Origin of the sequence: Streptomyces sp. Inha503 (genome assembly GCF_047215865.1) — a bacterium.
In the GTDB taxonomy this organism is placed as follows: Bacteria; Actinomycetota; Actinomycetes; order Streptomycetales; family Streptomycetaceae; genus Streptomyces; species Streptomyces lycopersici.
Genome location: NZ_CP178360.1, coordinates 3,947,334 through 4,003,768 on the forward strand (window position 1 = coordinate 3,947,334; position 56,435 = coordinate 4,003,768).

General features: G+C 71.7%; 52 protein-coding genes and 1 riboswitch (2 of these 53 cut by a window edge). Of the genes, 18 read left to right on the top strand and 34 right to left on the bottom strand.

Going from position 1 to position 56,435, the window contains the following annotated elements; all coding sequences use genetic code 11:
- Positions 1–597, top strand: the 3' portion of a protein-coding gene (locus ACJX2R_RS16300) for an anthranilate synthase family protein (RefSeq protein ID WP_413100688.1). The gene continues 1,341 nt to the left of window position 1, outside the view; 597 of the gene's 1,938 nt are visible here — the last part of the coding sequence; the start codon falls outside the window, past its left edge; the stop codon is at positions 595–597.
- A gap of 123 nt (positions 598–720) precedes the next feature.
- Here ACJX2R_RS16300 and ACJX2R_RS16305 read toward each other — a convergent pair whose 3' ends face one another.
- The 4 genes from ACJX2R_RS16305 to ACJX2R_RS16320 form a co-directional block, all read right to left on the bottom strand.
- Positions 721–1,749 carry a 6-phosphofructokinase gene (locus tag ACJX2R_RS16305; protein WP_262701444.1) on the bottom strand — a complete coding sequence of 343 codons (1,029 nt, stop codon included), beginning with the start codon at positions 1,747–1,749 and terminating at the stop codon, positions 721–723.
- A gap of 219 nt (positions 1,750–1,968) precedes the next feature.
- A complete protein-coding gene (locus tag ACJX2R_RS16310; RefSeq protein WP_413100689.1) occupies positions 1,969–2,649 on the bottom strand; it encodes a response regulator in 681 nt (226 codons plus the stop codon).
- A complete protein-coding gene (gene macS / locus ACJX2R_RS16315) occupies positions 2,646–3,893 on the bottom strand; it encodes a MacS family sensor histidine kinase (RefSeq protein ID WP_413105873.1) in 1,248 nt (415 codons plus the stop codon). The genes ACJX2R_RS16310 and macS overlap by 4 nt, the downstream gene beginning before the upstream one ends.
- A gap of 90 nt (positions 3,894–3,983) precedes the next feature.
- Positions 3,984–4,745, bottom strand: a complete 762-nt coding sequence (locus tag ACJX2R_RS16320) for a lysophospholipid acyltransferase family protein (protein ID WP_262701563.1) — start codon at positions 4,743–4,745, stop codon at positions 3,984–3,986.
- Between the two features lie 124 nt (positions 4,746–4,869).
- On the opposite strand from ACJX2R_RS16320, the gene ACJX2R_RS16325 reads away from it, so the two are divergent.
- Positions 4,870–5,688 (top strand): alpha/beta hydrolase, encoded by an 819-nt coding sequence (locus ACJX2R_RS16325; RefSeq protein WP_413100690.1) that lies wholly within the window; start codon positions 4,870–4,872, stop codon positions 5,686–5,688.
- On the top strand, positions 5,681–6,298 hold the full coding sequence (locus ACJX2R_RS16330; RefSeq protein WP_413100691.1) for a hypothetical protein: 618 nt from the start codon (positions 5,681–5,683) through the stop codon (positions 6,296–6,298). Before ACJX2R_RS16325 ends, ACJX2R_RS16330 begins: the two co-directional genes overlap by 8 nt.
- A 111-nt stretch (positions 6,299–6,409) precedes the next feature.
- On the opposite strand, the gene ACJX2R_RS16335 is transcribed toward ACJX2R_RS16330, so the two are convergent.
- The 6 genes from ACJX2R_RS16335 to ACJX2R_RS16360 form a co-directional block, all read right to left on the bottom strand.
- Positions 6,410–7,237 carry an endonuclease/exonuclease/phosphatase family protein gene (locus ACJX2R_RS16335; RefSeq protein ID WP_413100692.1) on the bottom strand — a complete coding sequence of 276 codons (828 nt, stop codon included), beginning with the start codon at positions 7,235–7,237 and terminating at the stop codon, positions 6,410–6,412.
- Positions 7,238–7,253: 16 nt separating this feature from the next.
- The gene (locus ACJX2R_RS16340; protein WP_164431965.1) at positions 7,254–8,195 is read right to left on the bottom strand and encodes an ROK family glucokinase; all 942 of its coding nucleotides are present in this window, start codon (positions 8,193–8,195) and stop codon (positions 7,254–7,256) included.
- Between the two features lie 57 nt (positions 8,196–8,252).
- On the bottom strand, positions 8,253–8,720 hold the full coding sequence (locus ACJX2R_RS16345) for a DUF5304 domain-containing protein (protein WP_262701449.1): 468 nt from the start codon (positions 8,718–8,720) through the stop codon (positions 8,253–8,255).
- A gap of 120 nt (positions 8,721–8,840) precedes the next feature.
- A complete protein-coding gene (locus ACJX2R_RS16350; protein ID WP_413100693.1) occupies positions 8,841–10,208 on the bottom strand; it encodes an ArsA family ATPase in 1,368 nt (455 codons plus the stop codon).
- A 128-nt stretch (positions 10,209–10,336) separates the two neighbouring features.
- Positions 10,337–10,777 (bottom strand): SRPBCC family protein, encoded by a 441-nt coding sequence (locus tag ACJX2R_RS16355; protein ID WP_262701452.1) that lies wholly within the window; start codon positions 10,775–10,777, stop codon positions 10,337–10,339.
- A gap of 66 nt (positions 10,778–10,843) precedes the next feature.
- On the bottom strand, positions 10,844–11,605 hold the full coding sequence (locus ACJX2R_RS16360; RefSeq protein WP_413100694.1) for a metallophosphoesterase family protein: 762 nt from the start codon (positions 11,603–11,605) through the stop codon (positions 10,844–10,846).
- A gap of 252 nt (positions 11,606–11,857) precedes the next feature.
- Here ACJX2R_RS16360 and ACJX2R_RS16365 point away from each other — a divergent pair, with 252 nt between their 5' ends.
- The gene (locus ACJX2R_RS16365; RefSeq protein WP_413100695.1) at positions 11,858–13,654 is read left to right on the top strand and encodes an AMP-dependent synthetase/ligase; all 1,797 of its coding nucleotides are present in this window, start codon (positions 11,858–11,860) and stop codon (positions 13,652–13,654) included.
- Positions 13,655–13,730: 76 nt separating this feature from the next.
- Here ACJX2R_RS16365 and ACJX2R_RS16370 read toward each other — a convergent pair whose 3' ends face one another.
- The 6 genes from ACJX2R_RS16370 to ACJX2R_RS16395 form a co-directional block, all read right to left on the bottom strand.
- On the bottom strand, positions 13,731–14,873 hold the full coding sequence (locus tag ACJX2R_RS16370) for a glycosyltransferase family 4 protein (protein ID WP_413100696.1): 1,143 nt from the start codon (positions 14,871–14,873) through the stop codon (positions 13,731–13,733).
- A gap of 251 nt (positions 14,874–15,124) precedes the next feature.
- Positions 15,125–16,399 (bottom strand): hypothetical protein, encoded by a 1,275-nt coding sequence (locus tag ACJX2R_RS16375; protein WP_413100697.1) that lies wholly within the window; start codon positions 16,397–16,399, stop codon positions 15,125–15,127.
- Between the two features lie 31 nt (positions 16,400–16,430).
- A complete protein-coding gene (locus ACJX2R_RS16380) occupies positions 16,431–17,573 on the bottom strand; it encodes an NlpC/P60 family protein (protein ID WP_413100698.1) in 1,143 nt (380 codons plus the stop codon).
- Positions 17,574–17,793: 220 nt separating this feature from the next.
- Positions 17,794–18,819, bottom strand: coding sequence for an NlpC/P60 family protein (locus tag ACJX2R_RS16385; RefSeq protein WP_413100699.1), 1,026 nt, complete (start codon positions 18,817–18,819; stop codon positions 17,794–17,796).
- A gap of 373 nt (positions 18,820–19,192) precedes the next feature.
- A complete protein-coding gene (locus ACJX2R_RS16390; RefSeq protein ID WP_262701458.1) occupies positions 19,193–20,554 on the bottom strand; it encodes an NYN domain-containing protein in 1,362 nt (453 codons plus the stop codon).
- Positions 20,555–20,571: 17 nt separating this feature from the next.
- Positions 20,572–20,817 (bottom strand): hypothetical protein, encoded by a 246-nt coding sequence (locus ACJX2R_RS16395; protein ID WP_020872016.1) that lies wholly within the window; start codon positions 20,815–20,817, stop codon positions 20,572–20,574.
- Between the two features lie 153 nt (positions 20,818–20,970).
- On the opposite strand from ACJX2R_RS16395, the gene ACJX2R_RS16400 reads away from it, so the two are divergent.
- Both ACJX2R_RS16400 and ACJX2R_RS16405 read left to right on the top strand, forming a co-directional pair.
- A complete protein-coding gene (locus tag ACJX2R_RS16400) occupies positions 20,971–21,708 on the top strand; it encodes a rhomboid family intramembrane serine protease (RefSeq protein WP_262701459.1) in 738 nt (245 codons plus the stop codon).
- Entirely contained in the window at positions 21,705–21,986 is a 282-nt protein-coding gene (locus ACJX2R_RS16405; RefSeq protein ID WP_020872014.1) for an Lrp/AsnC ligand binding domain-containing protein, read from the top strand. The genes ACJX2R_RS16400 and ACJX2R_RS16405 overlap by 4 nt, the downstream gene beginning before the upstream one ends.
- Positions 21,987–22,716: 730 nt before the next feature.
- Here the strand turns inward: ACJX2R_RS16405 and ACJX2R_RS16410 are convergent.
- From ACJX2R_RS16410 to ACJX2R_RS16435, 6 genes are all read right to left on the bottom strand, one after another.
- Positions 22,717–24,108 carry an aminotransferase class V-fold PLP-dependent enzyme gene (locus tag ACJX2R_RS16410; protein ID WP_413100700.1) on the bottom strand — a complete coding sequence of 464 codons (1,392 nt, stop codon included), beginning with the start codon at positions 24,106–24,108 and terminating at the stop codon, positions 22,717–22,719.
- A 203-nt stretch (positions 24,109–24,311) separates the two neighbouring features.
- Positions 24,312–24,430: riboswitch (SAM riboswitch) on the bottom strand.
- A gap of 130 nt (positions 24,431–24,560) precedes the next feature.
- Positions 24,561–25,634, bottom strand: a complete 1,074-nt coding sequence (gene trpD, locus ACJX2R_RS16415) for an anthranilate phosphoribosyltransferase (protein ID WP_413100701.1) — start codon at positions 25,632–25,634, stop codon at positions 24,561–24,563.
- Between the two features lie 187 nt (positions 25,635–25,821).
- Positions 25,822–27,459: a cytochrome b gene (locus ACJX2R_RS16420; RefSeq protein WP_262701462.1), complete on the bottom strand. Its 1,638-nt coding sequence runs from the start codon at positions 27,457–27,459 to the stop codon at positions 25,822–25,824.
- Entirely contained in the window at positions 27,456–28,511 is a 1,056-nt protein-coding gene (locus ACJX2R_RS16425; RefSeq protein WP_413100702.1) for a Rieske 2Fe-2S domain-containing protein, read from the bottom strand. Before ACJX2R_RS16425 ends, ACJX2R_RS16420 begins: the two co-directional genes overlap by 4 nt.
- Positions 28,508–29,317 (bottom strand): c-type cytochrome, encoded by an 810-nt coding sequence (locus tag ACJX2R_RS16430; RefSeq protein ID WP_413100703.1) that lies wholly within the window; start codon positions 29,315–29,317, stop codon positions 28,508–28,510. The genes ACJX2R_RS16425 and ACJX2R_RS16430 overlap by 4 nt, the downstream gene beginning before the upstream one ends.
- Before the next feature lie 69 nt (positions 29,318–29,386).
- Positions 29,387–30,007 carry a heme-copper oxidase subunit III gene (locus ACJX2R_RS16435; protein WP_069869327.1) on the bottom strand — a complete coding sequence of 207 codons (621 nt, stop codon included), beginning with the start codon at positions 30,005–30,007 and terminating at the stop codon, positions 29,387–29,389.
- Positions 30,008–30,218: 211 nt separating this feature from the next.
- Between ACJX2R_RS16435 and ACJX2R_RS16440 the strand changes: the two genes are divergently transcribed.
- The gene (locus tag ACJX2R_RS16440; protein WP_037949235.1) at positions 30,219–30,620 is read left to right on the top strand and encodes a hypothetical protein; all 402 of its coding nucleotides are present in this window, start codon (positions 30,219–30,221) and stop codon (positions 30,618–30,620) included.
- A gap of 22 nt (positions 30,621–30,642) precedes the next feature.
- On the opposite strand, the gene ACJX2R_RS16445 is transcribed toward ACJX2R_RS16440, so the two are convergent.
- The 4 genes from ACJX2R_RS16445 to coxB form a co-directional block, all read right to left on the bottom strand.
- On the bottom strand, positions 30,643–31,890 hold the full coding sequence (locus tag ACJX2R_RS16445) for a L,D-transpeptidase (RefSeq protein WP_262701464.1): 1,248 nt from the start codon (positions 31,888–31,890) through the stop codon (positions 30,643–30,645).
- Between the two features lie 146 nt (positions 31,891–32,036).
- On the bottom strand, positions 32,037–32,435 hold the full coding sequence (locus ACJX2R_RS16450; protein WP_413100704.1) for a cytochrome c oxidase subunit 4: 399 nt from the start codon (positions 32,433–32,435) through the stop codon (positions 32,037–32,039).
- On the bottom strand, positions 32,432–34,171 hold the full coding sequence (gene ctaD / locus ACJX2R_RS16455) for a cytochrome c oxidase subunit I (RefSeq protein WP_262701466.1): 1,740 nt from the start codon (positions 34,169–34,171) through the stop codon (positions 32,432–32,434). The genes ACJX2R_RS16450 and ctaD overlap by 4 nt, the downstream gene beginning before the upstream one ends.
- Positions 34,168–35,130, bottom strand: a complete 963-nt coding sequence (gene coxB / locus ACJX2R_RS16460; RefSeq protein ID WP_413100705.1) for a cytochrome c oxidase subunit II — start codon at positions 35,128–35,130, stop codon at positions 34,168–34,170. The genes ctaD and coxB overlap by 4 nt, the downstream gene beginning before the upstream one ends.
- Positions 35,131–35,573: 443 nt before the next feature.
- Between coxB and ACJX2R_RS16465 the strand changes: the two genes are divergently transcribed.
- Complete coding sequence (locus ACJX2R_RS16465; protein WP_413100706.1) at positions 35,574–36,983, top strand: cysteine desulfurase/sulfurtransferase TusA family protein; 1,410 nt, start codon at positions 35,574–35,576, stop codon at positions 36,981–36,983.
- A 248-nt stretch (positions 36,984–37,231) separates the two neighbouring features.
- On the opposite strand, the gene ACJX2R_RS16470 is transcribed toward ACJX2R_RS16465, so the two are convergent.
- The gene (locus ACJX2R_RS16470; RefSeq protein ID WP_413100707.1) at positions 37,232–38,206 is read right to left on the bottom strand and encodes a carbohydrate kinase family protein; all 975 of its coding nucleotides are present in this window, start codon (positions 38,204–38,206) and stop codon (positions 37,232–37,234) included.
- Positions 38,207–38,377: 171 nt separating this feature from the next.
- Between ACJX2R_RS16470 and ACJX2R_RS16475 the strand changes: the two genes are divergently transcribed.
- Positions 38,378–38,605, top strand: coding sequence for a hypothetical protein (locus ACJX2R_RS16475; protein WP_413100708.1), 228 nt, complete (start codon positions 38,378–38,380; stop codon positions 38,603–38,605).
- Between the two features lie 91 nt (positions 38,606–38,696).
- The gene (locus ACJX2R_RS16480) at positions 38,697–40,178 is read left to right on the top strand and encodes a hypothetical protein (RefSeq protein ID WP_413100709.1); all 1,482 of its coding nucleotides are present in this window, start codon (positions 38,697–38,699) and stop codon (positions 40,176–40,178) included.
- A gap of 102 nt (positions 40,179–40,280) precedes the next feature.
- Here ACJX2R_RS16480 and ACJX2R_RS16485 read toward each other — a convergent pair whose 3' ends face one another.
- Positions 40,281–40,634: a HesB/IscA family protein gene (locus ACJX2R_RS16485; RefSeq protein ID WP_020871998.1), complete on the bottom strand. Its 354-nt coding sequence runs from the start codon at positions 40,632–40,634 to the stop codon at positions 40,281–40,283.
- A gap of 237 nt (positions 40,635–40,871) precedes the next feature.
- Between ACJX2R_RS16485 and nadA the strand changes: the two genes are divergently transcribed.
- Positions 40,872–42,050: a quinolinate synthase NadA gene (gene nadA / locus ACJX2R_RS16490; RefSeq protein ID WP_413100710.1), complete on the top strand. Its 1,179-nt coding sequence runs from the start codon at positions 40,872–40,874 to the stop codon at positions 42,048–42,050.
- Positions 42,051–42,272: 222 nt separating this feature from the next.
- On the opposite strand, the gene ACJX2R_RS16495 is transcribed toward nadA, so the two are convergent.
- From ACJX2R_RS16495 to ACJX2R_RS16510, 4 genes are all read right to left on the bottom strand, one after another.
- The gene (locus tag ACJX2R_RS16495; RefSeq protein ID WP_413100711.1) at positions 42,273–42,950 is read right to left on the bottom strand and encodes a response regulator; all 678 of its coding nucleotides are present in this window, start codon (positions 42,948–42,950) and stop codon (positions 42,273–42,275) included.
- Positions 42,947–44,239 (bottom strand): sensor histidine kinase, encoded by a 1,293-nt coding sequence (locus ACJX2R_RS16500; protein WP_413100712.1) that lies wholly within the window; start codon positions 44,237–44,239, stop codon positions 42,947–42,949. The genes ACJX2R_RS16495 and ACJX2R_RS16500 overlap by 4 nt, the downstream gene beginning before the upstream one ends.
- Positions 44,240–44,343: 104 nt before the next feature.
- Positions 44,344–44,622 carry a PspA-associated protein PspAA gene (pspAA, locus tag ACJX2R_RS16505; RefSeq protein WP_191067286.1) on the bottom strand — a complete coding sequence of 93 codons (279 nt, stop codon included), beginning with the start codon at positions 44,620–44,622 and terminating at the stop codon, positions 44,344–44,346.
- Between the two features lie 40 nt (positions 44,623–44,662).
- Complete coding sequence (locus tag ACJX2R_RS16510) at positions 44,663–45,448, bottom strand: PspA/IM30 family protein (RefSeq protein ID WP_185058022.1); 786 nt, start codon at positions 45,446–45,448, stop codon at positions 44,663–44,665.
- A gap of 249 nt (positions 45,449–45,697) precedes the next feature.
- Between ACJX2R_RS16510 and ACJX2R_RS16515 the strand changes: the two genes are divergently transcribed.
- Together ACJX2R_RS16515 and ACJX2R_RS16520 are read left to right on the top strand one after the other, a co-directional pair.
- Positions 45,698–46,294: a DUF3043 domain-containing protein gene (locus tag ACJX2R_RS16515; RefSeq protein WP_413100713.1), complete on the top strand. Its 597-nt coding sequence runs from the start codon at positions 45,698–45,700 to the stop codon at positions 46,292–46,294.
- A gap of 65 nt (positions 46,295–46,359) precedes the next feature.
- Entirely contained in the window at positions 46,360–47,094 is a 735-nt protein-coding gene (locus ACJX2R_RS16520) for a methyltransferase domain-containing protein (protein WP_413105874.1), read from the top strand.
- Between the two features lie 50 nt (positions 47,095–47,144).
- Here ACJX2R_RS16520 and ACJX2R_RS16525 read toward each other — a convergent pair whose 3' ends face one another.
- Entirely contained in the window at positions 47,145–47,348 is a 204-nt protein-coding gene (locus ACJX2R_RS16525) for a hypothetical protein (protein ID WP_020871990.1), read from the bottom strand.
- Between the two features lie 140 nt (positions 47,349–47,488).
- Here ACJX2R_RS16525 and ACJX2R_RS16530 point away from each other — a divergent pair, with 140 nt between their 5' ends.
- Entirely contained in the window at positions 47,489–48,688 is a 1,200-nt protein-coding gene (locus tag ACJX2R_RS16530; RefSeq protein WP_413100714.1) for a bifunctional adenosylcobinamide kinase/adenosylcobinamide-phosphate guanylyltransferase, read from the top strand.
- A 658-nt stretch (positions 48,689–49,346) separates the two neighbouring features.
- Entirely contained in the window at positions 49,347–50,396 is a 1,050-nt protein-coding gene (gene cobT / locus ACJX2R_RS16535; RefSeq protein ID WP_413100715.1) for a nicotinate-nucleotide--dimethylbenzimidazole phosphoribosyltransferase, read from the top strand.
- 196 nt (positions 50,397–50,592) lie between these two features.
- On the opposite strand, the gene ACJX2R_RS16540 is transcribed toward cobT, so the two are convergent.
- Entirely contained in the window at positions 50,593–51,570 is a 978-nt protein-coding gene (locus ACJX2R_RS16540; RefSeq protein WP_413100716.1) for an adenosylcobinamide-GDP ribazoletransferase, read from the bottom strand.
- Between the two features lie 175 nt (positions 51,571–51,745).
- Here ACJX2R_RS16540 and ACJX2R_RS16545 point away from each other — a divergent pair, with 175 nt between their 5' ends.
- The 3 genes from ACJX2R_RS16545 to sucB all read left to right on the top strand — a co-directional run.
- On the top strand, positions 51,746–53,293 hold the full coding sequence (locus tag ACJX2R_RS16545) for a leucyl aminopeptidase (protein ID WP_413100717.1): 1,548 nt from the start codon (positions 51,746–51,748) through the stop codon (positions 53,291–53,293).
- A 416-nt stretch (positions 53,294–53,709) separates the two neighbouring features.
- On the top strand, positions 53,710–55,098 hold the full coding sequence (lpdA, locus tag ACJX2R_RS16550; RefSeq protein ID WP_020871985.1) for a dihydrolipoyl dehydrogenase: 1,389 nt from the start codon (positions 53,710–53,712) through the stop codon (positions 55,096–55,098).
- 51 nt (positions 55,099–55,149) lie between these two features.
- Positions 55,150–56,435, top strand: the 5' portion of a protein-coding gene (sucB, locus tag ACJX2R_RS16555) for a 2-oxoglutarate dehydrogenase, E2 component, dihydrolipoamide succinyltransferase (RefSeq protein ID WP_413100718.1). It continues 472 nt past the right edge of the window; the window shows 1,286 of its 1,758 coding nt (coding positions 1–1,286); it begins with the start codon at positions 55,150–55,152; the stop codon falls past the right edge of the window.

Sequence of the window (56,435 nt, forward strand, 5' to 3'; positions counted from 1 at the left end):
GGGGGGTTGGCCGGGCATGCCCTGGTGATCGACGCCGAGGACACGTTCACCGCGATGCTCGCGCATCTGCTGCGCACCTCGGGGCTGACCGTGACCGTGCGGCGGTACGACGAGCCGGGGGCGCGGGAGGCGGCGCTGGCGCATCAGGGGCCCGTGGTGCTCGGCCCCGGTCCCGGTGACCCGAACGACACGGCCGACCCGAAGATGCGGTTCCTGCGGGCGCTGGCCGCCGAGCTGGTGGCCGGGCACCGGCACGGACTGCTGGGGGTGTGCCTGGGGAACGAGCTGATCGCGGCCGAGCTCGGGCTGGAGATCGTGCGCAAGGACGTGCCGTTCCAGGGTGCCCAGGAGCGGATCGACTTCTTCGGGCGCGAGGAGACCGTCGGCTTCTACAACACCTTCACGGCGCGCTGCGACGAGGCGGCGGAGACGGAGCTGGCGATGCACCGCGTGGAGCTGAGCCGGGACCCGGCGACCGGTGATGTGCACGCGCTGCGCGGGCCGGGCTTCGCCGGGGTGCAGTTCCACCCGGAGTCGGTGCTGTCGCGGGGCGGGGCGGCGCTGGTGGCCGAGCTGCTGGCGGCCGTGCTGGTCTGAAGGGCCCACCGGCCCGTAGGGCGGCACCGGCCCGTAGGGCGGCACCGGCCCGTAGGGCGGCGTGACGATGGGCCGGGTGCGGCTTCCGCGCCCGGCCCATCGCCGTACTGCACCCAGACGGCCTCAGCCGAAGAACACCTCGGCCTCGGCGTAGAGCGAGGGATCGACCGTCTTGAGCCGTGCGGTCGCCTCGGCAAGCGGTACCCGGATGATGTCGGTGCCGCGCAGCGCGACCATCTTTCCGAAGTCCTCGTCCCGGATCGCGTCGATGGCGTGCAGCCCGAAGCGGGTGGCGAGCCAGCGGTCGAAGGCGCTGGGCGTGCCCCCGCGCTGGACATGGCCGAGGACGGTGGTGCGGGCCTCCTTGCCGGTGCGCTTCTCGATCTCCTTGGCCAGCCACTCGCCGACCCCGGAGAGCCGGACATGGCCGAAGGAGTCCAGCGTGTCGTCCTTGAGGACGGCGTCGCCGTCCCTGGGCATCGCACCCTCGGCGATGACCACGATCGGGGCGTAGCGGATCTTGAAGCGGGATTCGACCCAGGCGCAGACCTGGTCGACGTCGAAGCGCTGCTCGGGGATGAGGATGACATTGGCGCCGCCGGCGAGCCCCGAGTGCAGGGCGATCCACCCGGCGTGACGGCCCATCACCTCGACGACGAGCACGCGCATATGCGATTCGGCGGTGGTGTGGAGCCGGTCGATGGCCTCGGTGGCGATGTTGACGGCGGTGTCGAAGCCGAAGGTGTAGTCGGTGGCGGACAGGTCGTTGTCGATGGTCTTGGGGACGCCGACACAGCGGAGGCCGTAGTCGCCGGAGAGCCGCGCGGCGACGCCGAGGGTGTCCTCGCCGCCGATCGCGATCAGCGCGTCGACCTCCTGCTTGACCAGGGTCTCCTTGACCCGGCGGATGCCGTCCTCGCTCTTGAGGGGGTTGGTGCGGGAGGAGCCGAGGATGGTGCCGCCGCGTGGCAGGATGCCGCGCACCGCGCGGATGTCGAGGGGAACGGTGTCGTTCTCGAGAGGGCCGCGCCAGCCGTCCCGGAAGCCGATGAAGTCATAGCCGTATTCCTGTACGCCCTTGCGCACGACGGCGCGGATGACCGCGTTGAGCCCGGGGCAGTCACCGCCGCCGGTCAGCACTCCGACCCGCATCGTTTCTTCCCTTCTCCCATGCAATCCCGTGATTGGGCCCGGTACGGAGAGCCACGCTAACGGTGATCCAGGTCACACGGGATGGGGCGTTGGACGATTCCCGCGCGGATCAAGGGAGTTGGTTTTGAACTTCACCCGTACGAGGGGCGAGAGGGTGACGCGGTGTCACCGGCCCCGGGCGGGACGGCGTCAGACGTCACCGGCCCCGGGCGGACGGAGTCAGGCGTCGTCCAGGCCGCGCTCGATGGCATAGCGGACCAGCTCCACCCGATTGTGCAGCTGGAGCTTGCCGAGGGTGTTCTGGACGTGGTTCTGGACCGTGCGGTGCGAGATCACCAGCCGCTCGGCGATCTGCTTGTACGAAAGCCCCTTGGCCACAAGGCGCAGCACCTCGGTCTCACGCTCGGTGAGCTGCGGGGCGGCGGGCTGGTCGGCGGCGGTGGGGGCGGGCTCGCCCGCGAGCCGCCGGTACTCGCCGAGCACCAGGCCCGCGAGGCCGGGGGTGAACACCGGGTCGCCGACCGCCGTACGGCGCACCGCGTCCAGCAGTTCCCCGGTGCTGGCCGACTTCAGCAGATAGCCGGTGGCCCCGGACTTGACCGCCTCCAGGACGTCCGCGTGCTCACCGCTCGCGGAGAGCACCAGCACCCGCAGCTCGGGGCGGTCGGCAAGGGCCTCCTTGCACACCTCGACCCCCGGCAGCCCGGGCAGGTTGAGGTCGAGCACCAGGACGTCGGGCCCGGCGGCCTTGGCCCGGCGGACCGCCTGCGGTCCGTCCCCGGCCGTGGCCACCACGTCGAACCCGGCCTCGGACAGGTCCCGGGCCACCGCGTCGCGCCACATCGGATGGTCGTCGACCACCATCACCGTCACCGGGCGGCCGTCGTGCTGAGCGGTCATCGTGCCGCTTCCCCCTTCTGTTTCGGTTTCTTCGCCGACGCCTTCGGAACCGTCAACTCCACTTCAGTGCCCTGCCCCGGTGCCGAAATCCACTCGGCGGTGCCGCCGAGGTCGCGCAGCCGTCCCCGGATCGACAGGGCCACCCCCAGGCGGCCCTCCGCCTCGGCGTCCGCCAACCGCCCCTCGGGGATGCCGGGGCCATCGTCCCGTACGGTCACCATCACCGCGTCCGGCTCGTCCTCCAGCAGGATCCAGGCATGGGGGTCGTCTCCCGCATGGACCCGCACGTTGTCCAGGGCGGCGCCGACGGCGGCGGCCAACTCCCCGGCGACGCCCGCCGGGAGGAGCACCGGGGCACCCGGCTCGGCGAAGGTGACCCGGGAGCCGGCGTGCGGGGCCAGCAGGGCCCGCAGATCGCAGGGGCCGCCGTCGGAGCGCTCGGGCTCGGGCGGGCAGGGCGGGACCGGCGGGTCCACCGCGTCCGGCAGGGCGCCCGGGTCGGCTGCCGGCTCCGCCTCGTCCTCCCCCGTGCGCGGCCGGGCCACCAGACCGGTGGAGACCAGGGTGCGCAGGGCGATCTCCTGCTCCCCCGCCATCCGGCCCAGTTCGGCCGCCTCGCCGCCGATCGCGGCACCGCGCCGCTGCACCATGGCGAGCACCTGGAGCACGCTGTCGTGGATGTCGCGGGCCAGCCGCTCCCGCTCCCGGGTGGCCGCCTCGATGCGCAGCGCGCGGGCGAGGGTGCGCTCACTGGCGCGGGCCACCTCGATCACATAGCCGATGCCCACGCTCGCCACCCACACCAGCGACAGCATGTGGACGGTGTCCTGGGCGAATCCGCCGCGCTCGATCACATTGGCGGCGCAGACCACGGTGGAGGCCGAGGCGCCCCAGCGCCAGCCGCCCTTGATGGCGAAGCCGAGGACCGCGCCCATCGTCCATATGGAAGGCAGCGTGGGGGTGCCCTCGGCGATCCGGTCGTGGCTGTCCACGAGCGGGGTGAGCAGAATGCCGGTCACCGCGATGCCGAGGTCGCCGACGAGGAACCGCCGGGTGCAGCGCTCGGCCGAGGCGACCATCCGGAAGGTGAGCGCCGTCCACAGCGTCAGCACCGCCATGTAGACGACGGCGCCGATCGGATGGTCGTAGTCGTCGAAGGAGTAGACGCACAGGCCGAGCGCGTAGAGCAGGGTGAGCACCCGGTAGGCGGTCAACGCCTGCCACAGCGGCTGCTCGACGGACATCCGCACCGCGCGCCCGCCCCCGGCGCGCTCCCGTCCGGACCGTTCCCTGGACCGCTCCGTCAACGTCCCCCACCCCCGGTGCCGGCGCGGCTAGGCGCCGGACTTGTGTTTGTCCTTCTCCTTCTCGGCCTGCTTCTTCTCGGCCTCGGCCTGCTTCTTCTCGGCCTGCTTCCGGGCCGCCTCCGCCTCCGCGATCTGCCGCTTGGCGGCGGTGGCGTAGACGTCCACGTACTCCTGGCCGGAGAGCTTCATGATCTCGTACATGACCTCGTCGGTCACCGAGCGCAGGATGAAGCGGTCGCCGTCCATGCCGTGGTAGCGGCTGAAGTCCAGCGGCTTGCCGATCCGGATACCGGGCCGCATCAGCTTCGGCATGACCTTGCCGGGGGGCTGGATCTTCTCGGTGTCGATCATCGCCACGGGGATCACCGGGGCGCCGGTCGCGAGCGCGACCCTCGCCAGACCGCCCGGCTTGCCCCGGTAGAGCCGCCCGTCGGGCGAGCGGGTGCCCTCGGGGTAGATACCGAAGAGCTCACCGCGCTTGATCACGTCGATGCCCGCCTTGATGGCGGCCTCGCCCGCGCCGCGCGAGCCCGAGCGGTCCACCGGCAACTGCCCGACGCCCTTGAAGAAGGCCGCCGTGAGCCGCCCCTTGACGCCGGGGGTGGTGAAGTACTCCTGCTTGGCGATGAAGGTGACCTTCCGGTCGAGCACCGCGGGCAGGAAGAAGGAGTCGGAGAAGGAGAGGTGGTTGCTCGCGAGGATGGCCGGGCCCTCGGCGGGGACGTGCTCCAGCCCCTCCACCCAGGGCCGGAAGGTGAGCTTCAAGGCGCCACCCACCGACAGCTTCATTGCGCTGTAGAACAACCGGGACCTCCTGTATCCGACGAGGAGACCTTAACCTGCCTACCCCGTATGCGGCGCGCCGCGTACGCTGAGGACCCGAGCCCGCTTCCCCAGCGAACGGAGATCCGTGGTGCCGCTCCTGCCCGGAGCCGAGCCGTTCCGCCACGACGGCGGAGAGATCGGCGTCCTCGTCTGTCACGGCTTCACCGGCTCCCCGCAGTCCGTGCGGCCCTGGGCCGACCATCTCGCGGGCCGTGGGCTGACCGTTTCGCTGCCACTGCTTCCCGGCCATGGCACGCGCTGGCAGGATCTCGCCGTCACCGGCTGGCAGGACTGGTACGCGGAGGTGGACCGCGAGCTGAGCAGGCTCTCCCGGGTCTGCGAGCGGGTGTTCGTCTGCGGTCTGTCGATGGGCGGGGCGCTCGCGCTGCGGCTGGCCGCCCAGCACGGCGCGGCGATCAGCGGCGTGGCCGTCGTGAATCCGGCCAACCGCATCCACGATCCGCTGGCCGTCGCCCTTCCGGTGCTGCGTCATCTGGTGCCGTCGGTGAAGGGCATCGTGAGCGACATCGCCAAGCCGGGCGTGCGGGAGTCCGGTTACGAGCGGATGCCGCTGCACGCCGTGCACTCGATGCGCCGCTTCTACCGGGTGGTCGACGCCGAACTGCCGCAGGTGACCCAGCCGCTGCTGGTGATGCACAGCCCCCAGGACCATGTGGTGCCGCCGGCCGACTCCGAGCGCATCCTGAGTCAGGTGTCCTCGCGGGACGTCACCGAGCGGCTGCTGGAGCGCAGCTACCACGTGGCGACGCTGGACCACGACGCCGAGTTCATCTTCGAGGAGACGGACACGTTCATCACCCGGCTGACGGCGGGTATGGGTGAGGACACCACCCGGACCGGCCTCGGGAAGGGCAGCGGAAAGGAGGGGGCGGCGGCCAGTGGCTGAGCGCGACTCGAATGAGAACGAGGCGGACGCGCGGCGGGACGACGACGCCGCCTTCGCCGCGATCGTCGCCGCGTACGGGGAGGAACCGCAGGACCCGCCGGGCGCCGAGCGCTGGCCCGCCGCCGAGAACCTCGACGAGGACCCCGACAAGGAGCGGGACCGGGACCGCCGGTCCGCGGCGGACGGCGACACCGACACCGGCGCCGAGGGGTCCGGTGACGGCGAGGCGGCCACGGGCGGGCTGACCAAGCCCGACAAGACCGAGAAGCCGGGCGGATTCATCGTCTACGCACCGGGCGTGGGCCCCCGCGACTGGGAGCCCGAAGAGCCTTCCGAGGACGACTTCGACGAGACCGACGAGGGCCATTTCGTCCCGCCCGAGCCGCCGCCGCTGCCCGAGTCCGACACCACCTCCCGCTTCGCCTGGCTCGGAGTGCTGGGCGGGCCGCTGCTGCTGCTCGGAGTGGTGCTGTTCCAGGTGGAGATGGTCTGGTGGATCGCCACGCTGGGCGTCGGCGGCTTCCTCGGCGGCTTCGTCACGCTGGTGCTGCGGATGAAGGACGACGACGAGGACGAGGACGAGGACCCGGGGCGCGGCGCCGTCGTCTGACCCCGGCACTCCGGAGCCGGGCGCGCCCGGCTCCGGCTCCTGCCCGGCGGGGATACCCGGCCCGGGGTATGACGCAGGCTCTCAGACCGGGGACACCCGGGGCAGCGGGTCTCAGGCCGGTGACACCCGGGGCAGCCTGAGCGCGGCCAGCACCGGAAGGTGGTCCGTGGCCGCGCGGAGGTCCGCGTCGGTGACACCCGGCAGCCCGGCCGGGACCCCACAGCCGATGATCTCGATGCCCTCCGAGGCGAAGACCCCGTCGATGCGCCGACGCGGGTCCTTGGGGGAGAAGGTGGCCTCGCTCCCCCAGGGCTCGGTGGCCCAGCCGTCCCGCAGCTTCCCCGCGATCCGGCGGAAGGCGCGGCCGTCCGGCCGGTCGTTGATGTCACCGGCCGCGATGGCGTACGGGACGTCCAGCGCGGTCACGTGGTCCAGCAGCATCCCGGCCTGCTCGTAGCGCTCGGCCTCGGCGAGGCTCAGATGGCAGCTGACCACGCCGAGCCGGACGCCGTCGCCGCCCTCCGGGTGGCCGTTCGCCGGGCGGGGGGTGTCACGCAGGCCGGTGTCGCGGTGGCCGCCGCCGAAGCGCAGCACGGCGGTGGCGAAACCGCGCCGGTGCAGCCCGGGGACGCGCGGCAGCAGGGTGTCCTCGGCGCGCTCCACATGGGCGCGCAGCGAGGTGAGGATCATCGGACCGGCGGCGGTGGCCCCGCCCGTGGTGTAGACGAGGCCGGTCTCCCGGGCCAGCCAGGCGGCGGCCTTGCGCCAGCGGAAGAAGCGCGGCGCCTCCTGGACGCAGACGACGTCGGGGGCACAGGCCCGGATCACCCGGGCCAGCGCCTCACGGTCGTCCCGCATCGAGCGGATGTTGTAGCTGAGCACCCGCACCACCGCCGCGTCCGGGCCGGTGGTGGATCCGGGCAGGTCCGTGAGCGGCACGTTCCCCCCTCGCGCCTCAGCCCTGGCGGGCCAGGTCGGCGGCGCCGACGAGGCCGGCCTTGCCGCCGAGCTGGGCGGCGAGCACCTGGGCGTGCGGACGCCACTGGTTGCCCACCAGCCAGCGCCGGAAGGACTTGCGGATCGGCTCCAGGACGAGATCGCCCTCGTCGGAGACGCCGCCGCCGACGATGAACGCCGAGGGGTCGAAGAGCGAGGCGAGGTCGGCGAGCCCGGCCCCGGCCCAGCGGGCCAGCTCGCGGAAGGAGTCGATGGCGACGGGGTCGCCCTGGCGGGCGGCGTCGCTGATGTGCTTGCCCTCGATGCCCTCGGAGGTGCCGTCGCCGAGGCCGAGCAGGACCGTGGCGTTCTCCGGGGTGGCGGCGGCGCGCTGCCTGGCGTAGCGGACCAGGGCGCGGCCGGAGGCGTACTGCTCCCAGCAGCCCTGGCTGCCGCAGCCGCACAGCAGTCCGTCCGGAACGACCCTTATGTGGCCGAACTCGGCCGCGACGCCGAACCGGCCGCGGTGCAGCTTGCCGCCGATGATGATGCCGCCGCCGAGGCCGGTGCCGAGGGTGATGCAGACGACGTCGTCATGGCCGACCCCGGCGCCGAAGCGGTACTCGCCCCAGGCCGCGGCGTTCGCGTCGTTCTCCACCACGACGGGCAGGCCGACGCGCTGCTCGACCTTGTCCTTGAGCGCCTCGTGCCGCCAGTTGATGTTGGGCGCGAAGAGCACCGTGGCGCGCTTGTCGTCCACGTATCCGGCCGCGCCGATGCCGACGGCCTCGATCTCATGCCCCTCGCTGACGATGCGCACCGCGTCCGCGATGGCGTCGACGACTCCCTCGGGAGTGTGCGGGGTCGAAACCTGGCTCGTCTCGAGAATCGAGCCCTCTTCGTCGACCACGCCGGCCGCGATCTTCGTGCCGCCGATGTCGACGCCGATGGTGAGTCCCATGAGTCCCTCAGTTATTTGGTCGAACCCCGCCGAGGCTAACGGTACCGGAGGTGGCGCTCAGTCGAGGTCGATGTGTTCACTACTCGAACTCTCGGATTTCTCGCCGCTGCCCTTGGAATCGCCCTCGGCGCCCTGGGTCCAGCGTCGCTCCTGGCCGGTCACGGCGGCGCGATAGGCGGCGAGCAGTTCGGATCCGGCACTGGCGAGGTGTTCGAAAACCTCTGGATTGCGCTCTATGACCGGTTCTACCCCGGCCTTCGCCTGTGCGATCAATTGTTGTACGGCCCCCTGAACCGCGGTCCCCGCGATCGGCGTCTGGGCGACCTTCTCGGCGAGCGCGTCGGCCAGCTTGAGGAACTCCTCGGCCACGGTTCCCGGCTCCTCGGTGGTCTGCCGGGCCCGCTGCCTGGCCCGTTCGGCGGCGAGGTCCTCCTCACAGGCCCGCTCCCAGGCATCGGGATCGATCTCGGTGACCGGCACATCGGTGACCGGGGGCTCCGGGGGGCGCTCGGTGGCATCGCTCATGGCGAACTCCTGCGGCGGGGATGCTGGCTGCCCGGTGACGTTCATCCGGGCTTGTGACCGACGTTACCGGAAGGAGAGGGCGGGGTCAGAGCCGGAGACCGGCCGTCGTGGACGCGGGGGTCAGAGCCGCTTCGGCCACAGGTCCGGGTCGGGGGTGAAGCGCACCTGGAGCCATCCGTCGCGCAGCCCGGCGCCGGAGACGGTGCAGCGGCGCAGGGCGGACGGCAGCGGCAGCACCCGGTGGAACGGCGCGACGGTGACGATCAGTTCATCGCCCCGGCGCACCAGGGAGAGCCCGTCGCGGTCGGCGCCGGGCAGCGGCAGCCGCCACAGCAGCACCCCGTCCTCGGCCAGCCGGTCCTCGACGGTCCAGGGGTCGGGGGCGGGCCGGTCGGGCCGCGCCCCGGGCGCCCCGACGGCCCCGGCGAGATCGGCGAGGTCGGCGAGCGCGGCCGGGGCGCGCCGGGCGCCGTCGCCGGGGTGCGGCTCGGCGGACTGCTGCTCGGCGGAGTGCTGCTCGGCGGGGTACGGCTCGGCAGGGTGCGGCTCGGCGGGCCGCGGGTCGCCCAGGCCGCGCGGATCGCGGCCCAGATGCGGCAGCTCACGGACCGGGACGGCGGGCGCCCACTGCTCGTACAGCTCCTTGAGCGCGTCCTGCTGCTGACCCGACAGCGCGGCGAGCCACGGGTCGGCGGTGCCGGTGGGCAGCAGCCGGTTGGCGATCACCGCCTCCACCCGGCAGCCGTGCAGCGCCAGACCGGCGCGGGCGGTGCGCAGCGCCCGGTCGGCGAGCGGTCCGGGCTCCACGACCAGCCGTACCGTGGTGGCCTCGGACTCGATCACCCCCTCGACAGCGGCCAGCTCACGCTCCCAGCGCTCGGCCGTCTCGTACAGCTTCTGCGCGGGCATCGGCACCCCCGCCAGCTGGGCGAGCATCGGCCGCAGCGCACGGGCCGCCTGCCGCTCGGCGGGCATGAGCCGGCGCAGATAGCGCCGCAGCTGCTCGGGCAGCGCGAGCAGCGCGACGGTGTCCGGCGCGGGCGGCATGTCGACGACGAGGACGTCCCAGCCGGTGCCGGGCGGGGCGGTCTGGGCGGCGCGCAGGGCGCGCAGCAGCGCGATGGCCTCCACCCCGGGCAGGGCGGTCAGCTCCTCGCCGTCCAGCGGGGTCGCGCCGAGCAGGTCGAGCAGACCGTGACCGCGGTCCTGGAGGGCGGTCAGCTCACCGCGGAACCACTCGTCCGTGACGATCCGGGCGGCCCACAGCCCCGGCGCGAGCTCGGCGGGTACGGACCACGGCAGCCGGTCCGCCGTGCGCCCGGGGACGGACCACGGCGCGCCGATGCCGAGCAGCGCCTCGGGGGTGCCGTCGGAGTCGGCGGTGAGCAGCAGGGTCCGCTGCCCCTCACGGGCGGCGGCGAGGGCGGTCGCGGCGGCCACGGTGGTGCGGCCCGCGCCGCCGGTGCCGGTGACGAGGACCGTACGCATGAAGAGAGCCTCCGGCAGGGGGTTACGTCGGTGTGTGCGGCGCGGGTCCGGTGATCCGCACCCGCCGGAGCGTACCCCGCACCGTGGATCACCCCGGGCACCGTCGGGCCCGGGGCGGTCCGGGCGGGTCAGGCGCCCTCGACGCGCTTCTTCAGGCCCGCGAGGGCGCGGTCGATGATGACCTTCTCGGCCTTGCGCTTGATCATGCCGAGCATGGGGATCTTGACGTCGACCGTGAGCTGGTACGTCACCTCGGTGGTCTTGCCGCCGTCGCGCGCCGACAGCCGGTAGGAGCCGTCAAGTGTGCGCAGCATCTGGGACTTGACCAGGGACCAGTTGACCTGGTCGTCCCCGGTCCAGCTGTACTGGAGGGTGTAGTCGTCCTTGATCGCGCCGGCGTCGAGCAGCATCCGCACCTGCTCGGCGCGCCCCTGGGCGTCCTTGGTGAGGATGTCGGCCTCCTTCACCTCACCGGACCACTCCGGGTAACGGTCGAAGTCGGCGATCACCTCCATCACGTCGGCCGGGGCCGCCTCGATCGTGATGCTCGAGCTGGTGTGTTCCGCCATCGCCGTGGCTCCTCCGTACCGGTCCGCCGCATGGGTCCTCTGCGGCTGAAGGCTACCGCGCGCGGGTCACCACTCCAGGGTCCAGGGGGTGCCGGAGGAGGCGAAGTGTCCGACATTGACGCACTCGGTGGCCCCGATCCGCATACGGCGGACGAGCGGCTGGTGGACATGGCCGAAGAGGGAGTACTTGGGGCGGACGGCGTGTATCGCCTCTAGCAGGGCGGCGCTGCCGCGCTCGAAGCGGCGGGCGACGGTGTCGTAGCAGAGGTCGGGCACATCGGGCGGGATGTGGGTGCAGATCACGTCCACCTCGCCGAGCGCCGCGATCTTCGCCGCGTAGGTCTCGTCGTCGATCTCGTAGGGGGTGCGCATCGGCGTGCGCAGCCCGCCGCCCACGAAACCGAAGACCAGCCCGCCGATCTCGACGCGCTCGCCGTCCAGGACCGTGGTGCCGGACCGGGCGTACTCCGACCACAGTGACGGCATGTCGACATTTCCGTAGGTGGCGTACGTCGGAGTGGGGAACGCGGCGAAGAGCTCGGCGTACTGGCGGCGGACCCCGGCCTCTATCGCCGCGCCGCGGTCCAGCCCCTCCCACAGCCGGTTGCCGAGCGCCCGCGCCTCCTCGAAGCGGCGGGCGGTGCGCAGTTCGACCAGCCGGTCGGCGTTCTCGACCCCGAAGAGATCGGGGAAGATGCCACGTGAGTGATCGGCGTAGTCGAGGAAGAGAACGAGGTCGCCGAGGCAGATCAGGGCGTCCGCCCCGTCACCGGCCTTCTCCAGGTCCTCACTGTTGCCATGCACGTCGCTCACCACGTGGACTCGCATGCGTGTCACCCTAAGACGTAAGGGCCCGCGCCCGTAAGGTGTTCTGGCCGCACCGCCCCGCGTCTACCTGCGGTTCCTTAGCGGACATGACGCCCGTCGACTAGTCTGCGGGCAGCACGAAGGCGGTGTGTGACGCATCAAACATCTGGGCAGGAACCCCTATCCCGGAAGCGTACCGATGGGTAACGTCCGGGCCGTCCACCACCCCCCATGCCCTGTAGCGGCGCCGGCGCCCCACGAGGAGCAGCAGTCTTGCGCGAGTTCAGCCTTCCGGCCCTGTACGAGGTTCCGGCCGACGGCAATCTGACGGATCTCATCCGCCGCAATGCCGCACAGCATCCCGATGTCGCCGTGGTCGGCCGCAAGGTCGACGACCGATGGGAGGACGTGACCGCGACCATGTTCCTGGCGGAGGTGCGCGCCGCCGCCAAGGGCCTGATCGCGGCCGGTGTGGGGCCGGGCGACCGGGTCGGCCTGATGTCCAGGACCCGCTATGAGTGGACGCTGCTCGACTTCGCCATCTGGAGCGCGGGCGGGGTCACCGTGCCGGTGTACGAGACGAGTTCACCGGAGCAGGTCCAGTGGATCCTCAGCGATTCGGGCGCGGTGGCCGCGCTGGTCGAGACCGGCGTCCACGAGGCCGCCGTCGAGGCCGTCCGGGACACCCTGCCCGCCCTGAACCACGTCTGGCGGATCGAGGGCGACGCCATCGGGACGCTGCGGAAGCTGGGCGAGCACGTCCCCGAGGAGAAGGTGGACGAGCGCTCCTCGATCGCCAACGCCGACTCCCCCGCCACCATCGTCTACACCTCGGGCACCACCGGCCGCCCCAAGGGCTGTGTGCTCTCCCACCGCAGCTTCTTCGCCGAGTGCGGCAACGCGGTGGCCCGGCTCAAGCCGATCTTCAACACCGGTGAGTCGTCGGTGCTGCTGTTCCTCCCCGAGGCCCATGTCTTCGGGCGGCTGGTGGAGATCGCGGCGGTACTGGCGCCGATCAAGCTCGGCCATGTGCCGGATGTGAAGTCCCTGACCGACGAACTCGCCGCCTTCCGGCCCACATTGGTGCTGGGCGTGCCGCGCGTCTTCGAGAAGGTCTACAACTCGGCGCGGGCGAAGGCCCAGTCCGAGGGCAAGGGCAAGATCTTCGACAAGGCGGCCGACACCGCCATCGAGTACAGCAAGGCGCTGGACGCCCCGGGCGGCCCGTCCTTCGGGCTCCGCTTCAAGCACAAGGTCTTCGACCGGCTGGTCTACAGCAAGCTGCGGGCCGTGCTGGGCGGCCGGGCCACCCACGCCATCTCCGGCGGGGCGCCGCTCGGCGAGCGGCTGGGCCACTTCTACCGGGGCATCGGCTTCACGGTCCTGGAGGGGTACGGCCTGACGGAGTCCTGCGCGGCGACCACCTTCAACCCCTGGGACCGGCAGAAGATCGGCTCGGTCGGGCAGCCGATGCCCGGCACGGTGGTGCGCATCGCCGACGACGGCGAGGTGCTGCTGCACGGAGAGCACCTCTTCACCGAGTACTGGAACAACGAGACGGCCACGGCGGAGGCGCTGTCGGACGGCTGGTTCCACACCGGGGACGTGGGCACGCTCGACGAGGACGGCTACCTCACCATCACCGGCCGGAAGAAGGAGATCATCATCACCGCGGGCGGCAAGAACGTCGCCCCGGCGGTGATAGAGGACCGGATCCGGGCCCATGCCCTGGTGGCCGAGTGCATGGTCGTCGGCGATGGCCGTCCCTTCGTGGGCGCGCTGGTCACGGTGGACGAGGAGTTCCTGCCGCGCTGGGTGGCCGAGCACGGCAAGCCCGAGGGTGTGACGGTGGCCGAGCTGCGGGAGGACCCGGACCTGCTGGCGGAGATCCAGCGGGCGGTGGACGACGGCAACGCGGCGGTGTCCAAGGCGGAGTCGATCCGGAAGTTCCGCGTCCTGGCGACCCAGTTCACCGAGGACTCCGGGCATGTGACGCCCTCGCTGAAGCTGAAGCGGAACGTGGTGGCGAAGGACTTCGCCTCGGAGATCGAGGCCCTCTACCGGGGCTGACCCGCGCCTTCCCTCGGCATCGACACACGGCTCCGCCTTCCGGTACGCGGCTCCGCCGCGTGGCCCGTCGCAGGCGTCACAGCAGCGACTTCAGGCGGTCGGCCAGCAGATCCCAGCGCCAGCGCTCCTCCACCCAGGCGCGGCCCCGCTCGCCCATGCGGCGGCGCAGCTCCGCGTCCTCCAGCAGGGTCACGACGCGCTCGGCGCTCTGCTCGGCGGAGTCTCCCCGTACGACCCATCCGGTCTCGCCGTCCAGCACCGCGTCCGGCGCCCCGCCCGAGTCCCCGGCGACGACCGGCAGACCGGTCGCGGACGCCTCCAGATAGACGATGCCCAGGCCCTCGACGTCCAGCCCGCCGCGGCGGGTGCGGCAGGGCATGGCGAAGACGTCGCCCGCGCCGTAGTGGGCGGGCAGCTCCTCCCAGGGGACGGGGCCGGTGAACCGCACCGACCCGGCCACGCCCATGGTCTCCGCGAGGCGGCGCAGATCCTTCGCGTACGGCCCGCCGCCGACGATCAGCAGCACCGCGTCCGGCACCCGCTGGAGGATCCGCGGCATGGCCCGGATCAGCGTGTCCTGCCCCTTGCGCGGCACCAGCCGGGAGACACAGACCACGACGGGCCGCTCGGCCAGGCCCAGCCGGGCCCGGATCTCATCGCCGCCCGAGCCGGGGTGGAAGGTCTTCTCGTCCACACCGGGCGGGAGTTGGACCATGCGGGCGGCGTCCCGGGGGTCGAGCGCGGCGGCGATACGGGAGCGGGTGTACTCACCGAGATAGGTGAGGGTGTCCGTGGCCCCGCCGATCCGCCGCAGCAGCTGCCGTGAGGCGGGCAGCTGCGCCCAGGCGGCCTCGTGGCCGTGCGTCGTGGCCACCAGCCGCCGTGCCCCGGCCGCGCGCAGCGCGGGGGCCATCAGCCCGAGCGGCGCGGCGGCGCCGAACCACACAGAGGTGCAGCCGTGCTCGCGCAGCAGCGCGGTCGCGCGGCGGGTGACGCGCGGGGTGGGCAGCAGCATGGTCGTCCGGTCCCGGACGACCGGGTACGGCTGCTCGGCGTCGAAGCGCGCGGTGGCCTCGGCGCCCTCCCGGCCGCGCTTCCAGGTGGAGGCGTAGACGACGATCCGGTCCGGGTCCAGGCGCAGCGCGATGTTGTGCAGAAACGCCTGGATGCCGCCGGGGCGGGGCGGAAAGTCGTTGGTCACGAGCAGGGTCTTGTCCATCGTGGCCGACAGTACCGGGTGCGGCGACGGACCCGCTCCGCCGCGTCCAGGCCGGGGCACGGGGCGGGCGCTCAGCCCAGCGCGCCCGCCACGGATGGGCGCGGCGCTCAGCTCAGCTCGGTCGCAACGGACGGGCGCGGCGCTCAGCTCAGCTCGGTCGCAACGGACGGGCGCGGCGCTCAGCTCAGCTCGGTCGCAACGGACGGGCGCGGCGCTCAGCTCAGCTCGGTCGCAACGGACGGGCGCGGCGCTCAGCTCAGCTCGGTCGCCACGTACTTCCGCCACCGCGCCGTGAACTCCCCGCTGCTCACCCCGAGCACCTTCCGCAGCGCCGACTCCACCGCCCCCGAGCGCTCATGCGCCCGGCCCACCGCGCGGTAGAACTCGACCAGCTTCTTCTCGCCCCAGGTGTCGGCGATCAGGCGGCAGGCGAGCCAGCCCTGTTCATAGGCGCGGGAGAGGCGGTCGGGGTCGCTGCCGAAGCGGAAGTCGTCGTCGCGCGGGAGCGCGGCGGGCAGGTGCCCGGCGGTGACGGCGTCGGTGAGTTCGGGGGCGATCTGGCGGGGGGTGCGGCCCGGGGTGCGGTAGCCCACCCAGTCGGCGAAGCCCTCGGAGAGCCAGAGCGGAGTGGCGGCGCTGGTGGCGGTGCGGGTGGCCACATGGGCCGTCTCATGGGTGATCACGACGCGCCGGCCGAAGTCGCCGAGGACCTGGTACGCCTCGGGGTTGACGATCACGCGGTCGGCGGGGGTCTCGTCACCGGCCCCGCCGACCTCGCCCGTGGTGACGGCGGCGATCCCCCGGTAGCCGTCCGCCGAGGCGCCGAGCAGGGCGGCCATCCGGCCCAGGGAGGCGGGGACCTCGACCACGACGCGCCCGGCCCACTGGTGGGGCCACACCTGGCCCAGGACGGGCACCGCCCGGTCCGCGGTGTCGGCGACCGCGCGCAGCACCCGCCGGTCCTGGCCGACGCCCAGGACGAGGCTGTGGGCGCCGCGCACGACGTCGACCGTGCCCTGGTCCCACAGCTGCTCCATACCGCGCTTGCCGTCCACCACACCGTCGTCGGAGGCGACGTACCACTGCCCGCCGCGCCGGGCGAGAGTGAGGTACTGGGCGGAGACGACCGGCGCGGTGTCGTACCCCTTCAGCCGGTACCGGAGTTCGACCTGCGCGGCGAGGCTGCGGCCGCCGACCCGCGCGGGCTCGAAGCCGCCGGTGCGCACCAGGCGGTAGGTCCAGGAGCGCAGCGGTACGGCGGACATCTGCCGGAACACCCGCCGCTGCTCGGCCAGATAGCCGGCCGAGCCGCGGTCGACAGTGGCGAGGAAGCCGTCCGCGTCCCGCTCCCGGACCGCCGCCGCGCGCTGGTCCAGCATGCGCTGCACGGCCCGGCCGTCGCGCCCCTCGGGGTCGTCGGGCGCCGGGACGGGGCCGCAGCCGCTCAGCGCGGTCAGGGAGAACGCGCCCGCCAGGGGCAGGCACAGCAGCGCCCGCCATCCGCCCGTTCTCCACCGACCCGACACGTCTTAGATCGTACGAGCCCGCGCGCCGGCTTCAGACGCGAGTGATGGAGGAGATCGGCAACATGCCCACGGGGTCGTACCGGACCCGCGCCCCGGGGTAAGGGGCGTGGATCACCTGCCCGTTGCCCGCGTACATGGCCACATGACTGGCGTCGGAGCGGTAGACCACCAGATCGCCGGGGCGCGCCTGGGACAGCGGCACCGGCTGCCCGGCGTGCGCCTGCGCCTGGGAGGTGCGCGGAATGGCCACCCCGGCGCGGGCGTAGGCCCATTGCATCAGCCCGGAGCAGTCGAAGGCGGTGGGACCGGCCTGGCCCCATGCGTACGGCAGCCCCAGGGCCGCCCGTGCCGCGCCGAACGCCGTGGCGGCACGCCCCGAGGACGGTACGGCGTGCGGTCCGCCCGGCAGGCCCCCACGGAGCTCGTCGGGGCCGTAACCGGAATCGGAACCTGAAGGGGAACGGCCGCCGGGGAGGGCACCCGGCACCAGCCCGGCGAGTGCGCCGTGCTCCCGTCCGCCCGCCCGCGAGGCGCGGCGTGCGTAGCTCTCCCACTCCCCCGGCGGCAGCGCGTTCACCAGCCGCCGTGCCGTGGCCAGCCGGCGCTGGACGGCCCGCTTGTGGCGGGCCACCTCCTTACGGCTGTGCTCCAGCTTCACCAGCTTGGCCGCGGCCTCCGCGCGCTCCTGCCGCAGGGTCCGCTGGGCGCTCTGGAGCACCCGCAGCCGGGCGGTCTGACGGCTGGTGATCCGCTCCAGGGTGGCGGCCCGGTCGAGGTACTGGGCCGGGTCGCCGGACAGCAGCAGGGCGAGGCCCGGGTCGATCCCGCCGGTGCGGTACTGGCCGCCCGCGAGGGCGCCGAGCGCCGTCCGCATCCGGTTGACCCGGCCCTGGCCGCGGGCGACCCGGTCCTGGACCCGGCCGACCTGGCGGCGCAGGGTCCGGGTGCGCGTCTCCGCCGCGTTGTAGCGCTCGGTGGCCCGCTCGGCCTGGGTGTAGAGCGTGGCGATCCGGTCGCCGGCGGACCGGGCGGACGGACGGTCCGCCGGGTCGTGCGGCTCCGCACCGGCGGGCACGGCGGACAGCGCGGCGGCGGAGGCCACCGCGGCCGCCGAGGCGGCGAGGACGGTGGCCCGGCCGGACCGGGGTTTCGCGACGCGGCGACAGGACGCCATGGGAAGCCGCACTCCCTTCCGCAGTGTCGGGCTGAGAACTGCGGGCAGACAGTAGCCGCGGCACCACCCACGGTCCAACGGCCGTGAGGTGCGGGCACGCTGACGCCCCGTCGACTGACGCAGGTCACCGGCGGGGCGGGGGATCAGCGAGGGCGTTGGAGATTCGCCCGAAAGGATGGCAGTTGAGGCAGTTTGAAACCTGGTTCGCAGGACTCCCGGATCAGACCCGGACGCCGAACTGGAACGGCATGTTGTCCATCGACTCATAGCGCACACCGGCACCGGGCTTGGGCGCGTGCAGCACCTGGCCACCGCCCGCGTAGAGGCCTATGTGGTGCAGGTCGCCGTAGAAGAGCACCAGGTCGCCCGGCTTGAGCTCACCGCGGCTGATGCGGGTGCCGGCGTTCGCCTGGTCCTGGGAGATGCGCGGCAGCTGCACCCCGGCCTGCTGGTAGGCCCAGCCGGTGAGCCCGGAGCAGTCGAAGGAGGACGGACCGGTCGCGCCCCAGACGTACGGGAGGCCGATCTTCGTCTTGGCGGCGGCCAGCGCGGCGGCGGCACGCCCCGACTCGGGCACCTCGTTGCCGAGGTCGACACGCTCGCTGGAGCGGTTGGCGCGCTCGGCGTCCTGGGCGGCCAGCTTGGCGCGCTCCTTGGCGGTCAGGGTGTTGAGGAGGTTCCGGGCCTTGGACAGCTTGCCCTGGATCTCGTCCTTCTTCTTGCCGAGCGCCTTACGGGTGTCGGCAAGGTCCTGGAGCTTGGTGGACGCCTCCTCGCGCTGCTGCTTGAGGGTGCGCTGCTTGTCCGCGATCTTCCGCAGGGACTCGGCCTGCTTGCCGCTCAGCTGGCTGAGGGTGGACGCCTTCTCGAGGTAGGTGTCCGGGTCGGAGGAGAGGAGCAGCTGCACCGAGGGGTCGATCCCACCGGAGCGGTACTGGGCGGTGGCCATCGAACCCAGGCCGTTGCGCAGCTTGTTCAGGTCCTCCTGGCCGCGCGCCACCTTGTCCTGGAGCTCGCCGACCTGCTTCTCCAGCTTCTGCTGCTTCTCCTTGGCGCCGTTGTACTTCTCGGTCGCCTGCTCCGCCTCTTCGTAGAGCTTGTCGACCTGCTCCTTGACGTCCTTCTTGTCCTGCTTCGGAGCGGCCTGGGCGGCCTGGGAAGTGAGAGCGACGGCGGCGGCCGCGGTCGCGGTGAGGACGGTTACCCGAGTGCGGCTCGGCTGCTTGGGTCGACGGTGGGACGCCACGAAGGCGAGCTCCTTCTTCCTCCAGCCGCCTACCGGGAGTTGGGGGGGTTGTGAGCCCCGGCTCCGCGACAGGGCGCGGACTCGGCGGTACCTCCGCTGTCACCCCGGATGAGTGATCAACCGCGCGAAGGTTCGAGCTGACCATAGTGACCCCGCCGTGATCCGTTCAAATCCCGACGGCAAAAAAGTCGGTCGGCGAGGGCATATTTTACAAATACCGTACGGGCAGTGATGGTCGATAACGCTCCGCTGACATCACAAGTGGCCCGGGTCAGACTTGTGAAGTCATTCGAAGTGATTCGGGCACCTCGGCCGTGGAACGGAGAAACGGGGCAACCGGGGCACCCGGAGGGACGATTCGGACCACGACGGCTCAGGAACGGGCAAGTCGCTTCAGCAGCAACGCCGATGCCACGGGGCGCGCTCCGGCGCGTGCCACCCCGTCGGCCACCTCGCGGTCGGTGGACACCACCACCACCGGACGGCCCGGCGGCTCGGCCCGCACCAGCTGCCGGATCAACTCGTCGGCCGTCACACCCGGCTTGCTGAACAGCACCCGCACCCCGCGCGGCGGCGCGAGCAGCACCGGAGCGGCCAGCTCCGCCCCGTCGAAGACACAGGTCATCTCCGCGCCCGTCTGGGCCGCGAGCACCGCGAGACCGCCCAGCAGCCGCAGCCGCTGCTTCTCCAACGGCATCGTGGGATAGCCGGTCTTGGTGACGTTGTAGCCGTCCACCACCAGATGTGCCTGGGGCAGCGCGAGCAGCTGGTCCAGCAGCGCCGGGTCCATCTCCGACAGCGCCCTGGTCGCTATGTCCTTCGGCGTCATCTTCCCCGGCTCCACGGCGTCCACCGTGTCTGCCGGGCGCATCGACGCGGGCGGCAGGGCCAGTTCGCGCCGCAGCCCCTGCGCCGCGTCCAGCACCGTGTCCAGCAGCAGCCGCAGCCGCATGTCCTCCACGCTGCGCCCCTCGCGCACCGCCCGCCGGCTGGCCTCCAGCGCCGACTCCGCCTCCGCGAGCCGGCCCCGCAGCCGCCGTGCCTCGCTGTCCGCGGTGGCCTGACGGGCCGCCGCCTCCGACCGTACGGACTCCAGCTCCGCCTCGATCTTGCGCAGCGCGGCCGCGCCCCGCTTCACATCGCTCTGCGCGCTGCGCAGCTTGCGCTGGAGCACGTCGTTCTCCTTGCGGGCCGACTCCAGCTCGGTGCGCGTCCGCTCGGTCTCGTGCCGGGTGGCCGCCTTGGCCTCGGCGAGCTCGTCGCGCAGCCGCTGGAGCTCGCGCGCCGCCTCCTCACCGGCCCGCTCGGCGGAGGCCCGCTGGGCCTCCTCGCCCGCCGCCTCGACCAGCTTGACCCAGCCCACCGGGCGCAGCACATACGCCACCGCCGCGACATCCACCGGATCGGCCGCGGCGGGCGGCGAACCGCCCTCGATCGCCTCGGCCAGCTCCCGCTGGGTCTCCCGCAGCCGTCCGGCGATCCGCTGCCGGAAGACGGGGTCGCTCTCCACCGCGGCGGCCATCGCGTTGCCCGCGAACTTGGCGCGGCGGGTCGGGGTGAAACGGGCGTACTGCCGCAGCTGGGTGGGCAGCTCGGTGACCGTCAGACCGCCGAAGGCGTCCGCGACCAGCGCCACCACGCGCCGTCGCACCCCTTCCGGCAGGGGGCGGTCCAGCGCCTCGGGGACGCCCTCGGCGTCACCGGCCGCCCCGGGGTCACCGGTCCGCTCCACCACCTGTCACCGCTCCGTTCTCAGGCGCTCTGGCCGGTGCTCGGACGATCCACTAGTTCGACCTGGTCGACCGCGTTGCACCAGCGACAACGCACTGACTCAATGGTCTCACTGAGCACCTCCCGTTCCTCGACTCTGGGTTCCCCCGCCAAGTCGAGATGCACATACTCCACGGCTCTGGTCGAGCGGGTCACATCGAACCGGGTGAGATTGCCGCACAGTGTGCAACGCCAGCGGGTCTGGGTGGTCGGCAGGGGCACGGCCATGGTTGCGGGTCCTCGCTTCTCGGCTCGTCGGCGGCGTCCTGTAACCCTACGGCCTGAGCCCTGGCCCGTGCCGGGCCCGGTCCGCCCCCACGACCCGGCGGAGCGCGGCGAGGCGCTCTGTGGAGGTTGCGCCCGGTACGGAATGATCTGCTCATGATCGAGACGTCGTCGGGGCGCCACCGCCCCTGGATGGCGGGGCCCGGCCGCCCCTGGATGACGTACGGCCTGATCGTCAGCTGCTGCCTGATCTTCGTCCTCGGACCGGCCTCGGGACTCAACCCCGGCTATGGCTCGGGCGGGCGGCTGGTGGAGGCCCAGTCCACGTACTTCGAACGCTGGGGGGTGGTGCCCAGCGCGCTGTGGAGCGGCGACCCCGATCAGCCGCTCGCCCCGCTGACCGCGCTCTTCGTACACGGCAACTGGCTGCATCTGCTCGGCAACATGCTGTTCCTCTATGTCTTCGGCGCGATGACCGAGGAGCGGATGGGCCGCTTCCAGTTCGCCGTCTTCTACCTCGCCACCGGCTATCTGGCGCTGCTCGGGTACGCCGCCGCGCACGCCGACTCGGCCCAGTCCCTGGTGGGCGCCTCCGGGGCCATCTCCGGGGTGCTCGGCGCCTTTCTGTGGCTGTTTCCCCGGGCCCGGGTGACCAGCCTCTTCCCGTTCCTGCTCTTCCTCCCGCTGCGCTTTCCGGCCTGGGCGGTGCTGATCTTCTGGGTGGCCCTCCAGTGGCTGGCCGCCCGGCAGGCCGACGACCGCCCCGGCGTCGCCTATCTCGCCCATCTCGTGGGCTTCACGCTCGGCTTTCTCTACGCGTGGGCCCGGTTCGGGCGGACGGCTAGAGTGGGCGGCGCCGCAGCCAGGCCCAGTGAGGGAGAAAGCCAGCCGTGATCACTTCGATCGTGCTCATCAAGACCAACGTGGACCAGATCCCGGAGACCGCCGAGAAGATCGCCGCGCTGGAGGGTGTGAGCGAGGTCTACTCGGTCACCGGCGCGCACGATCTGATCGCGATGGTGCGGGTGGCCCGGCACGACGACCTCGCGGACATCATCACGGGCCAGATCAGCAAGCTGCCGGGGGTCGCCTCGACCGAGACCCACATCGCGTTCCGGACGTACTCGCAGCACGACCTGGAGGCGGCGTTCGCGATCGGCCTGGACGGCTAGGATCCGACGGGCGGTGACGCCTGCGGCGAGCTGTTCCCCTCCCCGCCCCTCCCCGAAACTGGGGCTCCGCCCCAGCCCCCGGCCACGTCGCAGGGCGACGCGGTCGGCACCCTGGCCCCAGTGAACTGATCGCGGGACGATCGGCTCGTCGCCCCCCCGAGCCCCAGGGCCCAAGCGAAACCAGGGCTCCGCCCCAAACCCCGGCCGCACAACCCAGACGCCCGCGGACGCCCGCCCAGTCACCCCACCGCGCCGACGCGCCAACCGCAACCAGCCCGCCGGCACCAGGCACCCACGACAGCCACGGCCGACCCCCACCGCAGCCCCAGGACCCAAGCAAAACCAGGACTCCGCCCCAAACCCCGGCCGGACAACCCGGACGCCTGCCGGGCCATCCGCCCCGCCGGTGCAGGCATTCACGACGGCAACGGCCACCCCGTCGCCCCCGGGCCCCAGGCGCCAAGCGAAACCGGGACCCTGCTCCTGGACCCGTGCCGGACGATCCGGGATGCACGCGGGCCTCCGCGCGGCCGTCCGCCGCGTCGGCGCGCCGAGCGCGATCAGCCCACCGCGGCGGGCGCTCACTGCGGCGACGGCCGACTCGTCGATCTCCCGGGGTCCAGGGGCGGAGCCCCTGGTTGTGGGAAGGGGCGGGGTGGGGAAAGAGCCCCCGCCGGAAACCCCGCAGGGCCCGGCCGCCCCGGACTCCTGGGCCGGAGGCCCAAGGGCCTCAGCCGCGGTCCGGGACGCAGCGGCCGTCCTCGGTGCGGTAGCTCCACCGGGCGCCGTCGCGCACCAGCTCCTTCACCGCGCCCACGAACCGCTCCACATGCTCGTCCGGGGTGCCCGCCCCGAAGCTGACCCGGATCGCGTTCAGCGACCGCTCCCCCGGCGCGGCCTCGGGCGCGCCGCACTCGCCCGGCTCGTCGGGCTCGCTGTCCAGCAGGGTGCGGACCAGCGGATGGGCGCAGAACAGCCCGTCGCGTACGCCGATGCCGTACTCCGCGGAGAGCGCCGCCGCGAAGTGGGAGCTGTTCCAGCCCTCCACCACGAACGACAGCACGCCGACCCGGGGCGCGTCGTCGCCGAACAGCGAGAGCACCCGCACCTCGGGCACCTCGGCAAGCCCGGCCCGCACCTTCTCGATCAGCTGCCGCTCACGCGCGACCAGGCCCTCGAACCCGGCCTCGGTCAGCGCCTTGCAGGCCGACGCGATCGCGTAGACGCCGATGACGTTCGGCGAACCCGCCTCGTGCCGGGCGGCGGTGGTGTGCCACTCGACGTCGACGCCGCCGTCGTCCCTGCGCGTGACCTTACGGCTGGCGCCGCCGCCCGCCAGATACGGCCGGGCCTCCCGCAGCCAGTCGGCCCGCCCGGCCAGCACCCCGGCCCCGAAGGGCGCGTACAGCTTGTGTCCCGAGAAGGCCACCCAGTCGACGTCCGCCTCCGCGATGTCCACGGGGTGGTGCGGGGCCAGCTGCGCGGCGTCCAGGACGATACGGGCGCCGTGGGCGTGCGCGGCCGCGGCCAGCTCCCGCACCGGCCACAGCTCGCCGGTCACATTGGACGCGCCGGTCACGCACACCAGCGCCGGGCCCTCAGCGCGCCCCGCGAGCGCCTTCTCCAGCGTCTCCACCGCCTGCCGCGGGGAGCGCGGGGCGCTGAGGTAGCGGACGGTGACGTCCTCCCGCTGCTCCCACGGCAGCAGCGAGGCGTGGTGCTCGGTCTCGAAGACGAAGACCTCGGTGCCCGGGGGCGCCACGGCGGCCAGGAGGTTGAGCGAATCGGTGGTGGAGCGGGTGAAGACGACCTGGTCGTCCTCGCGGCAGCCCAGGAAGGCGGCGACGTCCTTACGGCTGTTCTCGAAGAGGTCGGTGGACAGCTGCGAGAGGTAGCCCGCCCCGCGGTGCACGCTGCCGTAGTACGGCGCGTACGCGGCGATGTCGTCCCAGACCCGCCGCAGCGCGGGGGCGCTGGCGGCGTAGTCGAGCGCCGCGTAGGTCACCTCACCGCCGGTGACCAGGGGGACCAGGACATCGCCGCCCAGCACGGGCAGCGGTTCACAGGCGGCGACGGAGGTGGAAGCGGTAGCGGTGGCGGTGGCAGCGGGGCGCGCGGACATGGCGAAGTCTCCCGGAGGGGTCGAAGGAATGCGTGACGCGCACGGAGACGGCGGCGACGAGCCAGCCGTAAGGGCGCGGAAAGTCGCTCGACGCACGGCCGCACCGCGCGGAGCACATTGAGGAGAGACGGGGCCGCTCGGCCCTAGCGCATTCGCTGCATCACGGAAGAACTCCCTCGACCACCAGGACCCCTAGTGCGAGGGGTCCGCGCTTGCCGCCGGCCTCGCTGCCTGGCGGCCTGGTCATCACCCGGGGCACCCCGCCACGGACGGAGGGTTGCCGGACAGCGGGCCGGGGCCGTAGTCGCTGTCGCTCGTGACCTGGGCAGGAGTATGCCATGTCAGACGCCGGCGCCCATGCCCTGTCCGCATCCCGGACAGACCATGGGCGCCGTAAGGGGCCCGCGGAACTTTCCCCTCCCCGCCGCAGCCGCCAAGACCCGCCGAACCCCCTACGCGTGGGTGGCCCGGACCCATCGCTCCAGGACGTCCCGCGCCGCGCCCGAGTCGATCGACTCGGCGGCCCGCGCGACACCCGCCCCGATCCGGTCCGTCAGGGGCTTGTCCCCCGGGTTCCGCTCGAGCGCCACCAGCGCCGCCGCCGAGTTCAGCAGTACCGCGTCCCGGACCGGGCCCCGCTCGCCCGCCAGCAGCCGGCGGGCCACATCGGCGTTGTACGAGGCGTCAGCGCCGCGCAGAGCCTCCACGGGGGCGCGCTCGACGCCCACGTCCCGGGGGTCGAAGGTCTCCTGGCGCACGGCGCCGTCCCGGACCTCCCACACCTGGGAGGTCGTGGTCACGGTGAGCTCGTCCAGCCCGTCGTCACCCCGGACGACCAGCGCGGAGGAGCCTCGCTCGGCCAGCACCCCGGCGATGATGGGCGCCATACGGGCGTCGGCGACCCCGGTCGCCTGGCAGGTGACCTTCGCCGGGTTGGTCAGCGGGCCGAGCAGGTTGAACGGGGTGGCGACGCCCAGCTCGCGGCGGGCCGAGGCGACATGCCGCAGCGAAGGGTGGAACTTCACCGCGAAGCAGAAGGTGATCCCGGCCTCCTCGGCGACCTCGACCACCCGTTCGGGGGTGATGTCCAGATTGACCCCGAGCTTCTCCAGCACATCGGAGGCGCCACTGGCGGAGGACGCGGCGCGGTTGCCGTGCTTGACCACCCGTGCGCCGGTACCGGCGACGACCAGCGCGGACATGGTGGAGATGTTCACGGTCCTGGCGCGGTCGCCGCCGGTGCCCACGATGTCCACGGTCTCCCCGGGCACCTCGATCACCCGGGCGTGCTCGTACATGGCCCGCACCAGACCGGCCACCTCGGAGACCGTCTCGCCCTTGGCGCGCAGCGCGATCGCGAAACCGGCGATCTGGGCGTCGGTGGCCTCGCCCCGCATGATCCGGTCCATGGCCCAGGCCGTGTCGTCGGCATCGAGGTCACGGCCGGCGATCAGCGAGCTCAGTACGTCCGGCCAGGTGCGGGCCGTCGCGGTGCTGTCGCCTCCGGCGGGGGTCACAACGTCCATGGTCCGCTCCTGGATCCGTGGGGGTGGGCAGGGAAGGGGTCCGCGCACTTCAGCGGCCCGTCGCAAGCCTATCGGCCGCACGGCCGGGGCCCCGGCCGGACCGTGTGGTCCGGGCCGGGGCCCTGGTCTGTGGCGTCGCTTTATGTCGCTGTATGCAGAAACCGGTCGCTGAGGAGGTACCGGGAGATCAGTGGTGGCCGTGGCCGCTGGTGATCTCGTGGTACTCCTCGCGGGTCGGCTTCGGAATGACGTTGTCCCCACCGTAGTAGCCCTTGGAGAGCTTCGAACGGAGCTTCTGGGAACGCTTTATCTTCCGCTTGACCCCGTTCTCGTCGACCTCCGGGCCGATCTCGTAGGGCTCCGGCTGCTCGTGCTGGGTGAGCGCGTGCAGCTGGTCCTGCGGGAGCGGCTCGTGTACCTCGATGAACTCACCGTGCGGCAGCCGCTTGATGATGCCGGTCTCCCGGCCGTGCAGCACCTTGTCCTTGTCGCGCCGCTGGAGGCCGAGGCAGATCCGCTTGGTGGCGATGAACGCCAGGACCGGGCCGACGAAGAAGGCGATCCGCACGAACCACGTGATCGAGTTGATCGACAGGTGGAAGTGGGTGGCCCACAGGTCGTTACCGCCACCGACCAGCATCACGAAGTACGCGGTGATCCAGGCGACACCGAAGGCAGTACGGGTCGGGGCGTTGCGCGGGCGGTCCAGGATGTGGTGCTCACGCTTGTCGCCGGTGATCCAGGACTCGATGAACGGGTAGAGCCCGATCGCGAACAGGACCAGTGGGAAGAGCACGATCGGGATGAACACGCCCAGGACGAGCGTGTGGCCCCAGGCGGTGATCTCCCAGCCGGGCATCACACGGACCAGACCCTCGGCGAAGCCCATGTACCAGTCGGGCTGGGCGCCGGTGGACACCTGGTCGGGCCGGTAGGGGCCGATGGTCCAGATCGGGTTGATGGTCGCGACCGCGGAGAGGACCGCGATCACACCGAAGACCAGGAAGAAGAAGCCGCCCGCCTTGGCCATGTAGACCGGCAGCAGGGGCATGCCGACGACGTTCTTCTCGGTCTTTCCGGCCCCGGGGTACTGCGTGTGCTTGTGGTAGAAGACCAGGATCAGGTGCGCCACCAGCAGGCCGAGCATGATGCCCGGCAGCAGCAGGACATGGACCGGGTAGAGCCGCGCGATGAGGTCCGTACCGGGGAACTCGCCACCGAAGACGAACATCGAGATGTACGTGCCGACCACCGGGATCGACAGGAACACACCCTCGATGAACCGCAGACCGGTGCCGGAGAGCAGGTCGTCGGGGAGCGAGTAGCCGGTGAAGCCGGTCAGCATGCCGAGGAAGAACAGCAGGAAGCCGAACAGCCAGTTGATCTCACGCGGCTTGCGGAATGCACCGGTGAAGAACACGCGCATCATGTGCGTGAACATGCCGGCGAGGAAGACCAGCGCGGCCCAGTGGTGGATCTGCCGGATCAGCAGACCGCCCCGCACCTCGAAGCTGATGTCGAGGGTCGACTGGAACGCCTCGGACATCCGCACGCCCTGCATCGGGACGTACGGGCCCTCGTAGACGACCTCCGACATGCTGGGGTGGAAGAACAGCGTCAGGTACACACCCGTGAGGATGATGACGATGAAGCTGTAGAGGCAGACCTCGCCCAGCATGAAGGACCAGTGGTCCGGGAAGATCTTGCGCATATTGGCCTTGGCCAGGCTGTAGATGCCCAGCCGGCCATCGGCCCAGTCCGCGACGCGCTCACCCGCGGGCGCTTTGCCCCGGCGCTGCGCGGCGCTGTCGCTTGTAGTACTCATCCGCGCTCCCAGTAAGCAGGACCGACGGGCTCCGAGAAGTCGCCCATGGCTTCGAGGTACCCCTGGTCGTTGGCCCTGATCCGCAGCTGCGGCAGCGCGTGACCGGCCGGACCGAAGATCACTCGGCCACCGTCGGAGAGGTCGAAGGTCGACTGGTGGCAGGGGCACAGGACGTGGTGGGTCTGCTGCTCATAGAGGTTGATCGGGCAGCCGACGTGGGTGCAGATCTTGGAGAACGCGACGATGCCCTCGTGCGACCAGTCCAGTTCGCGCTTGTCCTTGATGTTCTCCGGCTGGAGCCGGACCAGCATCAGGGCCGCCTTGGCGATCTCCGTCTGGAAGTCGTGCTGCTCCTCGCTCATGCCCTCGGGCATGGCGAAGGTGAGCGAACCCACGGAGATGTCCTCGGGGCGCAGCGGCTGCATGGTGTTGTAGTTCATCAGCCGCTTGCCCTTGGCCCACCTGGTGTGCCGGAGCTTGGTGCCCGGCAGCGGACCGAGGTCGCGCAGCAGCACGATGCCGGAGAGCGGCACCAGCGCGAGCGCGCCGAAGAGGGTGTTGCGGGCCAGCTTGCGCCGGCCGAAGCCGGACTCCTTGGCACCGGTGGCGAACTCCTCGAGGACCTTCGACTTGACCTCGGGGCTGGCCTCGATGGGGTGGCGCTCGTCGGCGATCTCCTCATCGGACATCAGGGTGCGGGCCCAGTGGACCGCGCCCGCGCCGATGGTGAACAGCGCGATGCCGAGCGTCAGCCCCAGCGCGAAGTTCAGCGCGCTGATGTGCCCGATCGGGAAGACGTAGATGTACTTGTCGACCGGGAGTGCCACATACGCGGCGATGAAGGCGATCGTGGCCAGCATCGAGACCGTGAAGAGCAGGGCGACGGTGCGCTCGGAGCGCTTCGCGGCCCGCTCGTCGATGTCCTGCTTACGGTGCTCGTGCGGGGGCAGCCCCGGGTCGGCGAACGGGTCGTCGGCCGGCCTTACGGCGCTCCCGGCCCCCCGCGCTTCCGGCAGCTTGTCTTCTGCTTCTGAAATCTCGTGGCTACTCATGACTTCTTGGCCTTTGCGGTCCGGGCGGCGACCCAGATGGTGAGGACGATCATCGCGCCCATGCCGAAGACCCAGCCGAACAGACCCTCGCTCACCGGGCCGAGCCCGCCGAGCTCAAGACCACCGGGGGTCTTGCTCTTGTCGCTGTTGACCGTGTCGAGGTAGGCGATGATGTCCTGCTTGTTCTTCTCCGGCATCACGGTGTCGGGGAAGGAGGGCATGTTCTGCGGGCCGGTCTGCATGGCCTCGTAGAGATGCTTGGGGCTGACCCCGTCGAGAGCCGGCGCGAACTTGCCGTTGGTGAGGGCACCACCCTTACCGGCGAAGTTGTGGCACTGCGCGCAGTTCGTACGGAAGAGCTCCCCGCCCTTCGCGACGTCCGCGCCGTCCGGGCTGTACTCGCTCTTGGTGGGCGTCACCGGACCCGCACCGAGCGACGCGATGTAGGCCGCGAGCTGCTCGGTCTCGGCGTCCGAGTAGACCTTCTTCTTCTTCGGCACCTGGGCGCCCGGCTGCTGCGCCGGCATGCGGCCGGTGCCGACCTGGAAGTCCACGGCGGCGGAGCCGACGCCGACCAGGCTCGGGCCGTCAGAGGTCCCCTGACCGCCCGTGCCGTGGCAGCTGGCGCAGCCGACGGCATAGAGCTTCTTGCCCTCCTCGATGGCGAGGGACTGGGCGGAGCTGTCGTCGGCCTTCGCCTCGCTCGGCGAAAACGCGGCGTACAGCCCCCCAGTGACCGCCAGCGCGAAGAGTAGGACGACGAGCGCAGCCAGCGGATGGCGCCGTCGTGCGGAGAGCTTTTTCACGGATTACCCCGGTGTCAGGATCTTCTGCGTCGATGCTGTTAAGGACGTGGTTCCGGTGCGGTGACCGGCTTACTTGATCATGTAGATCGTGGCGAAGAGGCCGATCCAGACGACATCGACGAAGTGCCAGTAATAGGACACGACGATGGCCGCCGTCGCCTGCTGGTGGGTGAACCTCTTGGCCGCGTACGTCCTGCCCAGGACCAGCAGGAAGGCGATCAGGCCGCCCGTCACATGCAGTCCGTGGAAGCCGGTGGTCAGGTAGAACACCGAGCCGTAGGGGTCAGAGGAGAGCGAAAGCCCGTCCTTCTTGACCAGCTCGGTGTATTCGAAGATCTGACCGCCGATGAAGATCGCGCCCATGATGAAGGTGATCACGAACCAGGAGCGCAGCTTCTTCACGTCGCCGCGCTCGGCGGCGAAGACGCCGAGCTGGCAGGTGAGGGAGGAGAGCACCAGGATCGTGGTGTTCGTCGCCGAGAACGGGAAGTTCAGCGAGGACGCCATTTCCTTCCAGTGCTCGGCTCCGGTCACCGATCGCAGGGTGAAGTACATCGCGAAGAGGGCCGCGAAGAACATCAGCTCGGAACTCAGCCAGATGATGGTTCCGACGCTGGTGAGGTTCGGCCGGTTGACCGACGGGTGCGCGTGCCCGGTTTCTACTGCTGTTGCTGTCGCCACGACCGACATTATGTCGGTCGCTTATCCAGCGCTCACTCCCGGGGGTCCCGTTCGGAGTGTCAAGGGCCGCGTCAAGGACATCGACCCTGCTCGTCGGGGCTGTTCCGGACAGTCCCCCGAAGGAGGGAGAGATCCGTACACCCCCTCCTCCGGACGGCTGTACGGGAGTAGCATCCGCCTCAGGAGCCCGGCAGATCACTTACTTCGTCCGGAGGTCATGATGCGGCCCACCGCAACGGTGCTGGTCTACAGCGATGACGTGAGCACCCGCGAGCAGGTGCGCCTGGCGGCCGGGCGCCGCCCCGCCGCCGATGTGCCCCCGGTGGAGTTCCTGGAGTGCGCCACTCTCCCGGCCGTTCTCTCGGCGCTGGAGGAGGGTGGCATCGACGCCTGTGTGCTGGACGGTGAGTCGGCGCCCGCGGGCGGGATGGGCGTCTGCCGGCAGATCAAGGACGAGATCTTCCAGTGCCCGCCGGTGCTGCTGCTCATCGGCCGCCCGCAGGACGCCTGGCTGGCCACCTGGAGCCGCGCGGAGGCCGCGGTCACGCATCCGGTGGACCCGGTGGCCCTGGCGGACGCGCTGGCCGGGCTGCTCCGCAAGCGGCTCGCCGTGGGCGCCTGATCTCACCGTCCGCACCGTCCGCTCAGACCTGGGGCCGGAGCCGGGCGGAGTCGGCGGGGGTGGCGTCGGACTGACCGGAGGCGACGGCGCTGCCCTTGCGCCAGTCCGCCCAGGCCATGTTCCAGTCGCCGTAGCCGTTGTCGAATGTCGCCATGTCGTCTCCGTTGCTGTGCACCACCTGGACGATGTCCCCCAGGCGCACGGTGTTGAAGAACCACTGGGCGTTCGCGGTGCTCATGCCCGTGCAGCCGTGGCTGACGTTGGCATAGCCCTGCGAACCGGTGGACCAGGGCGCGGCATGGACGTATTCACCGCTCTTGGTGACCCGGGCGGCCCAGTAGACCATCAGGTCGTAGGAGCCCGCGCCGAGCCCGATGCTGGCGCCCGTCATCCGTACCGCGGACTCCTTGGCCAGGATGACCTTGATGCCGTTCCGGGTGTCGAATCCGGGCATACCGGTGGTGATCGGGATGGTCCGGATCGGCACTCCGTTGCGCTTCACCGTCATCTGGTGGGTGCCGGAGTCGGTGAGGGCCTCGAGGCGGTCGCCGGTGGTCAGCCGCAGCGACTTGGCCTCGCCGCCGTAGAGCCCGCCGCCGATCCGGATGCCCTTGAGGTTGGAGTGCACCGTGATGGTGGCGTGGGCGGGCCAGTACTCCTGCGGACGGTAGTGCAGGTTCCGGCTGTCCACCCAGTGCCAGACGCCCTCCACCGCGGGCCGTGAGTCCACCTTCAGGGCACGCTCGATCACGGCGCGGGCCGAGGGGTCCTTGACGGGCCGGCTCAGCTTGGCCGTGATGGGCTGCCCCACCCCGTACTCCCCCGCCTTGGGGCCGAAGGTGACCTTCAGCAGCCGGTGGGCGGAGCTGGTGGTGAAGTCGACCGTACGGCGGCCCGGAGCGCCATTGGAGTCCTCCGTGGACACCTTCAGCGTGTAGTGGGCGCCCGCGGCCAGCGGCACGGTGCTGCGCCAGTGCCTGCCGTCGTCGGTCAGCTCGCCCCGGACGTAGCGGCCCGCGGCGTCGGTGGCCGTGACATCCGTGATCCGGCTGTCGTCGTCCTTGGCCGTCACTTCGAGCGGCTTGTCCGGGTTGGCCTTACGACCGTCGCCGTCACCGCTGAACGAGATCTGGTCGGCGGCGTCGTACGGCTTGGCGGACAGGGGGTCGGGGGATCCCCCGCATCCGCTCAGACCCGCTATCAGCGGCGCCACCAGCAGTGCGCAGGTCAGCACCGCCCGGCTTCTGAGTGATCGAGGTGTGTGGCTCATGGAGCCAACGTAAGAACGGTGTCCGGGAACGGCGCGCGGAGTGAGGCACCGGAGTGAACCGGCGGGCCCGTGCGGGCCCACGACGCCGAGCGGGGCCCGGACACCGGGGGAGGTGTCCGGGCCCCGCTCGTATCAGCCGGTCAGGGCTACTGGTTGGCGTTCTCGCCGCGGTAGTACTCGAAGACCCAGCCGAAGAGGCCGATCATGATGATCGGGGCCGAGAAGAAGAGCAGCCACCAGCCGAAGATCACGCCCAGGAACGCCATGGCGCCACCGACGCCGAGGGAGAGCGGCTGCCAGCTGTGCGGGGAGAAGAATCCCAGCTCGCCGGCGTCGTCCGCGACATCCGCGTCCTTGTTGTCCTGCGCGCCGACATCCACCCGGCGGGCCGTGAAGGCCAGGTAGTAGCCGATCATGATGCTCAGCGCGAAGGCCAGGAAGAGCGCCGTGGTGCCGGCCGGCTCCTTCGACCACACGCCATAGACGATCGCCATGACGAGGATGAAGACGGCCAGCCAGATGAACATCCGGCCTTGAACCTTCACTTGCCGGCCTCCTTACCACCCGCGAGGGCCTTGTCATCGTCGGGCGCACCGTGATTCTCGAGCTGGTCCAGCGCCGCGATCTCCGGGTGGTGCAGGTCGAACGCCGGGGATTCGGAGCGGATCCGCGGCAGGGTGAGGAAGTTGTGCCGCGGGGGCGGGCAGGAGGTCGCCCACTCCAGCGAACGGCCGTAGCCCCAGGGGTCGTCGACCTCGACCTTCTTGCCGTACTTGGCGGTCTTCCAGACGTTGTAGAGGAACGGCAGGATCGACAGGCCCAGCAGGAAGGAACTGATGGTCGAGATGGTGTTCAGCGTGGTGATGCCGTCGGCCGCCAGGTAGTCGGCGTACCGGCGGGGCATGCCCTCGGCACCCAGCCAGTGCTGCACCAGGAACGTGCCGTGGAAGCCCACGAACAGCGTCCAGAAGGTGATCTTGCCGAGCCGCTCGTCCAGCATCTTGCCGGTCATCTTCGGCCACCAGAAGTGGAACCCGGCGAACATCGCGAAGACCACGGTGCCGAAGACCACGTAGTGGAAGTGGGCCACCACGAAGTACGAGTCGGAGACGTGGAAGTCCATCGGCGGCGACGCCAGGATCACACCGGTCAGACCACCGAAGGTGAAGGTGATCAGGAAGCCGATCGCCCAGAGCATCGGGGTCTCGAAGCTCAGCGACCCCTTCCACATCGTGCCGATCCAGTTGAAGAACTTGATACCGGTCGGCACCGCGATGAGGAACGTCATGAACGAGAAGAACGGCAGTAGCACTCCGCCGGTGACATACATGTGGTGTGCCCACACCGTCACCGAGAGACCGGCGATCGAAATGGTCGCGGCGATCAGGGAGATGTAACCGAACATCGGCTTCCGGGAGAAGACCGGAATGACCTCGGAAATGATGCCGAAGAACGGCAGCGCGATGATGTACACCTCTGGATGGCCGAAGAACCAGAAGAGGTGTTGCCAGAGCAACGCCCCGCCATTGGCCGCGTCGAAGACATGCGCCCCGAATTTACGGTCCGCCTCCAGGGCGAACAGCGCGGCGGCCAGCACCGGGAAGGCGAGCAGGACCAGCACCGCGGTCAGCAGCACGTTCCAGGTGAAGATCGGCATGCGGAACATCGTCATGCCCGGAGCGCGCATGCAGATGATCGTGGTGATGAAGTTGACCGCACCGAGGATCGTGCCGAAGCCGGAGAGGGCCAGACCCATGATCCACATGTCCGCGCCGATACCCGGTGAGCGGACCGCGTCCGACAGCGGGGAGTAGGCGAACCAGCCGAAGTCGGCCGCGCCCTGCGGGGTCAGGAACCCGCCCACCGCGATCAGCGAGCCGAAGAGGTACAGCCAGTACGCGAACATGTTCAGCCGCGGGAACGCCACATCGGGCGCACCGATCTGGAGCGGCATGATCCAGTTCGTGAAGCCCGCGAACAGCGGGGTGGCGAACATCAGCAGCATGATCGTGCCATGCATGGTGAACGCCTGGTTGAACTGCTCGTTCGACATGATCTGCGTACCCGGACGGGCCAGCTCGGCGCGCATGAAGAGCGCCATCAGGCCGCCGATGCAGAAGAACGCGAACGACGTGACGAGGTAGAGCGTGCCGATCGTCTTGTGGTCCGTGGTGGTCAACCACTTGACGACGACATTGCCCGGCTGCTTCCGACGTACCGGCGCTTGCCGCTCTTGCGAGGTGGCGGTGCCGGCACCCTGGGGTTCGTTGAGGATGCTCACGATGTCCTGGTCTCCGCGTTCTTGGCGGCTTCCGTCTGCTCAATGCCCGCCGGGATGTAGCCGGTCTGGCCCTTCTTCGCCAGCTCCTTGAGGTGCTGCTGGTAACGCTCCGGCGACACGACCTTGACGTTGAAGAGCATCCGGGAGTGGTCGACGCCGCACAGCTCGGCGCACTTGCCCTTGAAGGTGCCCTCGCGGTTCGGAGTGACCTCGAAACGGTTGGTGTGCCCCGGGATGACGTCCATCTTCATCAGGAAGGGGACCACCCAGAACGAGTGGATGACATCGCGGGACGTCAGGATGAACTGGACCGACTCGCCCTTCGGCAGCCACAGGGTCGGGCCCGGGTTGCCGGTCTGCGGGTTCCGCTCACCGGGCGTGCCCGCCTCGTAGACGCCCTCGGCGCCCTTGGGGACCGCGTTCAGCATGCGCTTGGGGATCGCGGAGATCTCCTTGGCTTCCTGCTTGGGCGTGGCGGTGGACCCGTCCACGTTCTCCATGTAGTTGAAGCCCCAGCTCCACTGGTAGCCCACCACGTTGACCACGTGGTCGGGCTTCTTGGAGGTCTTGAGGAGCGCGTTCTCATCGCGTGCGGTGAAGTAGAACAGCACCGAGACGATGATGATCGGGACCACGGTGTACAGCGCCTCGATCGGCATGTTGTACCGGGTCTGCGCGGGAACCTCGATCTTGGTCCTGCTGCGACGGTGGAAGATGACCGCCCAGATGATCAGGCCCCAGACCAGGACGCCCGTGGCGAGCGCCGCCGCCCACGAGCCCTGCCACAGGGAGAGGATCCGCGGCGCCTCCTCCGTGACGGGGGTAGGCATTCCGAGGCGGGGGAAGTCCTTGGATGTGCAACCGGTGGCGGTCGCCAGGACCAAGCCCGCGGCCAGCGCCTGCAGCAGCTTCCGCCGCACCGGGCGCCGCGACGAGCGGTCGGAGCCGTTGGGACTCACGTAGCGCCTTCCCGAGAGTCTCGCCCGCGCGGTCGGCCGCGGCCGTCTGTCTGGTCGGTCGCCGGGCCCGGTGCGGGCAGGGGTTTGGATGTTTATGCGGACCAAACCCTACTGGACGCCATTTGGGGTCGCGCGGGGAGGGTGCCCAACGCGCCGGGGCGCTCCACGAAGGGGTGGAATCCCGGGCTCCGGCGGCCTGTTCCGGCCAGGCGCGGCCCGGGTTCCGGCGGCCTGTTCCGGCCGGGCGCGGCCCGGGTTCCGGCCCCGGTCCGGGCGGGGTTCCGGCCCCGGTCCGGGCCCGGCTCCGGGCGGGTGCGACCCTGTTTCCGGAGGCGGTTCGATCCCGGCTCCGGTGCCGGTGCGATCCCGGCTCCGGTGCCGGTGCGATCCTAGGCGGGGCCGTGGCCGCCCGTTCGCCGGTCCCGGCGACTAGCGTTCCTTACGTGTCCTACTTCGACGCGGCCTCATCCGCTCCTCTGCACCCCGTCGCCCGGCAGGCGCTCCTCGCCGCGCTCGACGAGGGGTGGGCCGACCCCTCGCGCCTCTACCGGGAGGGGCGGCGGGCCCGGCTGCTGCTGGACGCCGCGCGGGAGGCGGCCGCCGAGGCCGTGGGGTGCCGCCCGGACGAGCTCGTCTTCACTCCTTCGGGGACCCGCGCGGTGCACGACGGCATCGCGGGGGCGCTCGCGGGACGGCGGCGCGCCGGTCGCCATCTGATCGTCTCCGCCGTGGAGCACTCCTCGGTGCTGCACGCGGCGGCCGCGCACGAGGCGGACGGCGGCACGGTCACCGAGGTCCCGGTGGACCGTACGGGACGGGTCGCGCCGGATGCGTACGCGGCGGCCCTGCGGGAGGCCCCGGGCGGGGTGGCGCTGGCCTGTCTACAGTCCGCCAACCATGAGGTCGGCACGGTACAGCCGGTGGCCGAGGCCGCCGAGGAGTGCGCGGCGGCGGACGTACCGCTGCTGGTGGACGCGGCGCAGTCGCTCGGCTGGGGCCCCACGGAGGGCAATTGGTCGCTTCTGACCGCAAGTGCCCATAAATGGGGCGGCCCTGCGGGGGTGGGGCTGCTCGCGGTGCGCAAGGGGGTGCGCTTCCGTACGGTCCAGCCCGCCGACGAGCGGGAGTCGGGCCGCTCCCCCGGGTTCGAGAACCTCCCCGCCATCGTCGCCGCGGCCGCCTCGCTGCGGGCCGTCCGGGCGGAGGGCGCCGCCGAGGCGGAGCGGCTGCGGGGGCTGGTGGAGCGGATCCGGGCGCGGGTGCCGGAGCTGGTGCCGGATGTCGAGGTGGTCGGCGACCCGGAGCGGCGGCTGCCGCATCTGGTGACCTTCTCCTGTCTCTATGTCGACGGAGAGGCGCTCCTCCATGAGCTGGACCGCGCGGAGTTCTCGGTCTCGTCCGGTTCCTCCTGCACCTCCTCCACGCTGACCCCGAGCCATGTGCTGCGGGCCATGGGGGTGCTCTCCGAGGGCAATGTGCGGGTCTCGCTCCCGCGCGGTACGGCCGGGGCGGACGTGGACCGGTTCCTGGAGGCGCTGCCGGGGGTGGTGGCGGGCGTACGGGAGCGCCTGGGTGCGCCGAAGCGGCCCGAAACCGCCGCCGACGCGGCCCCCGAGCCCGAGCCCGAGCCCGAGCTGGTCGTCGACTCGCTCGGCAAGCGGTGCCCGATCCCGGTGATCGAACTGGCCAAGGTGATCGGCGAGGTGCCGGTGGGCGGGGTGGTGACGGTCCTGGCCGACGACGAGGCGGCCCGGCTGGACATCCCGGCCTGGTGCGAGATGCGTGGCCAGACGTATGAGGGCGAGGGGCCGGCCGATCGGGGCGTGGCCTATCGAGTGCGCCGCCGCGTCTAGGGGTGTCCGGCGGGCGCGTGACGCCTGCGGCGGGCTGCTCCCCTCCCCGCCCCTTCCCGAAACTGGGGTTCCGCCCCAGACCCCGCTCCTCAAACGCCGGAGGGGCTGGAAGGCGGGACTCCGCCCCAGACCCCGCTAAACGCCGGAGGGCTGGGAGGCGGGACTCCGCCCCAGACCCCGCTTCAAACGCCGGTGGGACTGGAAGGCGGCGCCCAGGGGGCCGAGGGCCCCCTGGGCGTTCCGCGGGTTCAGGGGAGGTGGGCCGCGATCTCGCCCGCCGCGTCATGGCCGTATGCCTTGGCGAAGCGCTCCATGAAGTGGCCGCGGCGCAGCTCGTACTCCTGCGTGCCGACCGTCTCGATGACCAGCGTCGCCAGCATGCAGCCCACCTGCGCGGCCCGCTCCAGCGAGAGGTTCCAGGACAGACCGGAGAGGAAGCCCGCGCGGAAGGCGTCGCCGACGCCGGTCGGGTCGGCCTTCTGCTGCTCCTCCGGGCAGCCGACGACCACGGGCTCCTCGCCCTCGCGGTCGATCCGCACGCCCTGCGCGCCGAGCGTGGTGACGCGGGTGCCGACCTTGGCGAGGATCTGGTCCGCGGTCCAGCCGGTCTTGGTCTCGATCAGCGCGGCCTCGTACTCATTGGTGAAGAGGTACTCCGCGCCGCCGATCAGCAGCCGGATGTCCTCCCCGTCCATGCGGGCGAGCTGCTGGGAGGGGTCGGCGGCGAAGGCGATGCCGCGCGAGCGGCACTCCTCGGTGTGGCGGACCATGGCCTCCGGGTCGTCCGCGCTGATCAGCACCAGGTCGAGGCCGCCGACGCGCTCCGCGACCGGCTGGAGCTCGATCTGGCGGGCCTCGCTCATGGCGCCGGTGTAGAAGGACGCGATCTGGTTGTGGTCGGCGTCGGTGGTGCAGACGAACCGCGCGGTGTGCTGGACCTCGGAGATATGGACGGACGCGGTGTCCACACCGTGCCGGTCCAGCCAGGCGCGGTAGTCGGCGAAGTCCTCGCCGGCCGCGCCGACCAGGATCGGGCGCAGACCCAGCACGCCCATACCGAAACAGATGTTGGGGCCGACTCCGCCGCGGCGGACGTCGAGGGTGTCGACCAGGAAGGAGAGTGAGACCGTATGCAGCTGATCGGCGACCAGCTGATCGGCGAAACGGCCGGGGAAGGACATCAGATGGTCGGTGGCGATGGAGCCGGTTACGGCGATACGCACTGAGTCGCTCCTGCGGGGCGGAGAGATCGGACGCTTCACGCTATCTGCTCGGCCCGGTCCATACGAACGGAAGAAACTACCCAATAGTAGGTCTTTTTTCACCGACACCAGCTGAATACGGTGCGTGGACACGGGGGACGCGTCGGCGACACCCAAGGACCGGGAGGCATCATGCCCCAGCACCTCACCCCCGCGTTTCCCGCCACCGGGGCCATCGAGCCCGAATATCTGGAGGAGCTGCGCGGCGACGGTGCGCGGATGGCGCCGCACTGGGCGGTCACCGTATCGGCCGCTCCCACCAGGCCCGTCTCCCCGGTCGCCGCCTCCCGCATCCGGGGGATCACGGTACCCGCCACCTCGGCCGATCTGCTGGCCGGCATGTCCGACTACGGCGATTGAAGGAACCGGCCACGCCCCGGCTCCGTCTCACCGGCATCTCCTCGCGAGGGATGGGACCGTAGAACGTGAGCGGAGCCGAAGGAGCGAAACGGTGAGCACCGAGGACACCGACACCCCGCAGACCCCCGACGACGACACTTCCCGTGCGCGCCGGCGCTCGCCGCTGGCCGTCGTTTCGGTGGCGGCAGCGGTGCTGGTCGCCGGTGGTGGCGGCGCCTATTGGGCCTCCACCGCGGCGGACGGCGGCACCCGGGGTCCGGGCGCGTCGGGCGAGAACGGATCGCCGAAACCCCTCGCATTGGACGCCTACGCCTCCCCGGGCGGGGAGCGGGACGGGAACGAGGGCATCGCGCCCGGTGAGCCCGACCCGCACGGCGGCCGCTATGTGGTGACGGGCAAGCTGCCGGACGGGCCCGACAAGGCCCCGGTGTATCTGACCGACCCGAAGGTCACCAAGGCCGATGTGGCGCGGCTGGCGAAGGCGCTGGACGTCTCCGGCAGCCCCCGCGCCGACCACGGGTACTGGAAGGTGGGCGGCACCCCGGACGCGAGCGGCCCGACGCTGCGGGTGAGCCGGACCGGGCCGGGCAGCTGGTCGTACTCCCGCTACGGGGCGCCGGGCGACACCTCCTGCGTCCACCCGGACGGGAAGAAGGCGCCCCAGGGCGCCCGGACCGACAAGGGCGACGGGGCGGACGAGGCCGACAAGACCGACAAGGGCTGCCCCACCTACCGCGACGGCGACAAGCGCGGTGACAACCGCGCCGCCGAGGGCCGCGACAAGGCCGTCTCCGAGAAGAAGGCCCAGAGCGCCGCCGAGCCGGTGCTCAAGGCGCTCGGGCTGTCGGACGCCAAGCTGGACGCGAGCGGCCTCTACGGCGCCGTGCGGATGGTGAACGCGGACCCCAAGGTGGGCGATCTGCCCACCTACGGCTGGGGCACCAATCTCCAGGTCGGCGCCGACGGCCAACTGGTCGGCGGCAGCGGGACGCTGTCGAAGCCCAAGGAGGACGACAGCTATCCGGTGCTCGGCGCGGAGCAGGCGCTCCAGCGGCTGAACTCGACGTCGGGCAGGAGCGACGGCCCCTCGGGGAAGGTGAGCGTGCGCAAGGTGACGTTCGGCCTCGCCTCGCACATGGTGGACGGCCGGCGGGCGCTGGTGCCGTCGTGGATCTTCGAGACCAAGCCGACCGGGACCAACCGGGTGGCGGTCACCCTCCCCTACCCCGCGGTGAAGCCGGAGTTCATCAAGAAGGCGAAGGAGCCGGGCCACTCCCCCTCGCCGGGCAAGGGGGACAGCACCTCCAAGCCGGATCACCTCACCTCGTACAGCGTGGACGGCAAGACCCTGACGCTGCGCTTCTGGGGCGGGGTCTGCAACACCTACTCGGTCTCCGCGAAGGAGACCTCCGACAAGGTGACGCTGGACCTCAAGAGCAAGCCGAAGCATCCGGGGCGGGCCTGCATCCTCATCGCCAAGCAGCTGGAGCGGAAGGTGACGCTGAAGGAGCCGCTGGACGGCCGGAAGGTCGTGGACGGGTCCACCGGTGAGACGGTGCCGCTGCGGAAGTGAGCGAACGGTTCGGGACAGCCGGACTCAGGACAGCCGGAAGGGGGCGGGCCCAGTGGGCCCGCCCCCTTCCGCCGTGCTGTTTACTCCGCCGCGCCCGGGGGCTCAGCTGAAGGAGTCGCCGCAGGCGCAGGAGCCCGTGGCGTTCGGGTTGTCGATGGTGAAGCCCTGCTTCTCGATGGTGTCGACGAAGTCGATCGAGGCACCGCCCAGGTACGGGGCGCTCATGCGGTCGGTCACGACCTTCACGCCGCCGAAGTCCTTGACGACGTCGCCGTCGAGCGAGCGCTCGTCGAAGAAGAGCTGGTAGCGCAGGCCGGAGCAGCCGCCGGGCTGGACGGCGACGCGCAGCGCGAGGTCGTCACGGCCCTCCTGCTCCAGCAGGCTCTTGACCTTCGACGCGGCGGCGTCGGACAGGATGATGCCCTCGCTCGCGGTGGTCTCGTCCTGAACGGTCATCTGCTTCTCTCCCGGGTCGTACGGACTGCTTGCCGCTGGGAAAAACCAACGGCGTCCCGGATTCATTCCGGGCCCAAGCGCCTATCTCCTGTTGCCCTTCATGCTCGCATACGGGCGGACACACCGGAATGCGTCACATCGACACAATGCCTCTCGTCAACGTGACGTGAAGGAGCTATGATAGATAGCGTCATTCTGACGATTAGGGTTCCCAGCGAAGAAAGAAGGGTGCGTGACGTGACCACCGCCCAGCCCCTCGACGTGCAGCCGACCCCGCTCGCTCTGCTGCTTCTCGGCCGGGAGGCCGACCCCCGGAGCGAGCGCGGTGTGGAGTGTCCGGGAGACCTCCCGGCGCCCTCCGACCCGGATCTGGTGGCTCGCGCCCACGCGGCCAAGGAGAAGCTCGGGGACAAGGTCTTCGTGCTCGGCCACCACTACCAGCGCGACGAGGTCATCGAGTTCGCGGATGTCACCGGGGACTCCTTCAAGCTCGCCCGGGACGCGGCCGCGCGGCCGGACGCCGAGTACATCGTCTTCTGCGGTGTGCACTTCATGGCCGAGTCCGCCGACATCCTCACGGGCGACGCCCAGCAGGTCGTCCTCCCCGATCTGGCGGCCGGCTGCTCGATGGCCGACATGGCCACGGCCGAGCAGGTCGCCGAGTGCTGGGAGGTGCTCACCGAGGCCGGTGTGGCGGGTGTGACGGTGCCCGTCTCGTATATGAACTCCTCCGCCGACATCAAGGCCTTCACCGGTCGCCACGGCGGCACGATCTGCACCTCCTCCAATGCCCGGCGGGCGCTGGAGTGGGCGTTCCAGCAGGGCCAGAAGGTGCTGTTCCTGCCCGATCAGCACCTGGGGCGCAATACGGCGGTCCGCGACATGGGCATGTCGCTGGAGGACTGCGTCGTCTACAACCCGCACAAGCCGAACGGCGGGCTCACTCCCGAGCAGCTGCGCGCCGCCACGATGATCCTTTGGCGCGGCCACTGCTCGGTGCACGGCCGCTTCTCGCTGGACTCGGTCAACGATGTGCGCGAGCGCATACCGGGTGTGAACGTGCTGGTGCACCCCGAGTGCAAGCACGAGGTCGTGGCGGCGGCCGACTACGTGGGCTCGACCGAGTACATCATCAAGGCCCTGGAGGCCGCCCCCGCCGGTTCGAAGTGGGCGATCGGCACCGAGCTGAACCTCGTACGGCGCCTGGCCAATCGTTTCGCCGACCAGGGCAAGGAGATTGTCTTCCTCGACAAGACGGTCTGCTTCTGCTCGACCATGAACCGGATCGATCTGCCGCATCTGGTGTGGGCGCTGGAGTCGCTGGTGGCCGGCAAGGTGGTCAATCGCATCCAGGTCGACAAGGAGACCGAGCACTTCGCCAAGCTGGCGCTGGAGCGGATGCTCATGCTGCCGTAGGCAGCGTCCGGCAATGGGAGGCGGGGCGCGGTTCGCCTGCGGCGGGCTGTGTCCCCTACCCGCCCCTTCCCGAACCTGGGGCTCCGCCCCAGCCCCCGGCACTGGCCTGCCGTCGATCGTCCGCGGCACCACCGTGGCCGATCGCGCAGTTCCCCGCGCCCCTTCGGGGCGGAGCCCCAGGTTCGGGAAGGGGCGGGTGGGGGAAAGCCCAGGCGGGTAGCGCTACGTGCCCGCGCGGACCAACCCCGTCTCGTAGGCGATCACCACCAGCTGCGCGCGGTCGCGGGCGCTCAGCTTGGCCATCGCGCGGTTGACATGCGACTTGACCGTGAGCGGGCTGACCGCCAGCCGGGCGGCGATCTCGTCGTTGGACAGCCCGCCGCCCACCTGGGCCAGAACCTCCCGCTCGCGCACGGTCAGGGCGTCCAGCCGTGAGGAGTCATAGGCGTCCTCGTCGCCGCTCCCATCGCCCTGGGCCAGGAAGCGGGCGATCAGCCCCTTGGTCGCGGCCGGGGACAGCAGCGCCTCGCCCGCCGCCGCGATGCGGATCGCCGCGAGCAGCTCATCGGGTTCGGCGCCCTTGCCGAGGAAGCCGCTGGCCCCCGCCCGCAGCGAGTCCACCACGTACTCGTCCACCTCGAAGGTCGTCAGCATGACCACCCGGACGTCCTTGAGCTGCGGGTCCTCGGTGATCATGCGGGTGGCGGCCAGCCCGTCCGTACCGGGCATCCGGATGTCCATCAGGACGACGTCGGCGCCCCGGGCCCGGGCGATGTCCACCGCCTCCGCCCCGTCGGACGCCTCGCCCACCACCTCCATGTCCGGCTCGGAGTCCACCAGGACGCGGAACGCGCTGCGCAGCAGCGCCTGATCGTCCGCCAGCAGCACCTTGATCGTCATGAGTCCCCTCCCCTACGCGGCTGCAAGGGAAGTCTCACCCGCACCCGGAAACCGCCCTCGGGCAGGGCTCCCGCCTCGCAGCTGCCGCGCAGCGCGGTCACCCGCTCGCGCATCCCCAGCAGGCCGTGTCCGCCGCCGGGCTCCGTCCCGTCCGCCCGGGGCCGCGCGGCTCCGTCCGCGCCGTCCGGCGCCTCCTCGGGGCCCTCGGTCCGCGCCCCCGCCCCGTCGTCCTCGACCGTGACCTCCAGCGCGTCCGCGACCCGGGCGATGCGGATCTCGGCCGTGGCCCCGGGTCCGGCGTGCTTGTGCACATTGGTCAGCGCCTCCTGGACCACCCGGTAGGCCGTGAGGTCCACCGAGCCCGGCAGCGGCCCCAGCTTCTCCGGCGGCTCCGCCCGGACCCGGACCCGCATCCCGGCCCGTACGAAGCCGTCCACGAGCTGGTCCAGGACGGTGAGGCCGGGGGCCGGTTCGGTGGGGGCGGCCGGGTCGCCGTACTGCCGCAGCAGGCCGACCGTGGCCCGCAGCTCCTCCAGCGCCGAGCGGCTCGCCTGCCGTACGTGTGCGAGCGCCTCCTTGGCCTGGTCCGGGCGGTTGTCCATGACATGGGAGGCGACCCCGGCCTGGACGTTGACCAGCGCGATGTGATGCGCCACGACATCGTGCAGCTCACGGGCGATCCGCAGCCGCTCCTCGGCGACCCGGCGGCGCGCCTCCTCCTCGCGGGTGCGTTCGGCGCGTACCGCCCGCTCCTCGATGGCGGCGACATAGGCGCGCCGGCTGCGCACCGCGTCACCGGCGGCCGCGGCCAGCCCGGTCCAGGCGAACAGGCCCCAATTCTCCTGTGAGTACCAGGGGTTGAGCGCGAAGAGCATCCCGGCGCCGGTGAGCAGCACGGCCGTGGCGGCGCCGACCCGCCAGGTGGTGGGGCGGTCGGTGCGGGCCGCCACGGTGTAGAGCGCCACCACGACCCCGAACACGATCGAGGTGCGCGGCGGGCCCACGTCATTGGTGATGAGCTCGGTAAGGGTGAGGGCGACGTTGAAGGCGAGCACCCCGCGGGGCAGATCGCGGCGGAGCACCAGCGAGGCGGCTGCGAGCACGGCCAGCAGCACGAAGAAGGCGCCCAGTGACTGGTGGCGCATGCGCGGGCCGGCCACCGCGCCGATCAGGATCAGCGCGAGGACCCCCAGCGCCACCAGGGTGTCCAGGGCACGGGGGTGGGCGCACAGCCAGCGGTGCGGACGGGCCAGGCCCGGCCCGACGGCGAGGGGAGTCACGGAATCCAACGGTAAGGGCCGCGGGAGACCGCCCGGCTTCATGGGCGGCCCGTACCCGGCCGGTGAGGGGAGGTACGACCTGTGCTGGAGTGTGGATCCGGGAGCGCGCCGCACTAGCCCGGAATGAGGCCGTCGTCCTTGAGCATCGCCTTGACTTCCTCGAGGGTCGCGTCGGCGGCGGGGAGGATCAGCTCGGACGGCTGGAGCGCGTCGTCGGGCAGGGGCTCACCGGCCGAGCGCACCGCGCCGAGCAGCGCGCCCAGGGTCCTCCGGAAGCCCTCGTGATCGCCGCCCTCGATCTCCGCGAGCAGCTCGTCGTCGAGCCTGTTCAGTCCGGGCAGATGGCTCTCGGCCACCCGCACCTGGCCCTCCCCCATGATCCGTACGATCATGACGACCTCCTTGGAGACCTCGCCCAGGCGGGGGCGCGGGCTACTGCTTGTCGAACTTGTGCTGGGTCCGGGACTGCTGGGACTCGTCCGTCTTGCCGCCCTCGATCGCCTGCTGCGGGCTGCCGCCGGCCAGCTCGGCCTTCATCCGCTGAAGCTCAAGCTCCACGTCCGTACCGCCGGAGATCCGGTCCAGCTCGGCCGCGATGTCGTCCTTGGCCATACCGGACTGGTCGTCCAGGGCGCCGGAGGCCAGCAGCTCGTCGATCGCGCCCGCGCGCGCCTGGAGCTGCGCCGTCTTGTCCTCGGCACGCTGGATCGCCATGCCGACGTCGCCCATCTCCTCGGAGATGCCGGAGAACGCCTCGCCGATGCGGGTCTGGGCCTGGGCCGCGGTGTAGGTGGCCTTGATGGTCTCCTTGCGCGTACGGAAGGCGTCGACCTTGGCCTGGAGCCGCTGGGCGGCCAGGGTCAGCTTCTCCTCCTCGCCCTGGAGCGTCTGGTGCTGGGTCTCCAGGTCGGTGACCTGCTGCTGTAGCGCGGCGCGGCGGGACAGCGCCTCGCGGGCCAGGTCCTCCCGGCCGAGCGCGAGCGCCTTGCGGCCCTGGTCCTCCAGCTTGGTGGACTGGCCCTGCAACTGGTTGAGCTGAAGCTCCAGGCGCTTGCGCGAGGTCGCCACGTCGGCGACACCGCGGCGCACCTTCTGGAGCAGCTCCAGCTGCTTCTGGTACGAGTAGTCAAGGGTTTCGCGCGGGTCCTCGGCCCGGTCCAGGGCCTTGTTGGCCTTCGCGCGGAAGATCATCCCCATACGCTTCATGACACCGCTCATGGGCCTCGCGCGCCCCCTTCTGACGGACGTGTGACTCCGGCACTCCAACAGACCCAGCCTACGGGCCCTGCTTCCATTACCGCACTGTTCGAGCGCGCTCGCGCTCCTCCTCCAGGACGATCAGGCGGTGGGAGCCTCCGGCGCAAGGAGGAGTGCGCCCCCTGTGTCCCGATTAGGGCGGGACTCCGTTGCCTGATCGTTCCCCCAGAGGCTGGGGCGCACACCCCGCAACCCGTACCCTTGGGCTTTGTGTTCCGAAGCCGTTCCAAGGATGAGCAGGCCGCTACCACCAAGGTGACCGCGGACCAGCCGCAGCAGACCCGTGACCCGCAGGCGCCCAAGGGCCGCCCCACTCCCAAGCGGAGCGAGGCCCAGTCGCAGCGCCGCAGCCTGGCGAAGACGCCGACCAACCGTAAGGACGCCTCCAAGCGTGCGCGCGAGGCCCGCCGCGCCGATCTGGCCAAGCAGCGCCAGGCGCTGGCCGGGGGTGACGAGCGGTATCTGCCGGCCCGCGACAAGGGTCCGGTGCGGCGGTTCGCCCGTGACTTCGTGGACTCGCGGTTCTCCGTCGCCGAGTACTTCCTGCCGCTCGCGGTGGTCATCCTGGTCCTGAGCATGATCCAGGCCGGCGCCATGCAGAGCTATGTGCTGCTGGTGTGGATGGTGGTCATCGTCCTCATCGTGGTCAACTCCCTCGTCCTCGGCGTCCAGCTCAAGCGGCAGCTGCGCAAGCGCTACCCCGACGAGAATCTGCGCGGCGCGGTGGCGTACGCCCTGATGCGCACCCTCCAGATGCGCCGGCTGCGGCTGCCCAAGCCGCAGGTCAAGCGCGGAGAGCGGCCCTGAGCGGCCAACCCTCCCCCTCCGGCTTCACCGGAGGGGCGGCCGGCTGGCTACGCCACCTCGGGGGCCTGCGGAACACCGTCCGGCAGGCGCTGGTCGCCCACCAGCTCGATGAGCAGATCACCGCGCGCTTCCCGGTGGGGCAGCGGCTGCGGATGCTCGACGTGGGCGTCGGCCAGGGCACCCAGGCCCTGCGGCTGGCCCGCGCGGGCCATGAGGTGACGGGGCTGGAGTCCGACGCCACCATGCTGGAGGCGGCCCGCACCGCGCTCGCCGACGAGCCCGAGGGCATTCGACGACGTGTGCGGCTGATCGAGGGCGACGGCCGGGAGACCGGGGCACACTTCCTGCCGGGCACCTTCGATGTGGTGCTGTGCCACGGCGTGCTGATGTACGTGGCCGAACCGGATCCGCTGCTCGCCGGGCTGGCCCGGGTGCTGGCCCCCGGCGGTCTGCTCTCGCTGCTGGTGCGCAACGGTGACGCGCTGGCGATGCGGCCCGGTCTTGCCGGGGACTTCGACACCGCGCTGGCCGCCTTCGACTCCCCCTCGTACACCAACCGGATCGGGCTGCCGGTGCGCGCCGACCGGCGCGAGGAGCTGACCGAGACCCTCACCGCGATCGGCGCGCCGCTGCGCGCCTGGTACGGCGTGCGGGTCTTCACCGACCTCGCCCCGGACGACGCGGAGCCGCCGGGCTCCCCGGAGTGGGAGCGGCTGCTGGCGGCCGAGGAGCGGGCCGGCCGTACGGATCCCTACCGGGCGGTGGCGGCGCTGCTGCATCTGTGCGGGGTGCGCGGCTGATCCGGGGCCGGGATGGGGTGGCGGTCAGGACCGCCACCCCGCGCTTCCGCCTACTCGGCGCGCAGGCTCATCGGGCCGTAGATCTTCTTACCGTCCTCGAAGAGCGTCACCTGCTCCGCGCCTCCCTCGAGGAGTTCCCGCCACTCCTCGCCGATCCACGACTCCGCGTCCCCCTGGGTCGGGAACTCCTCCGGCTGCACCGCGGGCTTCGTCTCCGCCCCGTCGGACTTCTCGAACCGCCATGTCCACGCCATTCCAGCCTCCTCCATCCCGCCGACCCACGGGTGATACCCGCCGGTCCACAGCTGATGTCTGCCCGCAGCCTAGGTGACTGATCACTCCGTACGGGGTGGCCCCGCGCGACCCGTGGGAACGGACGCGAGACGATCGGGGCGTGGAACTCACTCTTCTGGGCACCGGGGCCCCCGACGGGCTGCCGCGCCACGGCTGCCCCTGCGCCGCCTGTGCCGCCGCCGTCGGCGAGGAGGCACGGGCCGCCACCTCGCTGCTGATCGACGGCGCGCTGCTGATCGATCTCACCCCGGGGGCCGCCTTCGCCGCCGCGCGGGCCGGGTACTCGCTGGTGGGCGTCCGCCAGGTGCTGCTCTCCCATCCGCACGCGGGTCCGGCCGTCGAGTTCCCGGCCGGACTGCCGGCGCCGGGGCGGGTGCCGGACGGCCGCACGCTGTCCCTGATCAGCGGCCACCGGGTACGGGCGGTCGCGCTGGACTCCCCCGGTACCGGCTACGAGGTCACCGGACCCGACGGCACCCGGCTGCTGTACCTCCCGCCGGGCGCGGCCGCCGCCGGGCTCCCGGACCCGGCCGAGCCGTACGACATGGCGCTGCTCGACGTGCTGGGCCGCCCCGACGCGCTGGCCGCCCTCCGCTCCTCGGGCGCCGTGGGCGCCACCACCGACGTCCTGGCCGTCCATCTCGACCACGCCACCCCGCCCGGCCGGGAGCTGCACCGCCGCCTCGCCACGGCGGGCGCGCGGGCCGTGCCGGACGGCCAGACGCTGATCGTCGGCGAGTACCACGCGGTGCCGGACCTGCCGCGCCGAACGCTGGTGCTGGGCGGCGCCCGGTCCGGCAAGTCCCTCGAGGCGGAACGGCGGCTGGCCGCGTTCCCCGACGTCCTGTACGTCGCGACGGGCGGCACCCGTGAGGGCGACCCCGAGTGGGCCGCCCGCGTCGCCGCCCACCGCGACCGCCGCCCCGGCTCCTGGCGCACCACCGAGACCTGCGACCTGCCCCCGCTGCTCGCCGAGGACGGCCCACCGCTGCTCATCGACTGCCTGGCGCTGTGGCTCACCGACGCGATGGACTCCGTGAGCGCCTGGGACGACGGCAAGTGGGCACACGGCGGCGAACGCGCCCTCCACGAACGGGTCTCCGCCCTCGTCGCGGCGGTCCGCGCCACGACCCGTACGGTCGTCGCGGTGAGCAACGAGGTCGGCTCGGGCGTCGTGCCCGCGACCGCTTCCGGCCGCCGCTTCCGCGACGAACTGGGCCGACTGAACGCGGCGTTCGCCGAGGAGTGCGAGCAGGTGCTGTTGGTGGTGGCGGGTCAGCCACTGCCGCTGCGCGGCTGATCGCGGGCCGGGGTGCTGATCGCGGGCCGGGGTTCTGGGTGCGCGGGACGCCTCGCGGGGGCTGCTCGATTCGGTGGCGTGCGGCTTTCGTCTCGCGCCTTCGGCGCATTTGAGCAGTGGGGCAGGGGGTGGGGGGCGCGGCACCGCCGCCGGGCGCCGGGTCGGCGGGGGCGGGCGCCCGTGGCGGCCTCCCACTTCGGCGGCCGAGGCCCCTCCGGACTGCGGGCCGGTCTCCCGGGCAGCCCCTCCGGGTACCCCTCTCGAAAACGCTTGATCTGACGCAACTAATTTGTCAAACGTTTTCGAAGGGGGTACCCCGACCCCCCGGCAGTCCGGCAACGGGCCCAGCCCCGTAGGCCCGAGCCGCCACGGCCCCCGCGCCCCACCGGCCCGGCGCCCGGCGACGCGGCCCGCGCCCCCCACACCCTGCCCCGCTGCTCAATTGCGCCGAAGGCGCGAGACGAAAGCAGCACCCAACCGAGCCGAGCAGCCCAACGCAGGCCCCGGCCCGCACCCGACGCAGGCCCCGGCCCACGCCCGGCCTGCGCCCGGCCCGCGCCCACGCCCGTGCCTGCGCCCGTGCCTGCGCCCATGCCCGCGCGGGGCTCCACGGACGGACGCCGTACCGGTTCCCGGAGCGCCCGGTAGGGTTCGCCAGGTGAGTGCTCTCAATCTCGATGACTTCGTCGACCTGATCGAGCGCCCCGACGGGGGCATCCGGCGTGACGCCGAGGAGCGCCGCGAGCGGCTCGCGTTGCCGCCGGGTGCGCTCGGGCGGCTGGACGAACTGGGCGAGTGGCTGGCCGCCGCTCAGCAGCGGGTGCCGGTCAAGCCCATCGAGCAGCCCCGCGTCGTCCTCTTCGCGGGCGACCACGGCGTCTCCGACCTCGGTGTCTCCGCCCGCCCCGCCAGGAGCACCCACCGTCTGGTCCGCGCCGTGCTCGACGGCGAGAGCCCGGCCGCCATCCTGGCCGCCCGTCTCGGCACCTCCGTCCGCGTCATCGACATGGCTCTGGACTCCGACCCCGAGGACCTCCCCGAAGACGTCACCCGCCACCGGGTACGCCGCGGGTCCGGCCGGATCGACGTCGAGGACGCACTCACCCTGGACGAGGCCGAGCGGGCCTTCCGCGCCGGGATGGCCATCGCGGACGAGGAGGCGGACTCCGGCACGGACCTCCTCGTCCTCGGCGACCTCAGCGTCGGCGGCACCACCGCCGCGGCCACGCTCATCGCCGCGCTGTGCGGTACGGACGCGTCCGTGGTCACCGGCCGCGGCGGGGCCGCCATCGACGACCTCGCCTGGATGCGCAAGTGCGCCGCCATCCGCGACGGGCTGCGCCGCGCCCGCCCCGTGCTCGGCGATCAGCTCCAGCTGCTGGCCACCGTCGGCGGTGCCGACCTCGCCGCGATCACCGGCTTCCTGTTGCAGAGCGCCGTACGCCGCACCCCGGTGATCCTCGACGGCGTCGTCTCGGCGGCCTGTGCGCTGGTCGCCCAGCGGGTGGCGTTCCGCGCCCCGGACTGGTGGCTGGCCGGTCAGGCCAGCGGCGAACCGGGCCAGGAGAAGGCCCTCGACCGGACCGCCCTCACCCCGCTGCTCGACCACGGCGTCACGATCGGCGAGGGTACGGGCGCGCTGCTCGCCCTGCCGCTCGTCCAGGCGGCCGCGGCCCTGCACGCGGAGCTCCCGGAGCGCGACGATTAGGGGCCGGCCCCACGGGGGTGTCCGCCACGTGGCAGGGGCGGAGCCCCGCCTTCCAGCCCCTCAGGGGGCACCTCCCAGCGGTAGCTGGGGGAGATTGAGGAGCGGGGTCTGGGGCGGAGCCCCAGTTGAGGGAAGGGGCGGGTAGGGGACCAAGCCCGCCGCAGGCGCCACGACCCGCCGGACACCTCTCAGCCGATCAGCCGAAGGTCAGGACCACCAGGGCGGTCGTGGCGGCCGTTTCCGCCAGCGCGCCGAAGACATCGCCGGTCACCCCGCCGAGACGGCGGTGGCAGTGGTGCAGGAGGAGTTCGGCGGCCGCAAGGGCGGCCAGTGCGGCGAAGGCGTTACGGACGACGGCGTACGGGCCGAACGGAACGGCCACCGCCGCGCAGCCCACCACCGTCACCGCCGCCACGACCCCGGCGGAACGCCACGGCACACTGCCCGCGACCGCCGCGCCCAGCCCCTCCGGCCGCGCCGCCGGAACCCCCACGCGGGCCGCCAGCGTCAGGGCGCAGCGCGCGGCGACACCGGCCACGGCCGCACCGACCGCGCCGTGCGCCCAGTCCTGCCCGTAGAGCTCGGCCAGGGCCGCCACCTGCCCGAGCAGGACGAACAGCAGCGTGATCACACCGAACGGCCCGATGTCCGACCGCTTCATGACGCGCAGCGCGTCCTCGGCGGGCTTGCCACTGCCGAGCCCGTCCGCGGTGTCGGCGAGCCCGTCCAGGTGGAGGCCGCGGGTCAGTACGGCGGGTATCGCGGCGGTGGCGACGGCCGCGAGCAGCGCACCACCGCCCAGGAACAGCAACACCCCACCCACCGCGGCCGCGCACAGCCCCACGGTCAGCCCGGCCAGCGGAGCGCACAGCATCCCCGCGTGCGCCGCCTCCCGGTCCCACCGCGTGCCCCGTACGGGCAGCACCGTGAGCGTGCCGAACGCGAAGCGGACCCCGTCGCCCCAGGGGGCACGCGGAGCGTGCGCGGGCGGCGGATCGTAGCCGGGCCGCGGCGGATGCTCCGGCCGGCCGGGCTGCCGCTCCGCGCCCTCAGAAGGCTCTGAGCCCTCAGAGGGCTCAGAGGGCTCAGAGCCCTCCGGCCGCTCGGGCTCGGCCTCCGGCGGGCGTGCGGACGGCTGCGGTTGCGGCTGCGGCGGCTCCGGCGTGGTGTCCATCGCGCGGAAGGCTATCCCGGTCTCCCGTGGCGGGTAAGCCCCAGGGCACTCCGCTGTCCCAGCGGCAGGCGGGGGAGAACTGAGCCCTGAATAGGGCCTGGGCATACGATGCGGAGGGGCGCGGCCAACCAATCCATGAGGGCCGACGAACTACCGGAAGAGGGACCCGACCACTGTGACTGCTCTGACTCTCAGCACCTCGTCCGCCGCGGCACTGCGCGCGGACGCCGTCGTCGTCGGTGTGGCGAAGGGGGCCAAGAGCCCCGTCGTCGCTGTCGGCGCCGAGGCCGTGGACAAGGCGTTCGGCGGGAAGCTGGCCGCCGTCCTGGAGACGCTCGGCGCGACCGGCGCCGAGGGCGAGGTGACCAAACTGCCCGCCGCGTCCGGCCTCAAGGCCCCGGTCGTGCTGGCGGTCGGGCTGGGCGACGCCCCGGCCAAGGGCGACGGCTATGACGCCGAGACGCTGCGCCGGGCCGCGGGCGCCGCCGCCCGCGCGCTGTCCGGTTCGAAGAAGGGCGCGTTCGCGCTGCCGATCGAGGACCCGGCCGGCGCCGCCGCCGTGGCCGAGGGCGCGCTGCTCGGGGCGTACGCGTACGACAAGAGCAACGGCAACGGCGGCAACGCCAAGGACAAGGGCGCCAAGGACAAGGACAAGAAGAACAACGGGCCGCTCGCCGAGGTCGCCCTCGTCGGCGGCAAGCCGCGCGACAAGGCGTACAAGGCGGCCGTGGAGCGCGCCACCGCCCTCGTCGCGGAGGTCAACCGCGCCCGCGACCTGATCAACACCCCGTCCAACCTGCTCACCCCGGCCGCCTTCGCGGCCGAGGCGGTCGCGGCCGCCAAGGAGCACGGCCTCAAGACCGAGGTGCTGGACGAGAAGGCGCTCAAGAAGGGCGGGTACGGCGGCATCCTCGGCGTCGGCCAGGGCTCGGACGCCCCGCCGCGGCTGGTCCGGATCGCGTACACCCACCCCAAGGCCGAGAAGACGCTCGCGCTGGTGGGCAAGGGCATCACCTACGACTCGGGCGGCATCTCCCTCAAGCCCGCGGGTCACAACGAGACGATGAAGTGCGACATGAGCGGTGCCGCCGCCGTGTTCGCCGCGGTCGTCGCCGCCGCGAAGCTGGGCCTGCGGGTCAATCTGACGGGCTGGCTGGCGCTGGCCGAGAACATGCCGTCTGGCTCGGCCACCCGCCCCGGCGATGTGCTGTCGATGTACGGCGGCAAGACCGTCGAGGTGCTGAACACCGACGCCGAGGGCCGGCTGGTGCTCGCCGACGCGATCACCCGGGCCGGTGAGGAGAAGCCGGACGCGATCGTGGACGTGGCGACGCTGACCGGGGCGATGGTCTTCGCGCTGGGCAACCGCACGTTCGGGATCATGACGAACGACGAGGCGTTCCGCACCACGCTCCACGAGGTCGCGGAGGAGGCCGGTGAGCCGTCCTGGCCGATGCCGCTGCCCGACCACCTCCGCAAGGGCATCGACTCGCCGGTCGCCGATATGGCGAACATGGGCGAGCGCATGGGTGGCGGTCTGGTGGCCGGCATCTTCCTGAAGGAGTTCGTGGCGGACGGGATCACCTGGGGCCACCTGGACATCGCGGGCCCGGCCTTCAACGAGTCCGGTCCGTTCGGCTACACCCCCAAGGGCGGCACGGGCACCGCGGTCCGCACCCTGGTGCGGCTGGCCGAGCGCACCGCCGACGGCGACCTCGGCTGACCCGAGGCCCCAGGCCCCGAAGCCCCGAAGCCCCGAAGCCCCGAAGCCCCAAACGCCAGGTGATCCCCTGGGACCCAGCCAGGAGCCCCCGGCCCCGCGACACAGCGACATGCCGCGGCAACGCATCGCGACCGTATGAGACGCCGCCGCCATAGGCCGAAAGTCCCGTCGATTTCGCCCTCAACGAAATCGACGGGGCTTCGCGTTCCGGATACGCAGCGGTAACCCCTGAACTGGGGTCTGGAGATTTCTCACACAGCGGCCCCGCGTCCCGCCTCCTCCCAACAAGTGCGAAGATGTTGTCCCGGCAGGACAGGGCCCCCGACACCAGGGCCGACGTAAGAAGCGGCCGAACACACGCCGCCGCCCGGCCGACCAACGGCCGGCCCCGGCGCACCATGCATGGAGGACGTGACGTGGCGAACGACGCCAGCACCGTTTTCGACCTAGTGATCCTCGGAGGCGGTAGCGGCGGTTACGCCGCTGCCCTGCGCGCGGCGCAGCTGGGTCTGGACGTCGCCCTGATCGAGAAGGACAAGCTGGGCGGCACCTGTCTGCACCGTGGCTGCATCCCCACCAAGGCGCTGCTGCACGCCGGTGAGCTCGCCGACCAGGCCCGCGAGGGCTCGGAATTCGGTGTGAAGACCACCTTCGAGGGCATCGACATCGAGGGTGTGCACAAGTACAAGGACGGCGTGGTCTCGGGCCTCTACAAGGGTCTTCAGGGTCTGATCGCCTCCCGTAAGGTCACCTATGTGACGGGTGAGGGCCGGCTGTCCTCCCCGACCTCCGTCGATGTGAACGGCGAGCGTTACACCGGCCGCCACATCCTGCTGGCCACCGGTTCGGTGCCGAAGTCCCTGCCCGGCCTGGAGATCGACGGCAACCGCGTCATCTCCTCCGACCACGCGCTGGTGCTCGACCGCGTGCCGAAGTCCGCGATCGTGCTGGGCGGCGGCGTCATCGGCGTCGAGTTCGCCTCCGCGTGGAAGTCCTTCGGGGCCGACATCACCATCGTCGAGGCGCTTCCCCACCTCGTCCCGGTCGAGGACGAGAACAGCTCCAAGCTGCTGGAGCGCGCCTTCCGCAAGCGCGGCATCAACTTCTCCCTCGGCTCCCGCTTCTCGGGCGTTGAGTACACCGCCGACGGCGTCAAGGTCTCGCTGGAGAACGGCAAGACCTTCGAGGCCGAGCTGCTGCTGGTGGCCGTGGGCCGCGGCCCGGTCTCGCAGGGGCTCGGCTACGAGGAGGCCGGGGTCGCCATGGACCGCGGCTATGTCCTCGTCGACGAGTACATGCGGACCAACGTGCCGACCATCTCCGCCGTCGGCGACCTGGTCCCCACCCTCCAGCTGGCCCACGTCGGCTTCGCCGAGGGCATGCTGGTGGCCGAGCGGCTGGCCGGTCTGAGCCCGGTGCCGGTCGACTACGACGGCGTGCCGCGGGTCACCTACTGCCACCCCGAGGTCGCCTCCGTCGGCATCACCGAGGCCAAGGCCAAGGAGCTGTACGGTGCGGACAAGGTCGTCGCCCTGAAGTACAACCTCGCGGGCAACGGCAAGAGCAAGATCCTCAAGACCGCGGGCGAGATCAAGCTCGTGCAGGTACGGGACGGTGCCGTCGTCGGCGTCCACATGGTCGGTGACCGGATGGGCGAGCAGGTCGGCGAGGCTCAGCTGATCTACAACTGGGAGGCGCTGCCGGCCGAGGTCGCGCAGCTCGTCCACGCGCACCCGACCCAGAACGAGGCGCTCGGCGAGGCCCACCTGGCCCTGGCCGGCAAGCCGCTGCACTCCCACGACTGACTCATACCGAGCGCGAACCATCCAAAGATCGTTAAGGAGCAACCGAACACCATGGCGGTTTCCGTAACCCTGCCGGCGCTCGGCGAGAGCGTGACCGAGGGCACCGTCACCCGCTGGCTCAAGGCCGAAGGTGAGCGCGTCGAGGCCGACGAGCCCCTGCTCGAGGTGTCGACCGACAAGGTCGACACCGAGATCCCGGCCCCCTCGGCCGGTGTGCTGACGTCCATCAAGGTGGCCGAGGACGAGACGGTCGAGGTCGGCGCCGAGCTGGCCGTCATCGACGACGGCGGCGCGGCCCCGGCCGAAGCCCCCGCCCCCGCGGCCGAGCCCGCTCCGGCGGCTCAGCCCGAGCCCGCCCCGGCGCCCGCCGCCGAGGCCCCCGCCCCCGAGCCGGCCCCGGCCGCCGCCGCTCCGGCCGGTGGCGCCGAGGGCACCGATGTGGTCCTTCCCGCGCTCGGCGAGAGCGTGACCGAGGGCACCGTGACCCGCTGGCTCAAGGAGGTCGGCGAGTCCGTCGAGGCCGATGAGCCGCTGCTCGAGGTCTCCACCGACAAGGTCGACACCGAGATCCCGGCCCCGGTCGCGGGCACCCTGCTGGAGATCCTGGTCGGCGAGGACGAGACCGCCGAGGTCGGCGCCAAGCTGGCCGTGATCGGCGCCGCCGGTGCCGCTCCGGCCGCCGCGCCCGCCGAGGCCCCGGCCGCCCCCGCCCCGGCTCCCGAGCCGGTCCAGGAGGCCCCGGCGCCCGCCCCGGCCCCGCAGGCCCCGAGCGCCCCGGCGCCGCAGGCCGTCACCCCGGAGCCGGTCGCCCCGGAGCCGGCCCCGGCCGCTCCGGCGCCCGCCCCGGCTCCGGCCGCCACCATCCCGGCTCCCGCGGCCCCCGAGGCCGAGGGCGCCTACGTCACCCCGCTGGTGCGCAAGCTCGCCGCCGAGAACAACGTGGACCTGTCCACGGTCAAGGGCACCGGCGTCGGCGGCCGCATCCGCAAGCAGGACGTCATCGCCGCCGCGGAGGCCGCCAAGGCCGCCCAGGCCCAGGCGCCGGCCGCCGCCGCGCCGAAGGCCGCCCCGCAGGAGGTGTCCCCGCTGCGCGGCCAGACCATCAAGATGCCGCGGATGCGCAAGGTCATCGGCGACAACATGATGAAGGCCCTGCACAGCCAGGCCCAGCTCACCAGCGTGGTCGAGGTGGACGTCACCAAGGTCATGCGGCTGCGCGCCCGGGCCAAGGAGGCGTTCGCCCAGCGCGAGGGCGTCAAGCTCTCGCCGATGCCGTTCTTCGTGAAGGCCGCCGTCCAGGCGCTGAAGGCCCACCCGGCCATCAACGCCCGGATCAA

Coding starts and splice junctions, on each gene's coding strand:
- ACJX2R_RS16310 (WP_413100689.1), bottom strand. CDS start 2,649: ATGACCGCTCAGCACGACGGCCGCCCGGTGACGGTGATGGTGGTCGAC.
- ACJX2R_RS16510 (WP_185058022.1), bottom strand. CDS start 45,448: ATGAGCGGTGTCATGAAGCGTATGGGGATGATCTTCCGCGCGAAGGCC.
- ACJX2R_RS16485 (WP_020871998.1), bottom strand. CDS start 40,634: ATGACCGTTCAGGACGAGACCACCGCGAGCGAGGGCATCATCCTGTCC.
- ACJX2R_RS16350 (WP_413100693.1), bottom strand. CDS start 10,208: ATGCGTACGGTCCTCGTCACCGGCACCGGCGGCGCGGGCCGCACCACC.
- ACJX2R_RS16340 (WP_164431965.1), bottom strand. CDS start 8,195: ATGGGACTCACCATCGGCGTCGACATCGGCGGCACGAAGATCGCGGCC.
- ACJX2R_RS16440 (WP_037949235.1), top strand. CDS start 30,219: ATGCGGCCCACCGCAACGGTGCTGGTCTACAGCGATGACGTGAGCACC.
- macS (WP_413105873.1), bottom strand. CDS start 3,893: ATGTCCGTCGAGCAGCCGCTGTGGCAGGCGTTGACCGCCTACCGGGTG.
- ACJX2R_RS16410 (WP_413100700.1), bottom strand. CDS start 24,108: ATGTCCGCGCGCCCCGCTGCCACCGCCACCGCTACCGCTTCCACCTCC.
- ACJX2R_RS16445 (WP_262701464.1), bottom strand. CDS start 31,890: ATGAGCCACACACCTCGATCACTCAGAAGCCGGGCGGTGCTGACCTGC.
- ACJX2R_RS16395 (WP_020872016.1), bottom strand. CDS start 20,817: ATGGCCGTGCCCCTGCCGACCACCCAGACCCGCTGGCGTTGCACACTG.
- ACJX2R_RS16345 (WP_262701449.1), bottom strand. CDS start 8,720: ATGAGCGATGCCACCGAGCGCCCCCCGGAGCCCCCGGTCACCGATGTG.
- ACJX2R_RS16525 (WP_020871990.1), bottom strand. CDS start 47,348: ATGGCGTGGACATGGCGGTTCGAGAAGTCCGACGGGGCGGAGACGAAG.
- ACJX2R_RS16435 (WP_069869327.1), bottom strand. CDS start 30,007: ATGTCGGTCGTGGCGACAGCAACAGCAGTAGAAACCGGGCACGCGCAC.
- ACJX2R_RS16380 (WP_413100698.1), bottom strand. CDS start 17,573: ATGGCGTCCTGTCGCCGCGTCGCGAAACCCCGGTCCGGCCGGGCCACC.
- ACJX2R_RS16305 (WP_262701444.1), bottom strand. CDS start 1,749: ATGCGGGTCGGAGTGCTGACCGGCGGCGGTGACTGCCCCGGGCTCAAC.
- ACJX2R_RS16320 (WP_262701563.1), bottom strand. CDS start 4,745: ATGAAGCTGTCGGTGGGTGGCGCCTTGAAGCTCACCTTCCGGCCCTGG.
- ACJX2R_RS16475 (WP_413100708.1), top strand. CDS start 38,378: ATGCCCCAGCACCTCACCCCCGCGTTTCCCGCCACCGGGGCCATCGAG.
- trpD (WP_413100701.1), bottom strand. CDS start 25,634: ATGGACGTTGTGACCCCCGCCGGAGGCGACAGCACCGCGACGGCCCGC.
- ACJX2R_RS16425 (WP_413100702.1), bottom strand. CDS start 28,511: ATGAGTAGCCACGAGATTTCAGAAGCAGAAGACAAGCTGCCGGAAGCG.
- ACJX2R_RS16400 (WP_262701459.1), top strand. CDS start 20,971: ATGATCGAGACGTCGTCGGGGCGCCACCGCCCCTGGATGGCGGGGCCC.
- ACJX2R_RS16370 (WP_413100696.1), bottom strand. CDS start 14,873: ATGGACAAGACCCTGCTCGTGACCAACGACTTTCCGCCCCGCCCCGGC.
- ACJX2R_RS16360 (WP_413100694.1), bottom strand. CDS start 11,605: ATGCGAGTCCACGTGGTGAGCGACGTGCATGGCAACAGTGAGGACCTG.
- ACJX2R_RS16420 (WP_262701462.1), bottom strand. CDS start 27,459: ATGAGTACTACAAGCGACAGCGCCGCGCAGCGCCGGGGCAAAGCGCCC.
- ACJX2R_RS16355 (WP_262701452.1), bottom strand. CDS start 10,777: ATGGCGGAACACACCAGCTCGAGCATCACGATCGAGGCGGCCCCGGCC.
- ACJX2R_RS16495 (WP_413100711.1), bottom strand. CDS start 42,950: ATGACGATCAAGGTGCTGCTGGCGGACGATCAGGCGCTGCTGCGCAGC.
- ACJX2R_RS16540 (WP_413100716.1), bottom strand. CDS start 51,570: ATGGACACCACGCCGGAGCCGCCGCAGCCGCAACCGCAGCCGTCCGCA.
- pspAA (WP_191067286.1), bottom strand. CDS start 44,622: ATGATCGTACGGATCATGGGGGAGGGCCAGGTGCGGGTGGCCGAGAGC.